General features: G+C 64.3%; 53 protein-coding genes and 1 pseudogene (2 of these 54 cut by a window edge). 19 read left to right on the top strand and 35 right to left on the bottom strand.

The window, feature by feature from the left end:
• Positions 1 to 296, bottom strand: the beginning of a protein-coding gene (locus GYA95_RS12325; protein ID WP_015270759.1) for a D-serine ammonia-lyase. It extends 1,039 nt beyond the left edge of the window; only the first 296 of its 1,335 coding nucleotides appear in the window; it begins with the start codon at positions 294 to 296; its stop codon lies beyond the left edge, outside the window.
• Positions 293 to 1,171 (bottom strand): HTH-type transcriptional regulator CatR, encoded by an 879-nt coding sequence (gene catR, locus GYA95_RS12320; RefSeq protein ID WP_015270758.1) that lies wholly within the window; start codon positions 1,169 to 1,171, stop codon positions 293 to 295. Before catR ends, GYA95_RS12325 begins: the two co-directional genes overlap by 4 nt.
• A gap of 135 nt (positions 1,172 to 1,306) precedes the next feature.
• Between catR and GYA95_RS12315 the strand changes: the two genes are divergently transcribed.
• The 5 genes and pseudogenes from GYA95_RS12315 (at position 1,307) to GYA95_RS12295 (ending at position 6,152) form a co-directional block, all read left to right on the top strand.
• On the top strand, positions 1,307 to 2,434 hold the full coding sequence (locus GYA95_RS12315; protein WP_015270757.1) for a muconate cycloisomerase family protein: 1,128 nt from the start codon (positions 1,307 to 1,309) through the stop codon (positions 2,432 to 2,434).
• Positions 2,435 to 2,482: 48 nt separating this feature from the next.
• A complete protein-coding gene (gene catC / locus GYA95_RS12310; protein WP_013973066.1) occupies positions 2,483 to 2,773 on the top strand; it encodes a muconolactone Delta-isomerase in 291 nt (96 codons plus the stop codon).
• Between the two features lie 174 nt (positions 2,774 to 2,947).
• A pseudogene (locus GYA95_RS12305) lies at positions 2,948 to 3,316 on the top strand (dioxygenase family protein); the annotation flags it as partial.
• A 116-nt stretch (positions 3,317 to 3,432) separates the two neighbouring features.
• On the top strand, positions 3,433 to 3,927 hold the full coding sequence (locus GYA95_RS12300) for a GNAT family N-acetyltransferase (RefSeq protein WP_015270756.1): 495 nt from the start codon (positions 3,433 to 3,435) through the stop codon (positions 3,925 to 3,927).
• 128 nt (positions 3,928 to 4,055) lie between these two features.
• Entirely contained in the window at positions 4,056 to 6,152 is a 2,097-nt protein-coding gene (locus GYA95_RS12295) for a putative bifunctional diguanylate cyclase/phosphodiesterase (RefSeq protein WP_043935690.1), read from the top strand.
• Positions 6,153 to 6,288: 136 nt separating this feature from the next.
• Here the strand turns inward: GYA95_RS12295 and GYA95_RS12290 are convergent, their stop codons facing one another.
• Positions 6,289 to 7,113, bottom strand: coding sequence for an aldo/keto reductase (locus GYA95_RS12290; protein WP_015270754.1), 825 nt, complete (start codon positions 7,111 to 7,113; stop codon positions 6,289 to 6,291).
• Between the two features lie 247 nt (positions 7,114 to 7,360).
• Between GYA95_RS12290 and GYA95_RS12285 the strand changes: the two genes are divergently transcribed.
• Entirely contained in the window at positions 7,361 to 8,239 is an 879-nt protein-coding gene (locus GYA95_RS12285; protein WP_015270753.1) for a DMT family transporter, read from the top strand.
• Between the two features lie 177 nt (positions 8,240 to 8,416).
• Here the strand turns inward: GYA95_RS12285 and GYA95_RS12280 are convergent, their stop codons facing one another.
• Entirely contained in the window at positions 8,417 to 9,013 is a 597-nt protein-coding gene (locus GYA95_RS12280; RefSeq protein WP_161551400.1) for a hypothetical protein, read from the bottom strand.
• Between the two features lie 98 nt (positions 9,014 to 9,111).
• Entirely contained in the window at positions 9,112 to 10,017 is a 906-nt protein-coding gene (locus tag GYA95_RS12275; protein WP_013973059.1) for a LysR family transcriptional regulator, read from the bottom strand.
• Between the two features lie 362 nt (positions 10,018 to 10,379).
• On the opposite strand from GYA95_RS12275, the gene katG reads away from it, so the two are divergent.
• The gene (katG, locus tag GYA95_RS12270; RefSeq protein ID WP_015270751.1) at positions 10,380 to 12,626 is read left to right on the top strand and encodes a catalase/peroxidase HPI; all 2,247 of its coding nucleotides are present in this window, start codon (positions 10,380 to 10,382) and stop codon (positions 12,624 to 12,626) included.
• A gap of 216 nt (positions 12,627 to 12,842) precedes the next feature.
• Positions 12,843 to 14,171, top strand: coding sequence for a CDP-diacylglycerol--serine O-phosphatidyltransferase (gene pssA / locus GYA95_RS12265; RefSeq protein ID WP_015270750.1), 1,329 nt, complete (start codon positions 12,843 to 12,845; stop codon positions 14,169 to 14,171).
• Positions 14,172 to 14,506: 335 nt separating this feature from the next.
• Here pssA and GYA95_RS12260 read toward each other — a convergent pair whose 3' ends face one another.
• Both GYA95_RS12260 and GYA95_RS12255 read right to left on the bottom strand, forming a co-directional pair.
• Positions 14,507 to 15,466 carry a DMT family transporter gene (locus tag GYA95_RS12260; RefSeq protein WP_015270749.1) on the bottom strand — a complete coding sequence of 320 codons (960 nt, stop codon included), beginning with the start codon at positions 15,464 to 15,466 and terminating at the stop codon, positions 14,507 to 14,509.
• 258 nt (positions 15,467 to 15,724) lie between these two features.
• Complete coding sequence (locus GYA95_RS12255) at positions 15,725 to 16,045, bottom strand: hypothetical protein (protein WP_015270748.1); 321 nt, start codon at positions 16,043 to 16,045, stop codon at positions 15,725 to 15,727.
• A 335-nt stretch (positions 16,046 to 16,380) separates the two neighbouring features.
• On the opposite strand from GYA95_RS12255, the gene GYA95_RS12250 reads away from it, so the two are divergent.
• A complete protein-coding gene (locus GYA95_RS12250; RefSeq protein WP_015270746.1) occupies positions 16,381 to 17,523 on the top strand; it encodes a GGDEF domain-containing protein in 1,143 nt (380 codons plus the stop codon).
• Positions 17,524 to 17,743: 220 nt separating this feature from the next.
• Here the strand turns inward: GYA95_RS12250 and ppnN are convergent, their stop codons facing one another.
• Positions 17,744 to 19,117: a nucleotide 5'-monophosphate nucleosidase PpnN gene (gene ppnN, locus GYA95_RS12245; RefSeq protein ID WP_015270745.1), complete on the bottom strand. Its 1,374-nt coding sequence runs from the start codon at positions 19,115 to 19,117 to the stop codon at positions 17,744 to 17,746.
• Positions 19,118 to 19,329: 212 nt separating this feature from the next.
• Positions 19,330 to 20,391, bottom strand: a complete 1,062-nt coding sequence (locus GYA95_RS12240; RefSeq protein ID WP_015270744.1) for a YeiH family protein — start codon at positions 20,389 to 20,391, stop codon at positions 19,330 to 19,332.
• 111 nt (positions 20,392 to 20,502) lie between these two features.
• Here GYA95_RS12240 and GYA95_RS12235 point away from each other — a divergent pair, with 111 nt between their 5' ends.
• A complete protein-coding gene (locus tag GYA95_RS12235) occupies positions 20,503 to 21,390 on the top strand; it encodes a LysR family transcriptional regulator (protein ID WP_015270743.1) in 888 nt (295 codons plus the stop codon).
• Between the two features lie 11 nt (positions 21,391 to 21,401).
• Here the strand turns inward: GYA95_RS12235 and pncB are convergent, their stop codons facing one another.
• Positions 21,402 to 22,601: a nicotinate phosphoribosyltransferase gene (pncB, locus tag GYA95_RS12230; RefSeq protein WP_015270742.1), complete on the bottom strand. Its 1,200-nt coding sequence runs from the start codon at positions 22,599 to 22,601 to the stop codon at positions 21,402 to 21,404.
• The gene (locus GYA95_RS12225; RefSeq protein WP_015270741.1) at positions 22,598 to 23,248 is read right to left on the bottom strand and encodes an isochorismatase family protein; all 651 of its coding nucleotides are present in this window, start codon (positions 23,246 to 23,248) and stop codon (positions 22,598 to 22,600) included. Before GYA95_RS12225 ends, pncB begins: the two co-directional genes overlap by 4 nt.
• 137 nt (positions 23,249 to 23,385) lie before the next feature.
• On the opposite strand from GYA95_RS12225, the gene GYA95_RS12220 reads away from it, so the two are divergent.
• The gene (locus tag GYA95_RS12220; RefSeq protein ID WP_015270740.1) at positions 23,386 to 24,090 is read left to right on the top strand and encodes an NUDIX hydrolase; all 705 of its coding nucleotides are present in this window, start codon (positions 23,386 to 23,388) and stop codon (positions 24,088 to 24,090) included.
• Between the two features lie 63 nt (positions 24,091 to 24,153).
• Here GYA95_RS12220 and GYA95_RS12215 read toward each other — a convergent pair whose 3' ends face one another.
• A complete protein-coding gene (locus tag GYA95_RS12215; protein ID WP_015270739.1) occupies positions 24,154 to 24,747 on the bottom strand; it encodes a helix-turn-helix domain-containing protein in 594 nt (197 codons plus the stop codon).
• 346 nt (positions 24,748 to 25,093) lie between these two features.
• On the opposite strand from GYA95_RS12215, the gene glnT reads away from it, so the two are divergent.
• The 5 genes from glnT to GYA95_RS12190 all read left to right on the top strand — a co-directional run bounded on the left by glnT (position 25,094) and on the right by GYA95_RS12190 (position 30,914).
• Positions 25,094 to 26,428: a type III glutamate--ammonia ligase gene (glnT, locus tag GYA95_RS12210; protein ID WP_015270738.1), complete on the top strand. Its 1,335-nt coding sequence runs from the start codon at positions 25,094 to 25,096 to the stop codon at positions 26,426 to 26,428.
• Positions 26,429 to 26,494: 66 nt separating this feature from the next.
• Complete coding sequence (locus tag GYA95_RS12205) at positions 26,495 to 27,400, top strand: class II glutamine amidotransferase (RefSeq protein WP_015270737.1); 906 nt, start codon at positions 26,495 to 26,497, stop codon at positions 27,398 to 27,400.
• Positions 27,401 to 27,427: 27 nt separating this feature from the next.
• Positions 27,428 to 28,102 carry a GltB/FmdC/FwdC-like GXGXG domain-containing protein gene (locus GYA95_RS12200; protein WP_013973040.1) on the top strand — a complete coding sequence of 225 codons (675 nt, stop codon included), beginning with the start codon at positions 27,428 to 27,430 and terminating at the stop codon, positions 28,100 to 28,102.
• Between the two features lie 15 nt (positions 28,103 to 28,117).
• Complete coding sequence (locus GYA95_RS12195) at positions 28,118 to 29,443, top strand: FMN-binding glutamate synthase family protein (protein WP_013973039.1); 1,326 nt, start codon at positions 28,118 to 28,120, stop codon at positions 29,441 to 29,443.
• A 166-nt stretch (positions 29,444 to 29,609) separates the two neighbouring features.
• Positions 29,610 to 30,914: an ammonium transporter gene (locus tag GYA95_RS12190; protein WP_013973038.1), complete on the top strand. Its 1,305-nt coding sequence runs from the start codon at positions 29,610 to 29,612 to the stop codon at positions 30,912 to 30,914.
• Between the two features lie 127 nt (positions 30,915 to 31,041).
• Here GYA95_RS12190 and GYA95_RS12185 read toward each other — a convergent pair whose 3' ends face one another.
• Positions 31,042 to 32,454, bottom strand: a complete 1,413-nt coding sequence (locus tag GYA95_RS12185) for a purine-cytosine permease family protein (protein WP_015270736.1) — start codon at positions 32,452 to 32,454, stop codon at positions 31,042 to 31,044.
• Positions 32,455 to 32,868: 414 nt separating this feature from the next.
• Positions 32,869 to 33,321: an Lrp/AsnC family transcriptional regulator gene (locus GYA95_RS12180; protein ID WP_015270735.1), complete on the bottom strand. Its 453-nt coding sequence runs from the start codon at positions 33,319 to 33,321 to the stop codon at positions 32,869 to 32,871.
• 112 nt (positions 33,322 to 33,433) lie between these two features.
• On the opposite strand from GYA95_RS12180, the gene GYA95_RS12175 reads away from it, so the two are divergent.
• Positions 33,434 to 34,048, top strand: a complete 615-nt coding sequence (locus GYA95_RS12175) for a LysE family translocator (protein WP_015270734.1) — start codon at positions 33,434 to 33,436, stop codon at positions 34,046 to 34,048.
• Positions 34,049 to 34,178: 130 nt separating this feature from the next.
• Positions 34,179 to 34,811 (top strand): LysE family translocator, encoded by a 633-nt coding sequence (locus GYA95_RS12170; RefSeq protein ID WP_015270733.1) that lies wholly within the window; start codon positions 34,179 to 34,181, stop codon positions 34,809 to 34,811.
• A 3-nt stretch (positions 34,812 to 34,814) separates the two neighbouring features.
• Here GYA95_RS12170 and GYA95_RS12165 read toward each other — a convergent pair whose 3' ends face one another.
• From GYA95_RS12165 to GYA95_RS12065, 21 genes are all read right to left on the bottom strand, one after another.
• Positions 34,815 to 36,596 (bottom strand): ATP-binding protein, encoded by a 1,782-nt coding sequence (locus GYA95_RS12165; protein WP_015270732.1) that lies wholly within the window; start codon positions 36,594 to 36,596, stop codon positions 34,815 to 34,817.
• A gap of 182 nt (positions 36,597 to 36,778) precedes the next feature.
• Entirely contained in the window at positions 36,779 to 37,342 is a 564-nt protein-coding gene (locus GYA95_RS12160; RefSeq protein WP_013973032.1) for an NUDIX hydrolase, read from the bottom strand.
• A 21-nt stretch (positions 37,343 to 37,363) separates the two neighbouring features.
• Positions 37,364 to 38,110 carry a GntR family transcriptional regulator gene (locus GYA95_RS12155; RefSeq protein ID WP_013973031.1) on the bottom strand — a complete coding sequence of 249 codons (747 nt, stop codon included), beginning with the start codon at positions 38,108 to 38,110 and terminating at the stop codon, positions 37,364 to 37,366.
• Between the two features lie 90 nt (positions 38,111 to 38,200).
• The gene (locus GYA95_RS12150) at positions 38,201 to 38,590 is read right to left on the bottom strand and encodes a carboxymuconolactone decarboxylase family protein (protein ID WP_008100863.1); all 390 of its coding nucleotides are present in this window, start codon (positions 38,588 to 38,590) and stop codon (positions 38,201 to 38,203) included.
• A 209-nt stretch (positions 38,591 to 38,799) separates the two neighbouring features.
• A complete protein-coding gene (locus GYA95_RS12145; protein WP_015270731.1) occupies positions 38,800 to 39,285 on the bottom strand; it encodes a flavin reductase family protein in 486 nt (161 codons plus the stop codon).
• Positions 39,286 to 39,298: 13 nt separating this feature from the next.
• Positions 39,299 to 40,780, bottom strand: coding sequence for an aldehyde dehydrogenase (locus tag GYA95_RS12140; RefSeq protein ID WP_015270730.1), 1,482 nt, complete (start codon positions 40,778 to 40,780; stop codon positions 39,299 to 39,301).
• Positions 40,777 to 41,610, bottom strand: coding sequence for an alpha/beta fold hydrolase (locus GYA95_RS12135; protein ID WP_015270729.1), 834 nt, complete (start codon positions 41,608 to 41,610; stop codon positions 40,777 to 40,779). Before GYA95_RS12135 ends, GYA95_RS12140 begins: the two co-directional genes overlap by 4 nt.
• A 68-nt stretch (positions 41,611 to 41,678) precedes the next feature.
• Positions 41,679 to 42,275, bottom strand: coding sequence for an amino acid synthesis family protein (locus GYA95_RS12130; RefSeq protein ID WP_003258678.1), 597 nt, complete (start codon positions 42,273 to 42,275; stop codon positions 41,679 to 41,681).
• Positions 42,276 to 42,815: 540 nt separating this feature from the next.
• On the bottom strand, positions 42,816 to 43,061 hold the full coding sequence (locus GYA95_RS12125; protein ID WP_000108283.1) for a DUF2274 domain-containing protein: 246 nt from the start codon (positions 43,059 to 43,061) through the stop codon (positions 42,816 to 42,818).
• The gene (locus tag GYA95_RS12120; protein ID WP_003092274.1) at positions 43,058 to 44,338 is read right to left on the bottom strand and encodes a TraB/TrbI/VirB10 family type IV secretion system protein; all 1,281 of its coding nucleotides are present in this window, start codon (positions 44,336 to 44,338) and stop codon (positions 43,058 to 43,060) included. The genes GYA95_RS12125 and GYA95_RS12120 overlap by 4 nt, the downstream gene beginning before the upstream one ends.
• Positions 44,339 to 44,340: 2 nt before the next feature.
• On the bottom strand, positions 44,341 to 45,333 hold the full coding sequence (gene trbG, locus GYA95_RS12115) for a P-type conjugative transfer protein TrbG (protein WP_000776560.1): 993 nt from the start codon (positions 45,331 to 45,333) through the stop codon (positions 44,341 to 44,343).
• Entirely contained in the window at positions 45,330 to 46,034 is a 705-nt protein-coding gene (gene trbF, locus GYA95_RS12110; protein ID WP_001211312.1) for a conjugal transfer protein TrbF, read from the bottom strand. The genes trbG and trbF overlap by 4 nt, the downstream gene beginning before the upstream one ends.
• A gap of 18 nt (positions 46,035 to 46,052) precedes the next feature.
• The gene (gene trbL, locus GYA95_RS12105; protein WP_001000746.1) at positions 46,053 to 47,420 is read right to left on the bottom strand and encodes a P-type conjugative transfer protein TrbL; all 1,368 of its coding nucleotides are present in this window, start codon (positions 47,418 to 47,420) and stop codon (positions 46,053 to 46,055) included.
• Positions 47,417 to 47,743 carry a hypothetical protein gene (locus GYA95_RS12100; RefSeq protein WP_014603538.1) on the bottom strand — a complete coding sequence of 109 codons (327 nt, stop codon included), beginning with the start codon at positions 47,741 to 47,743 and terminating at the stop codon, positions 47,417 to 47,419. The genes trbL and GYA95_RS12100 overlap by 4 nt, the downstream gene beginning before the upstream one ends.
• Positions 47,744 to 47,755: 12 nt before the next feature.
• A complete protein-coding gene (gene trbJ / locus GYA95_RS12095) occupies positions 47,756 to 48,499 on the bottom strand; it encodes a P-type conjugative transfer protein TrbJ (RefSeq protein WP_003092277.1) in 744 nt (247 codons plus the stop codon).
• Positions 48,496 to 50,946: a conjugal transfer protein TrbE gene (trbE, locus tag GYA95_RS12090; RefSeq protein ID WP_000933135.1), complete on the bottom strand. Its 2,451-nt coding sequence runs from the start codon at positions 50,944 to 50,946 to the stop codon at positions 48,496 to 48,498. Before trbE ends, trbJ begins: the two co-directional genes overlap by 4 nt.
• 12 nt (positions 50,947 to 50,958) lie before the next feature.
• On the bottom strand, positions 50,959 to 51,228 hold the full coding sequence (locus tag GYA95_RS12085) for a VirB3 family type IV secretion system protein (RefSeq protein WP_003092280.1): 270 nt from the start codon (positions 51,226 to 51,228) through the stop codon (positions 50,959 to 50,961).
• Positions 51,225 to 51,611, bottom strand: a complete 387-nt coding sequence (locus GYA95_RS12080) for a TrbC/VirB2 family type IV secretion system protein (protein ID WP_000150010.1) — start codon at positions 51,609 to 51,611, stop codon at positions 51,225 to 51,227. The genes GYA95_RS12085 and GYA95_RS12080 overlap by 4 nt, the downstream gene beginning before the upstream one ends.
• The gene (gene trbB / locus GYA95_RS12075) at positions 51,608 to 52,678 is read right to left on the bottom strand and encodes a P-type conjugative transfer ATPase TrbB (RefSeq protein WP_023093367.1); all 1,071 of its coding nucleotides are present in this window, start codon (positions 52,676 to 52,678) and stop codon (positions 51,608 to 51,610) included. The genes GYA95_RS12080 and trbB overlap by 4 nt, the downstream gene beginning before the upstream one ends.
• Positions 52,675 to 53,151 carry a ribbon-helix-helix protein, CopG family gene (locus tag GYA95_RS12070; RefSeq protein ID WP_000085131.1) on the bottom strand — a complete coding sequence of 159 codons (477 nt, stop codon included), beginning with the start codon at positions 53,149 to 53,151 and terminating at the stop codon, positions 52,675 to 52,677. Before GYA95_RS12070 ends, trbB begins: the two co-directional genes overlap by 4 nt.
• Positions 53,148 to 55,145 (bottom strand): conjugal transfer protein TraG, encoded by a 1,998-nt coding sequence (locus GYA95_RS12065; RefSeq protein WP_001163195.1) that lies wholly within the window; start codon positions 55,143 to 55,145, stop codon positions 53,148 to 53,150. The genes GYA95_RS12070 and GYA95_RS12065 overlap by 4 nt, the downstream gene beginning before the upstream one ends.
• 305 nt (positions 55,146 to 55,450) lie before the next feature.
• Between GYA95_RS12065 and GYA95_RS12060 the strand changes: the two genes are divergently transcribed.
• Positions 55,451 to 56,098, top strand: the 5' portion of a protein-coding gene (locus tag GYA95_RS12060) for a LysR family transcriptional regulator (RefSeq protein WP_023093368.1). The gene runs 258 nt beyond the window's last position; only the first 648 of its 906 coding nucleotides appear in the window; the start codon lies at positions 55,451 to 55,453; its stop codon lies beyond the right edge, outside the window.

The following is a 56,098-nucleotide window of genomic DNA, read 5'->3' as shown; positions in this document are numbered from 1 at the left end:
GGCAGGCCAGCTGCCTGCAGCAAGGTGGCGTGCAGTTTGGGCAGCGGGCGCAGTGGCGACTCGATGATGCCGCCGGTGGCAGCGGTATCCGGGAACACGCTGGCCAGGTAGGGGGCAAAGCGTGCCAGGCGGGCACTGGCAGCACTGACATCGGCGGCGCTCAAACCGACGTCGGCCAGGGCCTGGGCGGCAGGGGCAATGTGCGGGTTGAACCAACGGGTTTCGCGCAGGGCCACCAGGTCGTCGATCAGGGGGTGGGAGCTGCACCATGCTTGCAGTGTCTTGCCGTGAATCATGCTGTTTTTTCCTGTTGTGCAATCAATGTCAGGCAGCGCTGCACGATCGGGCTCACATCGCCCTTGCGTCGGCTGAGGATGATCGGGCTGACGGCGCCGTTGTCGTGCAGGCTTACATATTCGATATCGGTGCGGTGCTGCTGTTGCACCGACGCCGGCACCAGGGTCACGCCTACGCCGACGGCCACCAGACCGATGGCGGTCTGCAGTTCGTTGGCCCATTGGCTGACGCGGATGCTCATGCCGTGGTGGGCGAACAGTGCCAGCACATGGTCGGCATAGCTGGGCCGCGGGTTGGCCGGGTAGAGGATGAACGCCTCGCCAGCCAGCTGGGCAAGTGTAAGCGGGCTGCTCGCCAGCGGGTGACCCTTGGGCAATACCGCCACCAGCGGGTCCTCGCACAGCACTTGCTGGTGAATGGCCGGGTCATCAATGCGAATGCGCCCGAAGGCGATGTCGATGCGCCCGCTTTTCAGCGCCTCCACCTGCTGCAGCGTGGTCATCTCGTTGAGGCCCAGTTCCAGCTCGCTGTCCTGGCGCAGCTCGCGGATCAGCTCCGGCAGCACCTTGTACAGGGTCGACGGGGCGAAGCCGATCCCCAGCCACTGGCGCTGGCCCTGGCCGATGCGACGGGTGTTGTCGCTGATGTTCTGCAGCTGCTGCAGCACGGTACAGCTCTGTTCGTAGAAGAAGCGACCCGCCTCCGTCAGCCGCAGCGGGCGCTCGCGCACTACCAGCAAGGTACCGAGCTGGTCCTCGAGTTGGCTGATCTGCCGGCTCAGCGGCGGCTGGGCAATGTGCAGCAGCTCGGCGGCGCGAGTGAAGTTCAGGGTTTCGGCCAGGACCTTGAAGTAACGCAAGTGGCGCAGCTCCATCAGACCTCCAGGGTATGGTGGGAGATTCATTCGATATTGGACGGCTATCAGGGTCTCGCGCAATCCTTGAACAAGCAAGTAAATGCACCACTCGGGCCTGCGGCTGGCAGCCCGAAACAACGGGACCTGGCAACAATGACAAGCGTGCTGATTGAACGTATCGAGGCAATTATCGTCGACCTGCCGACCATTCGCCCGCACAAGCTGGCGATGCACACCATGCAGCAGCAGACCCTTGTGGTATTGCGTGTTCGCTGCAGTGATGGCGTGGAAGGCATCGGCGAGGCCACCACCATCGGCGGCCTGGCCTATGGCTACGAAAGCCCGGAGGGCATCAAGGCCAACATCGATGCGCACCTGGCGCCGGCGCTGGTTGGCTTGCCGGCTGACAACATCAACGCCGCCATGCTCAAGCTGGACAAGCTGGCCAAGGGCAATACCTTCGCCAAGTCGGGTATCGAAAGCGCCTTGCTCGATGCCCAGGGCAAACGCCTGGGCCTGCCGGTCAGCGAACTGCTGGGTGGCCGCGTGCGCGACAGCCTGGAAGTGGCCTGGACCTTGGCCAGCGGCGATACCGCCCGCGACATCGCCGAAGCCCAGCACATGCTGGAGATTCGTCGGCATCGGGTGTTCAAGCTGAAGATCGGCGCCAACCCGTTGGCCCAGGACCTCAAGCACGTGGTGGCGATCAAGCGCGAGCTGGGCGACAGCGCCAGCGTGCGGGTCGACGTCAACCAGTACTGGGACGAATCCCAGGCCATCCGTGCCTGCCAGGTGCTTGGCGAAAACGGCATCGACCTGATCGAGCAACCGATTTCGCGTATCAACCGCAGCGGCCAGGTGCGCCTGAACCAGCGCAGCCCGGCACCGATCATGGCCGACGAGTCGATCGAAAGCGTCGAGGACGCCTTCAGCCTGGCTGCCGACGGCGCGGCCAGCATCTTCGCCCTGAAAATAGCCAAGAACGGCGGCCCGCGTGCCGTACTGCGTACCGCGCAAATCGCCGAGGCTGCCGGCATCGCCTTGTATGGCGGGACCATGCTCGAAGGCTCGATCGGCACCCTGGCTTCGGCTCATGCCTTCCTGACCCTGCGCCAGCTCACCTGGGGCACCGAGCTGTTCGGGCCGCTGCTGCTGACCGAAGAAATCGTCAACGAGCCGCCGCAATACCGCGACTTCCAGCTGCACATTCCACGCACCCCAGGCCTGGGCCTGACCCTGGACGAACAGCGCCTGGCGCGCTTCGCCCGTGTTCGCGGGTAAACCCGCTCCCACAGTGTTCGCGCCAAATCAGAGAAAGGAGAAACCAGCATGCTGTTCCACGTGAAGATGACCGTGAAACTGCCGGTCGACATGGACCCGGCCAAGGCCGCCCGGCTCAAGGCCGACGAAAAGGAACTGGCCCAGCGTCTGCAGCGCGAAGGCACCTGGCGCCACCTGTGGCGCATTGCCGGGCACTACGCCAACTACAGCGTGTTCGATGTACCCAGCGTCGAGGCGCTGCACGACACCCTGATGCAGCTGCCGCTGTTCCCGTACATGGACATCGAAGTCGACGGCCTGTGCCGGCACCCCTCGTCGATTCACAGCGACGACCGCTGAGTCGCACCTGTCTACCTGACAAGAACAAGATGAGGCAAGCACGATGACCGTGAAAATTTCCCATACTGCCGATGTTCAGGCGTTCTTCAAGGAAGTGGCCGGCCTGGGCCATGCCGAAGGCAACCCACGCTTCAAGCAGATCATCCTGCGTGTGCTGCAGGACACTGCACGCCTGGTTCCATCGTGCCGTCGGGGTACGGTTGCGATCCGCAGGGACCAACCCAGGAATGCCTGGACCTGCTCGGCCGTCACGGCCAGCGCCCGGCGCATGTGCACTTCTTCATCTCTGCGCCCGGGCACCGGCACCTGACCACGCAGATAAACCTGGCCGGCGACAAGTACTTGTGGGATGACTTTGCCTATGCCACCCGTGACGGGCTGGTCGGCGAGCTGCGCTTTGTCGAGGATGCTGCGGCAGCGCGTGCTCGCGGCGTAGAGGGTGAGCGCTTTGCCGAGCTGGCGTTCGACTTCCATCTACAGGCGGCCAAGGCGCCAGACGCCGAGGCACGCAGCCACCGCCCGCGCGCGTTGCAAAACAGTTGAGCCCTATCAATCGATGACTGGTTTTTGCCTGGGCCTTTCCGTGCGGGGAGGGCCTGGGCTTTTTGCTGCCAGGGGCGGTTGATCTAGAATCCGCCTTTTTACCCGAGCCCCTCACCATGCTGCCCATCGAATTGTTGGCAACCACTGCCGACCAGGCCCCGCTGATTCGCAACCTCTATCAGTTCTACGCCTACGAGTCCTCGGACTGGGAGCAGGAAGACGTCGAAGTGGACGGCCGCTTCTATATCCATGACGAGCACCTGCAACGTTACTGGGGGGCCGATGGCTGGGGCGCGTACCTGGTGCTGGCAGACGGTTTCATCGCCGGTTTCGTGCTGGTCGAACGCAGCGAGCTGCCGGGCATCGACGCGTTCGAACTGGCTGACCTGTTCATCCTGAAAAAGTACCGCCGACAGGGCATCGGCCGGGCGGTGGCATTGCAACTGCTGGGCGGCGAGGGCGACTGGCTGATGCGCTGCTACGCACAGGACATGCCTGCCGTGGCCTTCTGCAATGCCGTGCTGGCCGAGCTGTCGCGCCCGGCGCAGCCCATAGCCCTGGATGACGAACCGGGCTTGCTCAATTTCCTGGTCACGGGCGCCCGCCATTGAGGGGGTTGCCAGCCTTCGTTCGCTAATTGAAGGGATCGTGGCTTTTTGTGAGCTACTTCACAAAGTCGTCGTCGAAGGCATAATGCCACCAATCCTTTTCATGCCTTTCGAAGGCCCAGGTAAAAGTCATGTCGCTAGTCGCAAGCCCCGACATCATGTACCGGCTGTTGATCCAGAGCGTGGTGGACTATGCCTTCTACCTGCTCACCCCCGAAGGTATCGTCGCCAACTGGAACCCCGGCGCCCAGCGCGCCAAGGGCTACCTGGCCGAGGAAATCGTCGGCAAGCACTACTCGTTGTTCTACACCGATGCCGAGCGCGCCGCCGGGCTGCCGGCGCTGAACCTTGAGCAGGCCCGCAGCACCGGGCGCTTCGAAGAGATCGGTTCGCGCCTGCGCAAGGACGGCACGGTCTTCCATGCCCATGTGGTGATCGACGCGGTGTACGACGATGCCGGGCAACTGGTGGGTTTTGCCAAGGTAACCCGCGACATTTCCGAGCGTCACCGGCAAGAGCTGGAACTGCTGCAGGCCAAGGAGCTGGCCGAGCAGTACAGCCAGGAAATGGCCAAGCTGTCGCAGTTCCTTGATTCGGTGATTGCCAACATCCCCGCCAGCGTCATTGTCCAGGACCTGGAGAGCCAGCGCATCCTGCTGGCCAACCAGCAGGCCGAACGCCTGTTCGGCGGGCCGCAGCGCAGCATGATCGGGCAGTTGCCCGGCGAGTGCCTGGCACCGGGCGTTGCCGGTTACCTGGAACAGCAACTGGCCCGTGGCGCCCGCAGCACCAAGGGGCATGCTGCCGAAACCCGGGTCGACACGGCCTGTGGCCCGCGCACCCTGCGCAGCCGCACCTTGCTCAGCCAGAACCGTGAAGGCCAGGCCGACTATGTGTTGTTCGTTGCCGAAGATGCCACCGAAGAGCTGGCCGCCCACGCGCAGATCCACCACATGGCGCACCACGATGCGTTGACCGGGCTGCCCAACCGCACCCTGTTCAACGAACGCCTGCGCCAGGCCCTGGTGCGTGACAGCGAGCACGCCAAGCTGACCGCTGCACTGTGCCTGGACCTGGACAACTTCAAGAACATCAACGATTCGCTGGGCCACGCCTTTGGCGACAAGCTGCTGCGCGCGCTGGGCAAGCGCCTGCGCCGCGAACTGCGCGAGCACGACACCCTGGCCCGCCTGGGCGGCGACGAGTTTGCGGTGGTGCTGACCGGCCTGGAAGGCCGGGAGGCCGCATGCAACACTGCGCAGCGCCTGATCAACGCGATCTGCCCACCGTTCCAGATCGAGGGTCACCAGTTCACTGTTGGGGTGAGCATCGGCATTGCCATTGCGCCGGAAGACAGCGACCAGGCCGAGCAACTGCTGGGCTACGCCGACATGGCGCTGTACGAGGCCAAGCGCAACGGTCGCAACCGCTACGAGTGCTTCAGCGTCGAACTGGACGTCGCCGCCCGCCAGCGCCGCCTGGTGGAAACCGACCTGCGCACTGCGCTGCACCTGGGCCAGTTGCAGCTGCACTACCAGCCGGTGGTCGACCAGCAGACCAGCAGCGTTACCGGCTATGAGGCGTTGCTGCGCTGGGAGCACCCGACCCGTGGGATGGTCATGCCCATGGACTTCATCCCCATCGCCGAGGAAACCGGGCTGATCCACGAACTGGGCAACCGGGCGCTGAACCTGGCCTGCCAGGAGGCGGCCAGCTGGGACAGCGAGCAGACGGTGTCGGTCAACCTGTCGGCGGTGCAGTTCAAGAATGCCAACCTGGTGCACACCGTGGCCCTGGCGCTGGCCGACTCCGGCCTGCCGCCACAGCGGTTGGAACTGGAGGTCACCGAGTCGGTGCTGCTGGGCAACAGCGAGGAAAACGTGCGTACCCTGCGTGCACTGAAGGACCTGGGCGTGTCCATTTCGCTGGACGATTTCGGCACCGGGTACTCCTCGCTGGGTTACCTGCGTTCGTTCCCGTTCGACCGGATCAAGATCGACAAGTCGTTCGTGCATGACATGTGCGACAGCCGCGAGGCGATGTCGATCATTCGCGCCATTACCGACCTGTCCAACAGCCTGATGATCAAGACCACGGCCGAGGGGGTTGAGTCGGAGGAGCAGATGCGCCGGTTGGTGGCGGAGGGTTGCTCGCACTTCCAGGGTTACCTGTATGGGCGACCGGCACCGGCGAACGAGCGGTTGAAGCAGGTCGTGACGCTGGCATAGTGCCCGTTGGCCTGCCGCGGTCTCCTGTAGGAGCGGCCTTGTGTCGCGACAGGGCCGCAAAGCGGCCCCGGCGATATCAGCGGCGCAGCTGAAAATGTGGGGCCGCTGCGCGCCCCTTCGCGACACAAGGCCGCTCCTACAGGTTCCAGTCCGGCGCAAACGGCGGGCTCACCACCCGCTGGTCCTTCGGCAACCCGGCGATCGCCGCGCGGTCCTCGTCATCCAGTTGCACGTTCGACGCCGCCAGGTTGGCCAGCTGGTTCTCGCGGCTGCCGGCCTTGGGGATCACCGCCACGCCGTCCTGGTCCAGCAACCACTTCAGCGCCACCTGGCTGGGCAGTACGCCATGCTTGCGGGCGATCGCCTGGATCACCGGCTGAGCCGCCGCCTGCCCACGGGCCAGCGGGGTGTAGGCGGTGAGCAGCAGGTCGTGGCGGCGGGCGTAGTCCAGCAGCGGTTGCTGGCCGAGCAGCACGTGGTATTCCACCTGGATCGCCGACAATGGCGCGCCCAGGGTTTCCACCACCTGGCGCAGCAGCCCCAGCGGGAAGTTGGCCACGCCGATGCTGCGCGCCTTGCCCTCGTCACGCAGGGCCACCAGGGTTTCGATGCTGCGGGCCAGGTCCCAGTCCTGGCTGGGCCAGTGGATGTGGAACAGGTCGACCTGCTCGGTACCCAGGGCGCGCAGGCTGTCCTCCAGCGACTGGCGCATGGCCTTGGGCGCCAGGCGATCCCACCATACCTTGGTGGTCAGGTGAATCTGCTCGCGCGGTACATCGCTTTCGCGCAGTGCCTGGCCGACGGCGGCTTCGTTGTCATAGGCAGTGGCAGTGTCTATGTGCCGGTAACCCAATTCAAGCGCCTGGCGCACGGCCTGGGTGCACTCGCTGCCGGTCATTGGCCAGGTGCCCAGGCCGATCGCGGACAGGGCCAGGCCGTTACGGGTGGTGAGCCTTTGCATGTAAATTCCTTGTAGGGTGTGCAGGGTTCGCATTCGATGGTCGGCGATCAGCACGGTACGGGCCATGCGCGTGGGGCGGAAAGTGGTCGATCAGCGAACAGAAATTGCAGTCGGCCTTGGCTGGCGGCGATTGAACTTCCTTATTCTTCGGCATCTCTTCTAAAATCCGAGCTGTTGCATCCGCCAGGCAACGCCTGCGCGGCCTTCACTGGGCGCCGCATCAAGCCGCGCCGTCATCGAGAGTGCCATGAGTTCCAGCACACCGCTGTCCGGAGTCAACCAACCCCTGCGCGGCATCGCCCTGGTGGTGGTGGCGACGTTCCTGTTCGCCAGTCACGATGCCCTGTCCAAGTTCCTGGGCGGCCTGTACCCGATCATCATGGTGGTGTGGGCGCGGTATGTGGTGCACACGCTGCTGATGGCCGGGATCTTCCTCCCCAAGGCCGGCCTCAACGTGCTGCGCACTCGCCGCCCTCTGTTGCAGACGTTACGCGCCCTGAGCCTGCTGAGTACCAGCCTGCTGTTCACCACCGGCCTGCAGTACCTGCCACTGGCCGAGGCCACGGCGGTCAACTTCCTTGCCCCGGTGCTGGTCACTGCGCTGTCGGCGCCACTGCTGAAGGAGCGGGTGACGGTGGGGCAGTGGGTGGCGGTGGTGATGGGCTTCATCGGCGTGCTGGTGGTGGTGCACCCGGGCGGGGCGATGTTTACCCCGGCCATCCTGTATCCGTTTGGATCGGCGCTGGGCTTCTGCTTCTATCAGTTGCTGACGCGCATCCTGGCCGCGCACGACAGCCCGACCACCAGCAATTTCTATGCGGGGTTGTGCAACACCCTGGCGATGAGTGCGTTGGTGCCGTTCTTCTGGGAGATGCCGCGTTGGGACCATGCGCTGCTGATGCTGGCGCTGGGGGGCTTTGGCATGACGGCGCACCTGCTGCTGACTCAGGCCTTCCGCCATGCGGCACCTGCCTTGCTGGCGCCATTCAGCTATTGCCAGATCGTGTTCGCCGGGTTGCTTGGGTTGGTTGTCTACAGCCAGGTGCCGGACACCCTGAGCCTGGTGGGCATCTCGGTGATCTGCCTCAGCGGGCTGGGGGCGGCGTGGATGCAGCGGGGTAAGTAGAAGCTTTACCGCGGTTATTACAGCTACAGCACCGACCTGTAGGAGCAGCCTTGTGCTGCGAAAGGGCCGGTGTGGCAGAAGAAATTCTGTGGCGGTACTGGCCTCTTCGCAGCACAAGGCTGCTCCTACAGGCCGGTGCTGTGCCCGAGCATTTGCGCTATATCAGTGAAGGGGGCCTCAAACGCGACCCTTCAACAGCGCCTGCAACGAATCGTCAAAGTCCCGCAGCGCATCCGCCTGCACCGCCCGCTCATCCTCGACCACCCTCGCCACATCGCCCAGACTCTTGCTTGCCCGTCCCTCAGCGCGGCCGATATAGGTCAGCTGGTCATCGAAAAAGCGCGCTACTACCCTGCTTTCGATATCCGCACTGGCCAAACGGCTTTCGGTGTCCAGCAGCACGATCACGTCCGGGTGGTCGCCCAGCAGTGTGTCCAGGTCGTCATAGAAAGTCACTTCGGCAAACTGCTGCGCCAGTGACCGCGCCAGCCAGTCATACGCCTGGCTTTCGCTGCCCAGGGTCGCAACAGGGACACGTTGGCCATGGGCCGGTGCGCCTGCCTGGGTGCGATGGCTGCCGAGGTATTCGAGGGTCGCTTCGGCATCACGCCCCAGCAGTACCACCACCCGTTGGCCAGGGGCCAGGGCGACACTGGAAATTGCCGTGGCCGAATAGAAGTGCCCGTAAGGCTGCGTGTCGGTAGCTGCCGGGCTGGCACAACCGCCAAGGGCGGCCAACAAGGCGAGCAGGGCAGCGATCATGCCGGTTTTCATGGGAGCCTCATCAATCGGTGTATGCCGCCATCTTCCGCCCGGGCTGACCGCAGGGGAACTTGATGGCATTCATGGTGGCTATCGATGAGGTCGATGCATCACTGCGTGGCCATGAACTGCAGGATGCGCTCGCGCAGCCAGCGCTCGGCCGGGTCATTGTCCTGGGCACCGCTCCAGACCATCGACAGTTCGGCCTCGGTGATGTCGAACGGCGCCGGGTCGGCGCGCAGGCTGCCGTCGTCGGCCAGGGCGCAGGCGGCATAGTCTGGCACCGTGGCGATCAGCTCGGTGTTGCGCAGCAGGGCGCGCAGGCTGCCGAATTGCGGCACCGCCAGCACCACCTTGCGGCAGCGGCCGATGCGTGCCAGGTCAAGGTCGATATTGCCGCTCATGTCACCGGAGAACGACACCATCACATGCGGGCGGGCGCAGTATTCGTCGAGGGTCAGCGGGCCCGGGCGGTCATCGGCGCGCAGCACCCGCACGCCGATGTTGCGCAGCTTGCGGCGCTTGGCGGTGGCCGGCAGGTCCGTGGTGTAGCTCACGCCCACCGAAATTTCGCCGCTGGCCAGCAGCCCCGGCATCAGCAGGAAGTTGGCCCGGCGCACCACCACACTGATATTCGGGGCCTCTTCGCGCAGCGCCTGCAGCAGGGCCGGGAACAGGCCGAATTCGGCATCGTCCGACAGGCCCAGGCGGAACACGTTGCAGCTGTTGACCGGGTCGAACTCGCGGGCGCGGCTGATGGCGGCGGAAATCACATCCATGGCCGGCCCCAGCTCGGCGAAGATCTGCATGGCCCGTGGCGTGGGCTCCATGGCCCGGCCGTTGCGGATCAGCAGCGGGTCGTCGAACAGCTCACGCAGGCGGGCGAGGGCGGCGCTGACGGTGGACTGGGTGATGAACAGCTTTTCGCCGACCCGGGTCAGGTTGCGTTCGATCATCAGGGCTTCGAACAGTACCAGCAGGTTCATGTCGACGCGGCGCAGGTCGTTGCGATTCATGAGGGTACGGGTTCCGGGTTGGAAGGGTTGGCGTTGTATTGGAGCATGCGGACAGCTTGGTTGCCTTGTATGGATGTGCCGGCCTGTTCGCGGGCACGAACCTGACAGAGCCAAGCTATCGCCCCTCAATAGGCACTCTATTAGAACTCTGCCCAAGCTCGGCTAGTCTTTCCCCTGGCCCCGCGAATTCTGCCAGCGGGCGGCATGTCAGCACCTTTGTGCAAGACCACGCCAACCCCGTCATGACAGCTTCGCAAGCCCCGTGTAGACCTGATGAGGGGTAGCACGAGCCCACGCGCTCGGCTGAAAGAACACCTGGCATAGACCGGAAATCTGGATAACCGACCCAAAGGTACCCGCAGATGTCGAACGAATCGAAATGCCCGTTCCATCAAACCGCAGGTGGCGGCACCACCAACCGTGACTGGTGGCCTGACCAGCTCAACCTGAGAATTCTTCATCAACATTCCTCCAAATCCGACCCGATGGACCCGGATTTCGATTATGCCAAGGCGTTCAAGAGCCTCGACTTCCAGGCGCTGAAGAAAGACCTGACCGCCTTGATGACCGACTCCCAGGACTGGTGGCCCGCCGACTTCGGCCATTATGGCCCGTTGTTCATTCGCATGGCCTGGCACAGCGCTGGTACCTACCGTATTGGCGATGGCCGGGGTGGTGCAGGCTCTGGCCAGCAGCGCTTCGCCCCGCTCAACAGTTGGCCGGACAACGTCAGCCTGGACAAGGCCCGGCGGCTACTGTGGCCGATCAAGCAGAAGTACGGCAACAAGATTTCCTGGGCCGACCTGATCGTGCTCACCGGCAACGTCGCCCTCGAGTCCATGGGCTTCAAGACCTTCGGCTTCTCTGGCGGGCGTGCCGATGTGTGGGAGCCGGACGAAGATGTGTACTGGGGCTCGGAAAAGGTCTGGCTGGGCGGTGACACCCGCTACGGCAAGGCCCAGCCGCCCGGCAAGGGCGACCTGGTGGCGGAGCCGGCCAAGCGCCCCGAGGAGCAGGGCCGTACCCTGGAGGGCGAGCGCAACCTGGAAAACCCGCTGGCCGCCGTGCAGATGGGCCTGATCTATGTGAACCCGGAAGGCCCGGAAGGCAACCCCGACCCGGTAGCCTCGGGCAAGGACATCCGTGACACCTTCGGCCGCATGGCCATGAACGATGAAGAAACCGTGGCGCTGATCGCCGGTGGCCACGCCTTTGGCAAGACCCACGGTGCCGGCCCTGCCGACAACGTCGGCCCCGAGCCGGAAGCAGCAGGCCTGGAGCTGCAGGGGTTGGGCTGGGCCAACAAGTTCGGCAGCGGCAAGGGTGGCGATACCATCACCAGCGGCCTGGAAGTGACCTGGACTTCGACCCCCACCCGATGGAGCAACGAATACCTCAACAATCTGTTCAACTTCGACTGGGAACTGACCAAGAGCCCGGCTGGTGCCCACCAGTGGCGGCCGAAGGAGGGCAAGGGGGCAGGCACCGTGCCGGATGCCCATGACCCGGCCAAGCGCCACGCGCCTTCCATGCTCACCTCCGACCTTGCGCTGCGTTTCGACCCGATCTACGAGCCGATCGCCCGCCGCTTCAAGGATAACCCTGACCAGCTGGCGGACGCCTTCGCCCGCGCCTGGTACAAGTTGATCCACCGCGACATGGGCCCATTGGCGCGCTATCTGGGCCCGGAAATGCCCAACGAAGAGCTGCTGTGGCAAGACCCACTGCCAAAAGTCGATCACCCGCTGGTAGGCGAGCAGGACATTGCCGCGCTCAAGGCCAAGGTGCTGGCGGCGGGCCTGAGCGTTGGCGAGCTGGTGGCCACTGCCTGGGCAGCGGCGTCGACCTTCCGCGGTTCGGACAAGCGTGGCGGGGCCAATGGTGGCCGCCTGCGCCTGGCGCCGCAGAAGGATTGGGCGGCGAACCAGGGCACAGGCAAGGTGCTGGCGGCGCTGGAGAAAATCCAGGCCGAGTTCAATGCCGGTGGCAAGAAAATTTCCCTGGCCGACCTGATCGTTCTGGCCGGTGGCGCCGCAGTGGAAAAGGCTGCCAAGGACGCCGGGCACAATGTCAGCGTGGCGTTCCGCCCTGGGCGTGTCGATGCCTCCCAGGCGCAGACCGACGTCGAGTCGTTCGCCGTGCTGGAACCGCTGGCTGATGGCTTCCGCAACTTCACCAAGGCCCGCTACAGCGTCAAGGCCGAGAAACTGCTGCTGGACAAGGCCCAATTGCTGACCCTGACCGCGCCGGAACTGACCGTGCTGATCGGCGGCCTGCGTGTGCTCGGCGCCAACCATGGCGGCAGCCAACAGGGCGTGTTCACCGACAAGGTCGGTACCCTGAGCAACGACTTCTTCCGCAACTTGCTGGACATGGGCGTTGAGTGGAAGCCGACCTCGGCGGATAACGAAACCTTCGAAGGGCGTGATCGCAAGACCGGCCAGGTGAAGTGGACCGGTAGCCGGGTTGACCTGGTGTTCGGCTCCCATGCCCAGTTGCGGGCATTGAGCGAGGTGTACGGCAGCAGTGATGGCCGGGACAAGTTCGTGCGGGACTTTGTCGCGGCCTGGGAGAAGGTCATGGAGCTGGATCGTTTTGACCTGAAATAGCTTCGTCAGAAATGGGGGCGCTTTGCGCCCCTATCGCGACACAAGGCCGCTCCCACAGGTTCGGCGCCGCATGTGGATTCGGCGCTGGCTTGTAGGAGCGGCCTTGTGTCGCGACAGGGCTGCAAAGCAGCCCCATGCTATCCGGGGGCTGGACCATTTCAAACTTCCTGTGCAAGCTGATGCACGACAGTGATTGCACACAGAAGGTGATCGTTCTTGAACCCCGAATCCATGCTGGCGGCATTGCCAGGCTACGCCATGTCGGCCGAGTCGATCCAGGTGCTGCCCGATGCCAAGGCCTACCGCGCCTGCCTGCTCGAGCGCATCCGCGCCGCAACCCGGCGTATCGTCATCGTTGCGCTGTACCTGCAGGAAGATGAGGCTGGCCAGGAAGTGCTGGATGCCTTGTACCAGGCCAAGGCCGCGCGGCCCGGGCTGGAAATCACCATCGTGGTCGACTGGTTCCGTGCTCGCCGCGGTCTGTTGGGCGCCGGGCGCCAGCCGGGTAACGCCGCCTGGTACCAGGCCCAGCGCCAGCACCATGGGCTGGATATCGTCATCCATGGCGTACCTGTGCAGACCCGCGAGCTGTTTGGCGTGTTGCACCTGAAGGGCAGCATCATCGACGACTGCGTGATCTACACCGGCGCCAGCCTTAACAACGTGTACCTGCACCGTTTCGACCGTTACCGCCTGGACCGCTACCACCTGTTCCAGTCACCAGAGCTGGCCGACGCCATGGTCGGGTTGGTGCGTCGCCTGCTGCACCACACCGCCACACCGCGCCTCGACCTGCCGGCGCCACCCTCCACCCGCAGCCTGCGCGGCGACATCCGGCGCTTGCGCGCGCGGCTGCGACGCATGGCCTATGAGGCACCGGCCAGCGGGGCGGGGCAGGGCCTGCGGGTTATCCCGCTGTTGGGCGTGGGCCGTGGCAACCCGCTGAACCGTGCAGTGTGCGCCTTGCTGGCGGCGGCACGCACGCAGGTCATCATCAGCACGCCGTATTTCAACCCACCCCGGGTGCTGATGCGCGAACTTGACCATGCCCTGGCGCGTGGCGTGCGGGTGGAACTGATCGTTGGTGATCGCACGGCCAACGACTTCTATATCGCCCCCGGCGAGCCGTTCAGTGCCAGCGGCGCGTTGCCCTACCTGTACGAAGACAACCTGCGTGCCTTCACCCGACGTCGCCACGCTGCGATTGCCAGCGGCCAGCTGCAGGTGCGGATCTGGAACGACCCCGGGCATACCTTTCATGCCAAGGGCGTGTGGGTCGACCAACGCTATTCGTTGCTGACCGGTAACAACCTGAATCCGCGCGGCTTCAATCTGGACCTGGAGAACGGCCTGCTGATCGATGACCCGCAAGGGCAATGGCTGGGGCCACGGGAAGCAGAGCTGGCCGAGCTGCGCCGGCATGCGCCGAAGATCGGCTCGGCAGAGGAGTTGGGCGCCAAGGCCGAGCACCCCAAGGATGTGCGCAGGTTCCTGCGGCGGCTGCGCTATAGCCGACTGGAGCCGCTGATCAAGCGGGTGCTCTGAGGGATTTACGCGTTTTTGTGGGAGTGGCCTTGTGTCGCGAAAGGGCCGCAAAGCGGCCCCAGACGTTGGTGTTGCTACCAAAATTGCCGGGGCTGCTCTGCAGCCCTTTCGCGACGCAAGGCCGCTCTCATAGAACTGCACATAACTCATTGAATTAGCAGGGACCCTGTGGGAGCGGCTTTAGCCGCGAACACCGGCGCAGCCGGTGCCATGCACCGCGTTGGATTCTTCGCGGCTAAAGCCGCTCCCACAGGGTACGAGGATCGCTTGCGAATTCAGTTATCTGTGCGACAGCGCAGCCCAAAGGGCTGGGCAATCTTCCACAGTGACCGCAGTCAGGCTGCTGCACCTTTGGCCTCAGCCACCTTTGTTTCCTGTTTGCCCCGCGGCTTGAGCCGCGACACCGCAAACAGCACCACCGCCAACCCGACGACCTGATACAGCGAAATCTCCTCGCTCAGGATCGCCCACGATGCCAGCACCGTCAGCACCGGCCCCAGGTTGCCCACTGCCGCAGTATGGGTCGGCCCCAGGCGCTGTATCGCCAGCGCCACCCAGTAGATCGGCAGCACCGTGGAAAACATCGCCATCAACCCGGCATTGGCCCACACTGCGCCCGGCAACTGCCACAACTGCCCGACCGGTGCCACCACCAGGTAATGCGCCAGCACCATCAGCGAGGACGCAGTACCGCACAGCCCGGCCAGGCGCATCGAGCCCATGCGCTTGAGCATCATTCCGGTGCCGGAGTAATACAGCGCGTAGGTCACTGCACTGGCGAACACCCACAGCGAGCCCAGCACTACCTGCTGGCCAGCCCCGGCCACACTGACGTCGTGGACAAAGGCAATGCCCAGCCCCAGGTAGCACAGGCCCATGGCCGACAAGGTGCGCAGGCTTGGCCGCTCACGCAGGGCGATGGCCTGGAACACCAGCACCAGGGTCGGGTAGGTGAACAGAATCAGCCGCTCCAGCCCGGCGCTGATGTACTGCAGGCCATAGAAGTCGAACAGGCTGGCCAGGTAGTAGCCCAGCAGCCCGAGCAACGCGACACGCAGCCCATCGCCCAGGTTGAGCGGTGCGCTGCCCTGACCACGGCTGGCCCATACCAGCCAGGCGAACATCGGCAGCGACAGCCCCATGCGCAATGCCAGCAGGCTGATGGCGTCCACCGGCCCTGCGGCATAGGCGAGCTTGACGAAGATGGCCTTGAAGCTGAAACCCAGGGCCGCCAGCACGGCGTAAAGGGCGCCGCTTTGCAGTTGGCGCTGGATCAGGCTGCGTAATGCGTTCATGGGTACCCGCGGCAGAAGAAAGACAGGGTTATTCTGAACTGAAGGCAGCCCCACTAGCAGCGCTTTATCGAGGAATTGGCGATGAACCTGGCAATGCTGCCCGAACAGCCGCCGTGCGCGCCGAGCAGGAGCTGCCGGCGCGTCGGGTGGCCCTGGCGGAAAGCTGGGCCACCCTGGAGCTACGTTTGTGTTTCCGCGACTGGGAGCGCCTGAGCTCACATGGGCGGCAACTGGTGAGCTTTTTGTCCGGGCAACGGCTTACTGCGCCGGGGCCAGGCGAATTCCACTCACCTGCACCTGATCACCGGGCTTGAAGCGGGCATTGGGCGAGCGATAGCGCTGGGTACTGCCGTCGTCATGGCGTACCACGTACGCTGCATCGCTGTGCCCGCTGCCTTGTTGCACGGCGGCGCCGCCAAATGCACCCAGGGCTGCACCGACGATGGCGCCGAACGGGCCACCGAGCGCGGCGCCGACCATCAGGCCGGTGACGCCCCCGGCGCCATAGCCCACCGTGTTGTCGGGGCTTTCCGAGAGCACCTCGTCGGCGCAGGCGGGCAGGGCGATGGACAGGGACATTGCCAGAGGGAGGAGGATATTTCTCATGATGGTTATTTCCGCAAGGCAGGTAGTGGCGAAAGAGAATGGTTCAGCTTTCGTGCCAGCTGGGCAGCCCCTGCAGATGGGCGTGTTGCGCTGGTGCGTTGTCATAACGACAGCGGTTTTTGTGGTGCAAATGACACGCTGATGTCAATATGACATTTCACCCGCATGGGTATTGGCCAGGGCTGGGCTATCATTTGCAGGCTGGTGGTGCAAGGCTCCTCTGAAAAGTCATCACGAGCGCATACAATCGGGCCTTTTCCTCGTTAACCAGATAGGCCAATCCGTTTATGGCGCTTGATCCACCCACGATGCTGACTATCTCGATCGCCCTGGCTGCCGCGGCTGCGTTGTACCTGGCGATCGAGTGGCGCAGCGTTCGCGAGCCGTCGCTGCTGTTCTGGAGCGCAGGCTTTGCCACCATCACGATCGGTTCCACCCTGGCCTTGCTGCGCGGTATCGGTTTGTTGCTGATCGGCATCTGGTTCGCCAACGGCTTGCTGGTGGTGGCGCACTGGTTCTTCCTGATGGGCGTGTTGCGCTTCACCCAGGTGCGGCTGTCGCGTATCTGGTTATCGGTGGTGCTGGTGTGGTTCGCCTTGCTGCTGTTGCCCGTGGGGCCGCAGTGGTCGAAGGTGATGCTGATGGTCAACTCGTTGCTGGTGGCGCTGTTGACGCTCAAGGCCAGTTGGCTTTTGCGGCCGCATGGCAAGTCGCTGAGTGTTGGTGCCGTGCAGTTGCGCTACGTTTTGCTGGTTCATGGGTTGTTCTATGTGGCCAAGGCGATCATTGCAATTACACCGGGTACGCTGATTGACCTGGCCACCTTCGGTGGGTTGATCATTCAGGTTTCGTTGGTCGAAGGTGCGATGGCGATCATGCTGATTGCCTTGTCGATGACCGGCACCGTGCGCTACCGCCGAGAGGAGCGGATTGCCCGTCTGGCAGCCCGTGACCCGTTGACGGCGCTGTACAACCGGCGCGCACTGGAGGTTCGGGCGGGGCCTTTCTTCAAGGCAGTGGATTCAACGCAGCCCGGGGCCTTGCTACTGATCGACATCGACAACTTCAAGCTGGTCAACGACCTGCACGGGCATGTTGCAGGGGACCGCTTGCTGATTGCCCTGAGCGAGATGATTCGCACGGTGCTGCCCGAGCGCTCGCTGGCGGCGCGGCTGGGCGGTGATGAGTTCGTCATTCTGCTGTGTGGTGCGAGCAGCGAGCGGGTCATGGAGCTGGGTGGACTGCTGCGCGAGCAGTTTCAGCAGTATGCAAGCAAGACGGTGCCTACGCCGCAGCCGGTCACCTTGAGCATCGGCGCCAACCTGTTCGACCAACCGCCGACGAGCCTGGCGGCCTTGATCGAACAGGGGGATGTCGCCTTGTACCAGTCCAAGCGCGGTGGGCGCGACAGCATCCGCTTCGTCGAACGACCGATGGCCGACCTCAGTTAGTAGCAGTTTTGCCTTTGCGTCTGCCTTTGCTTTTTGCTTTTGCTTCTAAGCGCGCGATAGTTCAGGCGCCGCCGATTGCGACTTAAGGGACCCGCCGTAAGGGCGGAAAGGTGACTTGGCGCCACCATCGCGAATGAATGCCTACTCGATGTGAATGCCCACATCCAAAAAGCCAAATAGCTGCAGGCCCCGTCCATGGGGCCTCAGCAAGAATGGCGAATCAGGTCACCACCTGGTAGCACGGTACATACGCCGCGCCGCCCGGCAACTTCATTCGATGCTGGTCGACGAACGCCTGCAACAACCGGCCCAGTGGGTCCAGCACAGCGCTGTCGCCACGGATCTGATACGGCCCGTGTTCCTCGATCAGGCGGATGCCCTTGTCCTTCACGTTGCCGGCGACGATGCCGGAAAACGCCCGGCGCAAGTTGGCAGCCAGTTCGTGGGCCGGCAGCTCGCGGCGCAGGTCGAGGTCGGCCATGGCCTGGTGGGTCGGGTCGAACGGGCGCTGGAAGCTCTCCTCGATCTTCAGCAGCCAGTTGAAATGGAAGGCATCGTTGCGCTCGCGGCGGAACTGCTTCACCGCCTTGAGCCCTTCGACCATGTATCGGGCAACTTCCGCCGGGTCATCGATGATGATCTCGTACAAGCGATGCGCCGCCTCACCCAGGGTGGCGCCGACGAATGCGTGCAGCTGTTGCAGGTACGGCTCGGCGCTGCGCGGCCCGGTGAGTACCACCGGGAACGGCAGCTCCTGGTTGTCCGGGTGCATGAGGATGCCCAGCAGGTAGAGGAACTCCTCGGCCGTGCCGGCACCGCCCGGGAAGATGATGATGCCGTGGCCGACACGGACGAAGGCTTCCAGTCGCTTCTCGATGTCCGGCAGGATCACCAGTTCGTTGACGATCGGGTTGGGTGCTTCGGCGGCGATGATGCCGGGCTCGGTCAGGCCCAGATAGCGGCTGCCGTGCATGCGTTGCTTGGCGTGGGCAATGGTGGCGCCCTTCATCGGGCCCTTCATCACACCCGGGCCGCAGCCAGTGCACACGTCCAGCTTGCGCAGGCCCAGCTCGTGGCCGACCTTCTTGGTGTACTGGTATTCCTCGCTGCTGATCGAATGGCCACCCCAGCACACCACCATCTTCGGCTCCACGCCCGGCCGCAGGGTGCGAGCGTTGCGCAGCAGGTGGAACACGTAATCAGTGATGCCCTGGGAGCTTTCCAGGTCGATGCGCTGGCTGGCCAGCTCGCTTTCGGTGTAGACGATGTCGCGCAGGGCACTGAACAGCATTTCACGGGTGCTGGCTATCATTTCGCCATCGACGAAAGCGTCGGCCGGGGCATTCAGCAGCTCCAGGCGCACGCCGCGGTCCTGTTGATGAATGCGCACCTCGAAGTCCTGATAGGCCTCGAGGATGGTCTTGGCATTGTCGACATGGGCGCCGGTGTTGAGGATGGCCAGGGCGCACTGGCGGAACAGGGTGTAAAGGCTACCGGTACCGACTTCACTCAGTTGCTGCACTTCACGTTGTGACAGCGTCTCCAGGCTGCCTTTGGGGCTGACGGATGCATTGATGACATGGCGTTGAGGCATCTAAGTCTTTCCTGTGCGGGTAAAACATCCTTCTTTGACAACACCATACCGAGAAATGTGGGCGGCAACGAGGGGGGGCAACAAAAACCTCATCAGACCGAGCTGCCTGCTTCGCGGGTAAACCCGCTCCCACAGGTACGGCGCAGGTTCTGAAAGCAGCGCAATACCTGTGGGAGCGGGTTTACCCGCGAAGCAGGCGGCTCGGTCTCAAGTCATCCCAACAGCTTCTGCACACCAAGGGTAATCGCCACGCCACCAAACACCAGCCAGAGGTTGAGAATCGCCCCGGTTGCCAGCGCCCGCGGCCCGGCCTGGCGAATCTGGCTGAGGCGTGTCTCCATCCCCAACGCGGTCATGGCCATGGTCAGGGCAAAGGTATCCAGGCTGTTGACCGCCTGCGTCACGCTACCCGGCAACACCTGCAGCGAGTTCACCAGTACCAGCGCGAGGAAGCCGAAGGCGAACCAGGGCATGGCGATGCGCCCGTTGCCCTGTGCCTGGCCCGGCTGGCGCGCGCGGCTGATCCAGAGGCCCACCACCAGCAGCACCGGTACCAGCAGCATCACACGGGTCATCTTGACGATGGTGGCGATATGCGTGGCCTCGGGGCTGACGTTGCTGGCGGCACCGACCACCTGGGCCACCTCGTGAATGGTGCCACCCAGGAACAGCCCGGCGCCCATGGTATCCAGGTGCAGCCAGCCGGCATTGATCGCCAATGGGTAGAGGAACATCGACAGGGTGCCGAACAGCACCACGCTACCAACCGCCATGGCGCTTTTATGCGGTGCGCTGCGCAGGGCCGACTCGAAGGCCAGAACCGCAGCGGCGCCGCAGATGGCGCTGCCTGCGGCGGTCAGCAAGGCGGTATCGCGGTCCAGCTTGAACAGCTTCATGCCGCACCACAGGCCGATCAGCAGGGTGCTGGACACCACCAGCAACGACACGATGAGCCCGGACCAGCCGACTTCGGCTATTTCCTGCAGGCTCACCCGCAGGCCGAAGAAGGCCACGGCAATGCGCAGCAGGCCGCGGGCGGAAAAGTTGATACCCGCCGCCCAGCTGGCGGGAACGCCGTCACGCAGTGCATTGCCGTAAAGCGCACCGGCGACGATACCGACGATCAGCGGGCTGATACCCAGGTTGGCGATGGCGGGCAGGGCGGCCAACTGGGTGACCGCAAGCGCGAACAGCGCGACGAACAGAATGCCATTGAGCCGCCCTCGGGTAGAAAGGGTAGGTGCAAAGGCGGGGTTGGACGGAGCCGTGGCCATGTGAGTCCTCCGGAAAGGTGTTTCGACATGGACTACGTTAGTCTGGTTATAAGCTTATAAAAAATCGTAATTTAGGATGGCAAATATCCGTTTAGCTGATATTTTTCCTTCATGACCCCAGAACAACTGATAACGTTCGCCACCGTCGCCGAGCACGGCAACATCAGCCATGCGGCCCAAGCCCTGCACTTGTCGCAGCCGGCGGTGTCTGGCCAGCTCAAACTGCTGCAGGAGGCCTTTGGCGAGCCGCTGTATCAGCGCGCCGGCCGTGGTGTGCGGCTTACAGCAGCTGGCGAGCAATTGCTGGCCCATGCCGAGCGCCTGCGTGAAACCTTCCGTCAGGCCCAGGCACTACGCGAGGCCATGCGCGGGCTGGAGCGCGGTACCTTGCGCATCGGCGCCAGTACCACGCCGGCCAGCTACCTGCTGCCTTACCTGATTGCCGATTTCCATGCCCGCTACCCGGAGGTGTTGGTGAGCACTTCCAATGGCAATACGGCAGAAATCGTCGCTGCGCTGGACAGCGTCGATATCGCCCTGATCGAAGGGCCGCCTGGGCAGGAGCTGCCATTGGGCACGGCGGTGACGGCGTGGCGGGAAGACGAGATCGTGGCCATCGTGCCACGTGGTCATCCGCTGGCCGGCAGTGATCGGCAGACACTGGCGTCGCTGGGGGCTTACCCGTTGGTGCTGCGCGAGAGCGGCTCGGGTGTGCGACAGATCGTCGAGCGGGCATTTGCCCGCAGCGGCGTGGCGATGCGCGTGGCGCTGGAAATTGCTGGCGTGGAAGGGGTGAAGGAGGCAGTGCGAGCCGGGATGGGGATTGGCTTTGTGTCGGCGATGTCGATCCGACATGAGGACGGGGCGTTGCAGCGGTTGCAGGTTGTGCCGCAGGCGTTGGTGCGGCGGTTTTCCATTCTGGTGCCGCATGCAGCCACCCCGTCGCGGGCTGCGGCGCGGTTTCTGGAGTTGTGTGTTGGTCTGCAAGAGGTGGGGTGATTGTGCTGGCCTCAATCCACCCGAAAGACATGCTTCAGATAGGCCACGAAGTTCTCATCCCGGCACTGTGTCTTGCCTGGGCTGTCGGAAATCTTGGCCACTGGTGCCCCATTGCAGGCCGTCATCTTGATCACGATATTCATCGGCTCCACGCCCGGGATATCGCAGGTCAGCCTGGTACCAATGCCAAAGCTCACATTGATCCGCTCATGCAACGCCCGGTACAACCCCAGCGCCTTGGCAAGGTCCAGCCCGTCGGAAAAGATCAGGGTCTTGCTCTTCGGATCGATCCCCAGCCGCTCATAGTGGGCAATGGCCTTTTCCGCCCAGGCCAGCGGATCGCCTGAATCGTGCCGCAGGCCATCGAACAGCTTGGCGAAGTACAGGTCGAAGTCGCGCAGGAACGCGTCCATGGTAATGCAGTCGGTCAGGGCGACGCCCAGCAGCCCCCGGTACTCCCGCACCCAGCATTCCAGCGCGGCAGCCTGGCTGTCGACCAGGCGCGGGCCGAGTTGCTGGTGAGCCATGAACCACTCGTGGGCCATGGTGCCGATCGGCTTGAGCTGGTATTCGCGGGCCAGGTGCACGTTGCTGGTACCGACAAAGCGGCCCGGGAAGTCACGCTTCAGAATGTGCACCACCTCTTCTTGCACCCGGTAGGAGAAGCGCCGCCGGGTGCCGAAGTCGGCCAGTTGGAAACCGGCCAGTTCTTCGGCGCTGGCCTCGGCCTTCAGCCAGTCGAGGTTCTGATACAGGCGCTCGCGGACCTGCTCGATCACCACCTCGCGATAACGGTAGCGGTTGCGCACCTCGCTGATGATCGCCAGCAGCGGGATCTCGTAGAGAATCACGTGCAACCACGGCCCGCGCACGCGAATCGCCAGTTGCCCGGCATCATCCAGACCCACCTGCACATAGCGCAGGTTGAAGCGGAACAGGCTGAGAAAACGGATGAAATCCGGTTTGATGAACGGGATCTTCTCCAGGTAGGCGAGCTGGTCATGCGTGACGCTGACATCGGCCAGTTGCTCTACCTGGTAACGGATTTCCGCCAGGTAAGGTGCGAGGTTCTCGCCGTTACGGCAGCGGAATTCCCATTCCACCTCGGCGTTGGGGTAGTTGTGCAGCACCGCCTGCATCATGGTGATCTTGTAGAAGTCGGTGTCCAGCAGGTTCTGGATGATGCGTGGGCCGAAAACGCTGTCGCTCATGGGCGGTCTTCCTTGATCAGAGAGAGCTGGTGGTCGAGCGCGGCTTCGTCGCCGCAGAGGATCACGCCCTCGGCGGCCAAGGCGCCACATGCTTCGATGGCGCCTGCCTGGGTGAGGGCGCGGCAGGCCGGCAGGTACAACAGCACCTGGAAACCGGCCTGGCGCAATTGGCGCGCAGTGGTCCTGACGCAATAGTCCAGGGCCAGGCCACCGACGATCACCGCGCCCACCTGCTGCACCTTGAGGTACTCGATCACCCCGGTGGAGCGGCGTTCGGCCAGGTCGTGGTAGCAGGCGCCGTAGGGGTGCAGGTCGGGCTCGACGCCTTTCCATACGAAATAGTCATAGTCGATGGGGGCCGGCAGGCCGGGCAGCAACTCGAAGCCGGGTGTGCCGGGCACGCAGTGGCTGACCCAGGTCAGGTCGGCGTTGGCCAGCTGCAGGGGCTGCAGCATGTGCGCGGGGTCGGCGACTACCCAGGCGGCGTTGGCCGGGTGGGCGTCCTTGCTGCCCAGGCGCAGGTCGGCGCGCAAGGCCATGGTATTAAGATCTACCGCGATTTCATGGCCTTCGGGAACCGGCAGCTCTTGCGGCACGTTGCTGGTGAAGCCGTTCTGGGCGTCGACATCGAAACTGGCGATCTTCATGGCGGTTCTCCTCGCTGGAATGGATACATAATTCACTTGGTGTATTAAGTGTGTCAAGCAACTTTTGAAACGGGCTTTCTGCTTGCCTTACTTAGATGCTCTGGTGGATTATGGTGAGCTGAACAAGGAGTCGCCCCGTGAGTACAGTCGAAGTCCTGGCCAGCGTCGATATCGTCGCCCTGCGCATGGCCCCCGAAGCTCAGCATCTGCAGGTGCTGTTGCACCGTCGTGAGCGTGAACCGCATGCCGGCCAGTGGGCCTTGCCCGGGGTGATCGTCAATGGCCGCACCCCCGACACCAGCCTGGAAGCTGCTGCCGAGCGTGCACTGCGCGAGAAAACCCAGGTTGTACCGTGCTACATGGAACAGGTAGGTACCGAGGGCAATGCCTTTCGCGACCCGCGCGGATGGTCACTCAGCACCTATTACCTGGCTTTGCTCGAACCCGGGCAGGCCGTCGAGGGCGAGCACCTGGCATTTTTCGACTTGGACAGCGTGTTGGCGCGCAAGGTGCTGTTGCCCTTTGATCACAACCTGTTGGTGGAGCGCGCCCGTGAGCGGCTGGCGGCGAAGACGGTGTACAGCAGCCTGCCGCTGTATCTGCTGGCGGAGAAGTTCACTGTGCTGGATGCGCTAGGCGCGGTGCAGGCGTGCCTGGGGCAGGCGGTGAACAACACCTCACTGCGCAAACGCCTGGAGCGCTTGCGCGAGCTGGGGTGGGTGAGGGACACCGGGGAGAAGAACCAGCCCAGGCTGGGCCGGCCGCAGCAGTTGTATCAGTACACGCCACAGGGGGAGCGGGCGTTCATGTTCGATCGCAGTCTGCTGCCTGAGGGCGCTTAGTCGCCTGCATCAGTGTGCGCAGCGGTTGGCATCCTGTTCTCCGCGGGTGCCTGGCGCGCCGCGTCACTCGTCGCTGTAGTTCATGATCGACAACAGGCGGATGGGCACTTGCACCAACTGCTCGGGGCCGTGCGGGGTCTCGCCGTCAAAGGTCAGGCTGTCACCGGCCTGCATGTGATAGAGCTGGTTGCCGTGCCGGTACACCAGTTCACCCTCCAGCAAGTGGAGGAACTCGGTGCCGGGGTGGGCGAAGGTCGGGAACTCTTCGCTGGCGTCGTCCATGGTCACCATGTACGCCTCGAAATTCTTCTTCGGCCCCCTGGCGTGATTGAGCAAATGGTAGGTGTGGCCTTTCTCGGTACCGCGGCGCACCACCTCCAGCCCTTCACCGGCTTTCACCAACAAGGCATTGCCGTCGGGCTGGTCATATTGGCTGAACAGCTTGGCCATCGGCATGCCCAGCACGTCGCACAGGCGGCTGAGAGTGTCGAGGCTGGTGGACACCTGGGCGTTCTCGATCTTGCTGAGCATGCCTTGGCTGATGCCGGCGATGCGCGCCACGTCGGCGAGCTTGAGGGACTGGGCCTGGCGCTGGCGCTTGATCTGCAGGCCCAGGTACTGCTCCAGGCGAAGGCGCGGTTCGGTTTCGGTTGGCATCGAATGTCCTGCACGGTTTCAGTTCAAGAATAAAGTTTTCGCACTGGGAAAGTGCGAAATGCAGCTACGGTGGCTGCATCTTTCCTCGGGTGAAAACAAGTTTCCCATAAATGGAGCATGGAAATCTGCTTGGGTTTTGTGCTGCCCGTACCGGCCTCTTCGCGGGCACGCCCGCTCCCACAGGGCTCTGCGGCGAACTCTGTGGGAGCGGGCGTGCCCGCGAAGAGGCCCGAACAGGCAACACAAGGTTGCACTCTGAACAAAGTTGGCAAGCCCATTGCATTCCTGTGAGGAAAGTAAGTTTCTCATGCGGAATAATTGCCCCTTGCCCAGGAGTGTTCAACCCATGTTGCCAGCAGAAACCCAGCGCACCCTTGATCAGCACGGCATCAAATACGTGCTGGCACAGTTCGTCGATATCCATGGCTCGGCGAAGACCAAATCGGTGCCGGTCTCGGGCCTGAAGATGGTGGCCGAGGAGGGCGCCGGCTTTGCCGGGTTCGCCATCTGCGGTATGGGCATGGAGCCGCACGGCCCCGACTTCATGGCCCGCGGCGACCTTTCCACCTTGATCCCGGTACCGTGGCAGCCCGGCTACGGCCGGGTGGTGTGCGTAGGCCACGTGAACGGCCAACCCTGGCCCTACGACAGCCGTTATGTGTTGCAGCAGCAGGTGCAGCGCCTGGCCGACAAGGGCTGGACCCTGAACACCGGCCTGGAACCCGAATTCAGCCTGTTCCGCCGCGACGAGGATGGCAAGCTGCAACTGGTGGATGCCTCCGACAACCTCGACAAGCCGTGCTACGACTACAAGGGCCTGTCGCGTTCGCGGCTGTTCCTCGAGCGCCTGACCGAGGCCTTGCAGCCGGTGGGCTTCGACATCTACCAGATCGACCACGAGGACGCCAACGGCCAGTTCGAGATCAACTACACCTACAGCGACGCCATGGAGTCGGCTGACCGCTTCACCTTCTTCCGCATGGCCGCCGGCGAGATCGCCAACGACCTGGGCATGATCTGCTCGTTCATGCCCAAGCCCGACCCCAAGCGCGCTGGCAATGGCATGCACTTCCACCTGTCGCTGGCCAGCAGTACCAACAAGAACCTGTTCCATGACCCGTCCGACAGCAGCGGCATGGGCCTGTCGAAGCTGGCCTACCACTTTGCTGCAGGCCTGCTGGCCCATGGCCCGGCGCTGTGCGCCTTCGCCGCGCCCACGGTCAACTCGTACAAGCGCCTGGTGGTCGGCCGCTCGCTTTCCGGCGCCACCTGGGCCCCGGCGTTTGTCGCCTACGGCGCCAACAACCGCTCGGCGATGGTGCGCATCCCCTATGGTCGCCTGGAGTTCCGCCTGCCGGACGCTGGCTGCAACCCGTACCTGGTCACCGCCGCGATCATCGCCGCCGGCCTCGATGGCATCGACCGCCAACTGGAGCCGGGTGAGATGTGCAACGAGAACCTCTACAACCTGAGCCTGGAAGAGATTGCCGCACGTGGCATCAAGACCTTGCCGCAGTCGTTGAAGGAAGCCGCCGACGCCCTGGAGGCCGACCCGCTGTTCCGCGAAGTGCTGGGCGCCGAGATCGTCGACGAGTTCATCAAGCTCAAGCGCATGGAGTGGGTGGAATACTGCCGCCACGTCTCCGACTGGGAAATCCAGCGTTACACCGAATTCTTCTGAGCGCCCCCAATCCCTTGGGCAGCCAGCACGAAAGCGGTCGCCCACTGCCTAGTAAGGAGCATCATCATGTGTGGAATCGTAGGTCTGTACCTGAAAAAAACCGAGCTGGAAGCCCAGCTCGGCAAGCTCTTCGAACCCATGCTCGAAGCCATGACCGACCGTGGCCCAGACAGCGCCGGCTTTGCCATCTACGGCGACGAAGTGGCCGATGGCTGGGTCAAGCTGACCCTTCAGGCCACTGACGTCAACTACCCCTGGGCGGCCCTGATGGGCCAGCTGGAAGGGCGCCTGGGCTGCTCGCTGGACTGGTTCCAGAACGCCAGCGCTGCCGTGCTCAAGGTACACACCCGCGAGGCGTCGGCCCGCCAGGCCCTGAGCGAACTGGCCCCTGACGTGCGCATCATGAGCGCCGGGCAGAGCATCGAGATCCTCAAGGGCATGGGCCTGCCGGCGGAAATCTCCAGCCGCTTCGGCCTGGCCGGCATGAAAGGCAGCCACATCATCGGCCATACCCGCATGGCCACCGAAAGCGCCGTGACCATGGAGGGCAGCCACCCGTTCTCCACCGGCGCCGACCTGTGCCTGGTGCACAACGGCTCGCTGTCCAACCACTTCCGCCTGCGCCAGGAACTCAAGCGCGAAGGCATCAGCTTCGAGACCGACAACGACACCGAAGTGGCCGCCGGCTACCTGACCTGGCGCCTGCAGCAGGGCGACAGCCTGGCCCAGGCCCTGGATGGCGCCCTGGAAGACCTGGACGGCTTCTTCACCTTCGCCATCGGCACCCGCAATGGTTTTGCCGTGATCCGCGACCCGATCGCCTGCAAGCCCGCCGTGCTGGCCGAGACCGACGACTACGTGGCCATGGCCTCGGAGTACCAGGCACTGGCCAGCCTGCCGGGCATCGAGAACGCCAAGGTCTGGGAACCGGCGCCGGCCACCCTGTACGTCTGGGAACGCGAAAGCGCCTGACCTGCCACCGAACCACTGGAGAACCACATGAATACGATCGACCTTTCCAGCACCTCGGTGCGTGTCCTCAACCAGTCCCTGCACGGTGAGGTGCAGGACCACGAATGGCGGGTGACCCACCCCGACGGCAAGCACAACCTGGCCGTGGGCATCAACGCCGCCGTGGCCGTGGATATCGAAGGCCACGCCGGCTACTACTGCGCCGGCATGAACCAGCAGGCCAGCGTCACCGTGCATGGCAACGTCGGTGTCGGCGTGGCCGAGAACATGATGTCCGGCACGGTGCGGGTCAAGGGCAGCGCCTCCCAGGCCGCCGGCGCCACAGCCCATGGCGGGCTGCTGGTGATCGAGGGTGATGCCGGCGCGCGCTGCGGTATTTCCATGAAGGGCGTGGATATCGTCGTCGGCGGCAGCATCGGCCACATGAGCTGTTTCATGGGCCAGGCCGGGCGTTTGGTGGTGTGTGGCGATGCCGGCGATGCGCTGGGCGATTCGCTGTACGAGGTGCGCATTTACGTCAAGGGTTCGGTGCAGTCACTGGGTTCGGACTGCATCGAGAAAGAGATGCGCGCCGAGCACCTGCAAGAGCTGCAGGAACTGCTGAACAAGGCGGGCCTGGACCACAAGGCTGCCGATTTCAAACGCTACGGCTCGGCTCGCCAGCTGTACAACTTCAAAGTCGACAACGCCAGCGCGTACTGATCCAGGAGCATTCCCATGAGCGAGCAATTCCCCCCGGTACTGCGTGAGTCGGCCACCTTCGACCGCCTGACCATCCAGGAAATCCAGCGTGCCGCCGAAACCGGCATCTACGACATCCGCGGCGGCGGCACCAAGCGCCGCGTGCCGCACTTCGACGACCTGCTGCTGCTCGGTGCCAGCGTGTCGCGCTACCCGCTGGAAGGCTACCGCGAGAAGTGCGGCACCGATGTGCTGCTGGGTACCCGCTTCGCCAAGAAGCCGATCCACCTGAAAATTCCGGTGACCATCGCCGGCATGAGCTTTGGCGCGCTGTCGGCCAACGCCAAAGAGGCCTTGGGCCGTGGTGCGACCATCGCCGGCACCAGCACCACCACTGGCGACGGCGGCATGACCCCGGAGGAACGCGGCCAGTCGCAGCACCTGGTGTACCAGTACCTGCCGTCGCGCTACGGCATGAACCCCGACGACCTGCGCAAGGCCGATGCCATCGAGATCGTCCTCGGCCAGGGTGCCAAGCCGGGCGGTGGCGGCATGCTGCTCGGCATGAAGGTGACCGAGCGGGTGGCGGGCATGCGCACCTTGCCGATCGGCGTCGACCAGCGTAGCGCCTGTCGCCACCCGGACTGGACCGGGCCGGATGACCTGGCGATCAAGATTGCCGAGATCCGCGAGATCACCGACTGGGAAAAACCCATCTACGTGAAGATCGGCGCCAGCCGCCCGTACTACGACGTGAAGCTGGCGGTGAAGGCCGGTGCCGATGTGATCGTGCTCGACGGCATGCAGGGCGGTACCGCCGCGACTCAGGAAGTGTTCATCGAGCACGTCGGCATCCCGATCCTGCCGGCCATCCCCCAGGCAGTGCAGGCGCTGCAGGAAATGGGCATGCACCGCAAGGTGCAGCTGATCGTTTCCGGGGGTATTCGCAATGGCGCCGACGTGGCCAAGGCCATGGCCCTCGGGGCTGATGCGGTGGCCATTGGTACTGCGGCGTTGATCGCGCTGGGTGACAACCACCCGCGGCTGGATGCCGAACTGAAGAAGATCGGTTCTGCGGCCGGTTTCTATGACGACTGGCAGAACGGCCGCGACCCGGCCGGCATTACCACCCAGGACCCGGAGCTGGCCAGGCGCCTGAACCCGGAGGAGGCCGGGCGCCGGCTGGCCAACTACCTGCGGGTGCTTGTGCTGGAGGCGCAGACCATGGCGCGGGCGTGTGGCAAGTCGCACTTGCACAACCTCGACCCGGAGGACCTGGTGGCGTTGACCGTGGAGGCTGCGGCGATGGCACGGGTGCCGTTGGCGGGGACCGCCTGGGTGCCGGGGCAGGCGCAGTACTGAGTTATCGGTAATTGGGGCCGCTTTGCGGCCCATTCGCGGCACAAGGCCGCTCCTACAGGGGACCGCGTCTCTGAGCCTGCGCGGCCCCCTGTAGGAGCGGCCTTGTGTCGCGATGGGCTGCAAGGCAGCCCCAGGGCACCCCCACCATTCACACAGGAGTGACTCCATGAAGCACCTCACCCTCGCTGTAATGTTGTTAGCCCTGACCACCCGGGCCCACGCCGCCGACCCCACCCTGGACACCGGCAACACCGCCTGGATGATCTGCGCCGCGATGTTCGTGCTGATGATGTGCATCCCGGGCCTGGCACTGTTCTACGGTGGCATGGTGCGGGCCAAGAACTTCCTCTCGGTATTCACCCAGCTGTTCGCCGTTGCCGGGGTGATCGGCATTCTCTGGGTGCTGTTCGGCTACAGCCTGGTGGTAGACACCACCGGCATGGTCGAGGGCCAGCTGACCCTCAACAGCTTCATTGGCGGGCTGGGCAAGGCGCTGATGCTGGACATCGGCCATGACAGCCTGGTCGGCACCATCCCCGAAGGCGTGTTCGCAGTGTTCCAGCTGACCTTCGCCATCATTACCCCGGCGTTGATTGCCGGTGGTTTTGCCGAGCGCATGAAGTTCAGTGCTTCGTTGCTGTTCATGGCCGCCTGGTTCGTGCTGGTGTACGCGCCGATCGCGCATATGGTCTGGGGCGGGCCGGGGGCGTTGATGGTCAACTGGGGTGTGCTGGACTTTGCCGGCGGTACCGCCGTGCATATCAACTCCGGCGTGGCAGCGCTGGCTGCGGCGTTGATGCTGGGCAAGCGCAAGGGCTACCCGCAGGTGGCCATGCCGCCGCACAACCTCGGCTTCACCTTGGTGGGCGCCGGGTTGCTGTGGGTGGGCTGGTTCGGCTTCAACGTCGGCTCGGGGCTCGCGGCCAACCAGGCGGCAGGGGTGGTGATGCTGGCGACCATGGTGGCGGCCTGTGCGGGGATTGTCGGCTGGTTGCTGACCGAGAAGGTGGCGCATGGTCGGCCGACGGCCTTGGGTGCGGCTTCAGGGGCTTTGGCAGGGTTGGTCGGGATTACCCCGGCCTGTGCATTTGTCGGGCCGCTGGGCGCGCTGGTGATCGGGTTGTTGACCGGGGCCATCTGCTTCTTTGCCGTGACCCGGTTGAAACAGGCGCTGGGCTATGACGACAGCCTGGATGTGTTCGGCCTGCATGGCGTGGGCGGAATGGTCGGCGCGATCCTTACCGGGGTCTTTGCCGCGCCTGCGTTGGGCGGCTATGTGGAGGGTGCATCACCGGTCGGGCAGGCATTGGTGCAGTTGAAGGGGGTGGCGTTCACCTTCGTGTATTGCTTTGTGGTGAGTTGGGCGATTCTGGGGGCGATCAAGCTGACCATCGGGCTGCGGGCCAGCCGGGAAGAGGAAGAACAGGGGCTGGACCTGGCGGAGCACAATGAGCGGGCCTACAACCTCTGATTGATGTGTTGCCTGTACCGGCCTCTTCGCGGGCTTGCCCGCTCCCACAGGAATGTCACCGGCCTCGAAGGCTGTGGTGTCCCCTGTGGGAGCGGGCAAGCCCGCGAAGAGGCCGGCACTGGTTGAATCAGTGCCCCATGGCCACCTTGGCACTCATCTGCCGGCGACGGTAGGCGCTATCACGGCTGGCCAGCCACCAGTAAAGCGGCGAAGTAACCACCAGCCCCACCAGCCACGACAGGTCCGCTCCGTTGATATGCTCGGAAATAGGCCCGACATACAGCGGTGTGTTCATGAACGGGATCTGCACCACGATACCCACGGCATAGGCGATCAGCGCCTGCGGGTTGTAGCGCCCGTAGATACCGCCATCGACCTGGAAGATCGACTGGATATCGTAGTCACCCTTGTGGATGGCATAGAAGTCGATCAGGTTGATCGCTGTCCACGGCACCAGCACCACCAGCAGAACCAGCACCATGTCGACGAAGTGGCCGATGAAGTCCGCCGAGGCGAACACCGCCACCACGCAGCAGGCCGTCAGTACTACCAGCGACAGCACGGCGCGGCTCTTGGCGGTGGGGATCCAGCGGTGGGCGAAGGTTTGCACCAGGGTGATGATCGACAGCACTGCGCCATACAGGTTGAGTGCGTTGTGGCTGATCACGCTGAGCAGGAACAGCACCAGCATGATCGGGCCGAGGGTACCGGTGGCCAGCTTGACTGCATCCATGGTGTCCATGCCGGCCGGGATCGCCAGCACCGCCACGGCGCCGAAGATGAACGACAGGCTTGAACCCAGGGCCGAGCCCAGGTAGGTAGTCCAGAACGTCGAGCTGACCTTCACGTCCGCCGGCAGGTAGCGCGAGTAGTCCGACACGTAGGGCGCAAAGGCGATCTGCCACAGCGCAGCCAGCGACACGGTGGCCAGCCAGCCGGCCAGGTTGAAGCCGCCGCGGGTGAGGAAGTCGTCGCTCTGCACGTGGCTGAAGATGTAGCCGAAGCCGACCACGATGCCGATACCCAGCACCCAGGTGCCGATGCGGTTGAGCACGTGGATGAAGCGGTAGCCGATGATGCCGATGATGCCCGAGCCCAGCGCACCGATGACGATGCCCACCGGTACCGGCACGGCATCGACCACGCCGTGCAGCGACTTGCCGGCGAGGACAATGTTGGAGGCGAAGAAGCCGATGTACATGACCCCGGCGATCACCACCACCAGCAGCGCGCCGAGCGAGCCGAACTGGGCGCGGCTCTGGATCATCTGCGGGATGCCCATCTGCGGGCCCTGGGCCGAGTGCAGCGCCATCAGTACGCCACCGACCAGGTGGCCGACCAGGATGGCGACGATGCCCCATACCAGGTTCAGGTGGAACAGTTGCACGCCCAGCGCGCCTGTGACGATGGGCAGCGGCGCTATGTTGCCGCCGAACCACAGTGTGAACAGATCCCTTACCTTTCCATGGCGGTCTTGCGGGGGCACGTAGCCGATCGTGTGTTTTTCTATGAGGGGTGCCGAATTGGCTGCACTGGTCATGACTGACTCCAAGGCAAGGTAGGGCATCGGGAGCTGCCCGGGGGCGTGCCGGCGAAGGGCGACGCGTTCTTGTTGGAGCGATGATGCGGGGCGCGGGGATAACGAGAAATTAGTAAATATGTGCCCATAAACCTTAAAAAACCTAAGGCTGACAAAAGGTTAAGCGGGCGACGGTAGCAAGGAGGGTGCCAGGGTGCGGGAGGGCTTGGGCTAGAGGGGTTTGGGCAATATGGAGGTAAGAAGCGGTGTGCTTTTCTGGGGCGCCGTGCGCGTTTGCAGGGCAGATAAAAATGTCGCCTGTGCCGGCCTTTTCGCGGGTAAACCCGCTCCCACCTCGACCGCATTGATTTCAAGTCATGCGCAGTACCTGTGGGAGCGGGTTCACCCGCGAAAGGGCCAGCACAGGCAACAACGCTACATCGGCAACAACCGATCCTGAATCACCTCTTTCATCACCAGCGTCGAACTCAACCGTTTCACATTGGGAATGCTGGTCAGCTGCTCGTCATACAGCTTCTGGAACGCCGGCAAATCCTTGGCCACCACATGCAGCAGGTAATCCGGGTCGCCAAACAGCCGCTGCGCCTCGACGATCTGCGGGATTTCGGCCAGCGCCGCTTCAAAGTCCGCTACCGGCTGGCGAGTGACTTCGCGCAAGGTCACGAATACCAGCGCGGCAAAGTTCAACCCCAGGGCGCTCGGCGCCAAGCGGGCGTGATAGCCAAGAATCGCCCCGGACTCCTCCAGCGCCTTCAAGCGCCGATGACAGGGCGACAGGCTGAGCCCCACACGGTCGGCCAGTTCGGTCACCGATAGCCGACCATCTTTTTGCAGCTCGGCAAGAATTTTTCGATCGGTCCTGTCCATTGAGAAGGATCTTCCAGTAATTGAAGGTTGTTGAGGAATATACGAAAGAAAATCCCTCGGCGGAATCCGTAATCTTTCGTCATCCCAAAGCAGTGGAAAAAGGAAGATTCAAGTGGCTCTCAGTGTTCTGACGGCGTTCTGGGCCGTGTCGATGCTGTTCGTGATTACCCCGGGCGCGGACTGGGCCTACGCCATTTCGGCCGGCATGCGGGGGCGCTGGGTGATGCCTGCGGTGGCGGGGATGTTGTCGGGGCATTTCCTTGCGACCCTGGTGGTGGCGGCAGGGGTCGGCAGCCTGCTGGCCGGCCACCCGCTGGCGCTGACCTTGCTGACCCTGGCGGGGTGCAGCTACCTGCTGTGGCTGGGTGGCAACCTGCTGCTGAGCCCGGCCTTGCCGGCGGCCGGGCAGGATGGTGCGGGGGAGTCGGGGTCTCGCTGGGCATTGAAAGGGTTTTGCGTCAGTGGCCTGAACCCGAAAGTGTTTTTGCTGTTCCTGGCGTTGTTGCCGCAGTTCACCGACCCGCAGTCGAGCTGGCCGGTGCCGTTGCAGATCTTGCTGCTGGGCCTGGTGCACCTGTGCAGCTCGTTGGTGATCTACTCGCTGGTCGGTTATGGCGCCAAAGCCGTGTTGAGCACCCGGCCGGGGGCGGCGAAGCTGGTCGGGCGGGTGTCGGGGGTGGCGATGATCACGGTGGCCCTGGGCTTGATAGCCGGCCAGATCAGCTGACTCACTGGCGTGCGTTGGCCGCTCCTACAGGTTGCCGCGTTAACCTGGCAGGCGAGAGCCAAGGGTAAAGACGACATGCATGGCCTCGGATAAACTCGCAGCACTTCAACGCACAACCAGGATGTGCCCCATGCCCGAAACCACGCAACTGCTCACCTTCGCCCTGATCTGCCTCGGCATGGTCCTGACCCCAGGGCCGAACATGATCTACCTGATCTCCCGCTCGATCTGCCAGGGCCGCAAGGCCGGACTGATTTCGTTGGGTGGTGTGGCCCTGGGCTTCGTCATCTACATGTTCTGCGCCGCGCTGGGCATCACCGCCCTGGTGATGGCCGTGCCTTTTGCCTACGACGCGCTGCGCATCGGTGGCGCGCTGTACCTGTTGTACCTGGCCTGGCAGGCGCTGCGCCCTGGTGGCCGGTCGCCGTTCCAGGTTCGCGACCTGCCTGCCGACAGCCCGCGGCGGCTGTTCACCATGGGCTTTGCCACCAGCCTGCTGAACCCCAAGATCGCCGTCATGTACCTGTCGTTGATGCCGCAGTTCATCGAGCCGGGGCATGGCAGCGTGCTGCTGCAGGCGCTGGTGCTGGGGTCGACGCAGATCGCCATCAGCGTTTCGGTCAATGCACTGATCGCGATCATGGCCGGGTCGATCGCCGTATTCCTCGCCGGTCGCCCGCTATGGCAGCAGGTTCAGCGCTGGCTGATGGGTACAGTGCTGGCGGGCCTGGCCGTGCGCATGCTGGCCGAAGGGCGGCGTTGACCGCTAGGCCTCAGGCGGCGGCTCCTGGGGCAGGTACAAGGTGAAGGTGGTGCCCTGGCCCGGCACACTCTTCACCTGCACATCGCCCCCGGACTGCCTGGCAAAACCGAACACCTGCGACAGCCCGAGCCCGGTGCCTTCACCCGGTGCCTTGGTAGTGAAGAACGGGTCGAAGATACGCTCCAGCAGTTCGGTGGCAATGCCGACACCGCTGTCGCTCACCGAAATCGCCGCGAACGGGCCCGGCTGTGGCGCCTGGCCGCGCAGGGCGGGCAGTGACTGGTCAGCCTGCAGGCGCAGCTGCAAGGTGCCTTCGCCGGCCATGGCGTCGCGGCCGTTGAGCATCAGGTTGATGACTGCGGTTTCCAGTTGATTGAGGTCGGCGCGGATATGGCAAGGCGCCTGTGGCAACTGCAGCTCGACCTGGATCCGCGCACCGGTGGCAGTGTCGAGCATGTCGGCCATGGCCTCCAGCCGTGGCCCTGCCTCGAACACTTGCGGGCTCAAGGCTTGGCGGCGGGCGAAGGCCAGTAACTGGCCGGTCAGCTTGGAACCGCGGTCGACAGTGTCGGACATGGTCTTGAGATAGCGTTCGCGACGCTGTGCATCGAGGTTGGGGCGCTGCAGAAAATGCAGCGACGAGCGAATGATGGTCAGCAGGTTGTTGAAGTCATGAGCCACGCCACCGGTAAGTTGGCCAATGGCTTCGAGCTTCTGGGTCTGGCGCAGCACGGCTTCTGTGTGCAGCAACTGGCTGGTGCGTTCATCCACGCGCTGTTCGAGGGTGGCATTCAGCGCCTCCAGTGCCGCCATGGCTTCGCGGACTTCGGCGTGGGCCTGTACCCGCTGGATATGCGCCCAGCAGCGCTCGGTGACTTCACTGATCAGCGTCTGTTCATAGTGGGTCCACTCCCGTGGCACCTTGTCGTGGATGGCCATCAGCGCGGTCAGTCGGCCGCCTTTGATCAGGGGCATGCAAATGGTCGCGGTAATGCCGATGGCCTGGAAGGTGGCAGCTTCCTCCGGGGATAGCTCGCTCAGGTTGTCCTGGATGACCAACGGCAGGCCATTGCGCAGGCGGCCGAGCGCCAGCTTGCCAAAATCCTGCAACCGATAGCGGCCCAACAGATGCGGCGAGCCGGGCGCCACGGCGTCACCGCAGATGGTGAAACCGTCTTCGTCGGGCTCCATCACCGCATAGGCGCAACTCGACAGTTGCAGGTGCTCGACCAGCATGCGCGTGGTAGTGGCAAGGATCTGGTCCGGGTCGGTGGCGTCTGCCACGGCGCGGCCCAGGTCGTCGAGGAAGTTCAGGCGCTGGTTGGCGAGCACGCTGGCGGTGGTTTCGGTGACTGTATCGAGCATGCCCAGCACCTTGCCGTCGTAGTCGCGGATGGGGCTGTAGCAGAAGGTGAAATAGGCCCGCTCGGGGCCGCCGTTGCGGTCGATGACGAGTGGGAAGTCTTCGATGTACACCGCCTCGCCGGCCAGGGCGCGGTTGGCCATGTGGCCGATGTCGGCCCAGGCCTCCTGCCACACGGCGCGGAAGGGGATGCCCAATGCCGAGGGCTTTTGTCCGAGAATCTGCGAGAAAGCGTCGTTGTGCAGGGTGAGCAGGTCAGGGCCCCAGAGCACGGCTTGCGGAAAGCGCGAGGCCAGGCACAGCGCCAGGCTGGTTTTCAGCGGGTCGGGCCAGTACTCCAGCGGGCCCAGCGGGGTGGCGGCCCAATCGTGGTTGCGGATGCGCTCGGCCATCAGCCCGCCGCCGTCTAGCCATTTTGCCATGTGCACTGCTGGTCCTTTTGCGTAAGGCCTTAAGGGTGCATCCAGAATAGACGTTTGGCGAGAATTTTTGGTGGCTGTACCGGCCCTATCGCCGGCAAGCCAGCTCCCACAGGACTGCACATGACTTGAAGTCGATGCGGTCCAGGTGGGAGCTGGCTTGCCGGCGATAGGGCCGGTACAAGCTAGCGAATGAAGTGCACCTTGCCAGTGTCGTCATTGCCCATGTAGATGCCATAAACCCCGGCTTGCCGCTCGAGGATATAGCGCTCGAGAATCTGCCGGATTGCCGGATAGTAGATTTCGTCCCACGGGATCTCGTCGGGCTCGAAGAACCTGTAGGCCAGCGTTTCCGCCCCGTACTGCCCGGTTTCCTCGGTGGCGATGGCGCGGAAGATGATATAGACCTCGCTTATCTTCGGGACGCTGAAGATCGAGTACGGCGAGACGATTTCGGCGCGTACGCCGCTTTCTTCCCAGACCTCGCGCAGGGCCGCCTGCTCGGTGGTTTCGCCGGCCTCCATGAACCCGGCCGGCAAGGTCCAGGTGCCGGGGCGCGGCGGGATGGCGCGCTGGCACAGCAGGTACTTGCCATCACGCTCGATGATGCAGCCGGCGATGATCTTCGGGTTGATGTAGTGGATGTAGCCGCAGCCGGTGCAGTGCAGGCGTTCGTGGGTGTCGCCTGTGGGAACGCCCCGGGCCAGTTCCGTGGTGCAGTGCGGGCAGTAGCGCGGGGCGTTGGGCATGATCGGTGGCCTGTGGGTGGCTTATATGCGTGGGTCCTTCAAGGCCAGGGGCTCGACCATCTCGCGCACCTTGACGTTGTCATCCTGCTTCTGGCGCAGGTAGTCCAGGGCCACCTTGGCGGCGGCGCGGACGTGGTCGACCGAGGCCTGGTGGGCAACCAGCGGGTCGCCGCTCTTGATCGCCTCGACGATCTTTTCCATTTCGCGGTTGCTGGCGCCGCGGCGGTTCTCCTGCGACACTGAGGTGGCGCGCAGGTAGCTGATGCGCGCCTGCAACTGGCGCAGCTGCTGGGCGGCCACCTGGTTGCCGGAGCCTTCCAGCAGCACATCGTAGAAACCTTGTACCGAGTCCAGCACCTGTTGCAGTTCGCCTTCCTCGAGGGCTTCGCGGTTGACCTCCAGCGCGCGTTCCAAGGCGCGGATGTCCTTGGCCTTTGCGTTCAGGGTGAACAGCTGCACGATCAGGCCTTCGAGCACGCAGCGCAGCTCGTAGATGTCGCGGGCGTCTTCCAGGGTGATGATGGCCACGCGCGGGCCCTTGGCGTCGGCGAACTCCACCAGGCCTTCGGATTCCAGGTGGCGCAGGGCTTCACGCACCGAGGTGCGGCTGACGCCGAGGCGGTCGCAGAGGTCGCGCTCGACCAGGCGATCGCCTGGCAGCAGGTGGAAGTTCATGATCGCGGCGCGCAGCTTGTCGAGCACGATTTCGCGCAGGGTAACGGGGTTGCGATTGACCTTGAAGCTGTCGTCGAGTGGCTGGCGTTTCATCAAGTGCGCTCTTAAAGAGGCTGCCCGGCCGCAACCGCAACAGCACCACGAACCTTGGGTGCTCCTTGCGTGGGTTCGAACAGCCCGGTGTTAACGGGTTGACTCCGCATCGGCTTCAGCGAACGCTTCGCGGGCCAGGCGGAAACTGTCCACCGCCGCGGGCACGCCGCAATAAATGCCGACCTGGAGCAGGATCTCGCGAATCTGTTCACGGCTCAGGCCATTACGCAAGGCGCCGCGAATGTGCAGCTTGAGCTCGTGGGGCCGGTTGAGCGCGGAAATCATGGCCAAGTTTATCATGCTGCGCTCTTTGAGCGACAAGCCTTCGCGGCCCCAGACGTGGCCCCAGCAGTATTCGGTGACCAGCTCCTGCAACGGCTTGGTGAAGTCGTCGGCGTTCTGGATCGAGCGGTTGACGTAGTCCTCGCCCAGTACCTGGGTGCGGATCTGCAGGCCTTTTTCGTACTTTTCATTGCTCATGTGCAGTACTCCAGAATAAAACAGGGGACGCAACCGAGGGTGAGACGATGACGCGGCCCCTGAAAAAGGGTGATACAGGGGCCGCTGTGCGGCCCATCGCCGGCAAGCCAGCTCCCACAGATACAGCGCAGGGCCACAGGCCTGTGGAATCCCTGTGGGAGCTGGCTTGCCGGCGATGGGCTGCACGGCAGCCCCCGGCGATCTCAAGGTCAGCCCAGGGGCGGCAGGGCGCCCAGCTTGCCCTTGTGGTAGACCATCGGGGTCACCGGCTCGGCCGGCAGCACCAGGTTCTTCACCGCGCCGACGATGATCGCGTGGTCACCGCCGTCGTACTCGCGCCACAGCTCGCATTCGATGATCGCCGTGGCCTTGGCCAGCAGCGGGTTGCCCAGCTCGCTCAGGTGCCATTCGATGCCTTTGGCCTTGTCCTTGCCCTTGCCGGCGAAGGCATAGGCCTCGGCGGTCTGGTCGGCGGACAGCAGGTGAATCGCGAACTGCTTGCTGTCACGCAGGATGGGGTAGGTGTCGGAGGCGTAGTTGGGGCAGAACAGCACCAGCGCCGGGTCGATCGACAGCGCGCTGAACGCGCTGGCGGTGATGCCGACGATGCCACCGTCGGCGTCCAGGGTGGTGACCACGGTGACGCCGGACGGGAACGAGCCCATCACGTCTTTGTAGATGCCTGGTTCGATCATCTCGTGCTACCTCTTAGCGCATCACAAACGGGTCGGGCATCGGCGCGGTGGACAGGTTGATCCACACCGTCTTCAGCTCGGTATAGGCCAGCACCGAATCGATGCCGCTCTCACGGCCGTAGCCGCTGTTCTTGAACCCGCCGATCGGCGCCATGGCCGACACGGCACGGTAGGTGTTGACCCAGATAATCCCCGAACGCACGTCGCGGGCCAGGCGGTGGGCACGGCCCAGGTCGCGGGTCCAGATGCCGGCGGCCAGGCCGAACTGCGAGTCGTTGGCGATGGCCAGGGCCTCTTCCTCGGTCTTGAAGCGGATTACCGCGGCAACCGGGCCGAACACCTCTTCCTGCATGATGGTCATCGAGTTGCTGTCGCATTCGAACAGGGTTGGCTCGTAGAACCAGCCGTCACCCTCGACTTCGGCGCGCTTGCCGCCCATGTGCAGCTTGGCGCCTTCGGCCTTGGCCGCGGCCACCAGGCCTTCGACCACGGCCAGCTGTTGCGCGGTGGCCATGGGGCCCATTTCGCTGGCGTCGTCCTGCGGGTTGCCGATGCGGATGCGCTTGGCGCGGGCGATCAGGCGTTCGACGAACTCGTCGAAGATCTCGTCCTGCACCAGCAGACGCGAGCCAGCCACGCAGCTTTGCCCGGAGGCGGCATAAATGCCTGCCACGGCGCCGTTGATGGCGCTGTCCAGGTCGGCATCGGCGAAAATGATGTTCGGCGACTTGCCGCCCAGCTCCAGCGACAGCTTGGCGAAGTTCTCGGCGCTGCTGCGCACCACGTGGCGGGCGGTGGCGGCGCCGCCGGTGAAGGCGATCTTGCGCACCAGCGGGTGGCGGGTCAGCGCCGCGCCGGTGCTGGGGCCGTAGCCGGTGACCACGTTGACCACACCAGCCGGGAAGCCGGCCTCGAGGGCCAGGCGGGCCAGCTCGAGGATGGTCGCCGAGGCGTGCTCGGACGGCTTGAGCACGATGGTGTTGCCGGCGGCCAGGGCCGGGGCCAGCTTGATGGCGGTGAGGTACAGCGGGCTGTTCCACGGGATGATCCCGGCCACCACGCCGATCGGCTCGTGCACGGTGTAGGCGAACAGGTCGGGCTTGTCCAGCGGCAGGGTGCCGCCTTCAAGCTTGTCGGCAAGGCCTGCGGTGTAGTGAAAGAACTCTGGCAGGTAGCCGACCTGGCCGCGGGTTTCGCGGATCAGCTTGCCGTTGTCACGGCTTTCCAGCTGGGCCAGGTGTTCCTTGTTTTCGGCAATCAGGTCACCCAGGCGACGCAGCAGCTTGCCGCGCGCGGTGGCGGTGATGCTGCGCCACTCCTTGCTGTCGAAGGCGCGCTGGGCGGCCTGCACGGCCAGCTCGACATCGGCCTCGTCGGCGTCGGGCAATTGCGCCCATGCCTGGGCGGTAGCCGGGTTGAGGCTGTCGAAGGTCTTGCCGCTCTGGGCATCGCGCCATTGGCCGTCGATGCACATCTGGAAACGAACGAGGGTCATGCAACAATCCCCTTGGCGGATTCGGTGAGGGTGCGGGCTTGGGCGAGGAAGTCCAGCAGCATCTTGTTGACTTCACGCGGTGCTTCCACCGGCATCATATGCCGTTGCTCGGCGAGGACCACGCTGTGTGCGCCAGGAATGCTGGCAGCAAGCTGGCGGGTCATGGCCGGGGTGGAGCCCGAGTCGAGTTCGCCGGTGGCGATCAGCGTCGGCACCTGGATGCTGGCCAGGTCGGCGGCGCGGTACATGTCCTGGGTGGCGAACAGCGAATAAGTGGTGTGGTAGCCCTGCGGGTCGTTGCTCGCCAGCACCTGGCGAATGGCGGCGACCTGCGCCGGGTTGGCAGCCTTGTATTCACGGCTGAACCAGCGGTCGAGCGCGGCGTCGACGTTGGCGTCGGGGCCAAGCTGCGCAGCCTGGGCGGCGCGGGCGATAACGCCGGCGCTCTGCTCGGGGGTGCGGTTGAACACGCTGTTGAGCACTACCAGTGCAGCCAGGCGCTGTGGGTATTCGAGGGCGAACGCCCGGGCGACCAGGCCGCCCATGGAGAAGCCGATCACGGTGGCTTGTTGAATCTGCAGGTGGTCGAGCAGTTCGGCGAGCTGGTCGGCGTAGCCTTCCAGGCCGATGTCGGCGGCCGGCAGCGCGCTCTGGCCGTGGCCGAGCATGTCGTAGGTGATGACGCGGTAGTCGTTGGCCAGGCCCACGATCTGACCACCCCACATTTCCTTGTTCAGGCCAACGCCGTGAATCAGTACCACGGGTTGGCCCTGGCCGACGGACAGGTAGCTGGTGCCGGCAGGTGTACGTTCAGCGACAGGCTGAATCATGGAGGGCGCTCCTTGAAGGTCGGGCGCGGCGGGTAAGCACGCCACGCCCCGGCCCGTCTTGGTTGTTGTTATTGAGCGTTGGCTTTTTCGGCAGCCAGTTCTTCCAGGTCGATGTAGCGGTTGCCGATGCGCGGGTGCAGGCGGCCGCCGTCGGAGGCGCCCAGGACCACGACGATTTCATCGGCGCGCGGGGCATCTTCGATCTGCATTTCCAGGGTGATGTAGTGCGAGCGCAGGCCTTCGTCGTCCTTCTGCATCATCGGGATCTGGATCGAGGTGCCCGGGCCGCCGCGCTTGTTGGTGAAGCTCAGGTAGCTCTTGGCCTGTACCGCTTCACGGTAGTGGTTGCCGAAGCGCAGGGTATGGATCACCGCCGAGGCGTGTTCGATTTCGCCGTCGGCACCGACGACTGCGGCCTTGCCGTAGGCTTCGATCTTGTCGGCGCCGCCGATGGCGGCAGTCAGGCGCTCGACCATCAGGGCACCCAGGTCCGAGCAGTTGGCACGGATTTCCGGCTTCAGATCTTCAACGAAACCGCGACCGGCCCATGGGTTCTTGATCACGACGGCCAGGCCGACCATGGTCACCGGCTTGTCGGTGGCCTTGCCGCCTTCGATGCGGGTCTCTTCGGAGTAGGTGACGATCTTGCGGATTTCGAAACTCATGGGTGGCTCCTGGTGAGGGTTATCAGCTCTTGCTGTCTGATGGTATACCATAATATTTGTTGTGCAATAGGTGGCTGGAAATTTCTCTTGCGAGGGGACGAAAGGTGGCCTGATGCCTTGATTCCTGCGGTTTCTGTACTGGCCTTTTCGCGGGCTTGCCCGCTCCCACAGGGATCGCACGGCATTCATGGCCTGTGCTGTCCCTGTGGGAGCGGGCAAGCCCGCGAAGAGGCCGGTGCAGGCTTCAAAAAAGTGCCGGTGTCAATTCTTTCGCGCAAATCAAGAAGGACTTGAAACCGTATATGGGACAGTAGGTTAGCTCCTTTCGGGGCCGCTTAGAAGAAGAGCGGCGTTGTCGGCTAGGAGCGACATAGGAGCGTTGGGAGAGAAAGCCGCATCGCACTGTGTAGTGCTGGATTGCCGAGGAACGGCGGGCCTGTCGCATCATCATAGCCCAACAGGCTCGGCGGCATCCAGAATGAAGAACGCGCAGCCTGGGCTGCGCGTTCGATGGATGCCGTTGAATAGCATGCGGTGCAATCATGGCGGCTTCGGTGGTGTGCTGCGGGTCGCCGTGCCCTTCCTGAATCCTCGATCCCCCGCCATGAACGCTTCCAGCATATGCGGGATCAGCGTCGCCGCATCAACGGCCTCGCCATACGCCTGCGCGTGTAGCGCGGCGTAGCGGTCGAGGTCGACTTTCAAGCTGGTCGGGCAAACGAAAGTCAGCTTGGTGCTCTCGGTCTTCGGCAGCGGGCCGAGCCGCAGCTTCTTGGTCGTGCTCATCGTGAAGTCCCCCGGTTGAAGAACAGCGGCTGGTACGGCCGCAGCACCAGATCCCGGTTGACGATGATGCGAACCGGCAGGCCCGGCCGTTGCGTTAAGGTCGGCTGGATGTTGAGGTTGCGCCGGGTCATCTCCTGGCCGACCTGATTGATGCTGTCCTGCGCGCTGTCGCGCCCAGCGATGATGACGCGATCACCATCCTGCCGGTTCTCCGGCGCGGCCAGCTCGGCACCGACGCCCAGCAGCGTGGTGAGTGCCGCACCGGCAAAGATGCGGCCCCAGTGGTAGTCCACATCGTCCTCCAGCCCGGCATAGCCGGCTGGGTCGGTGCCGGCCAGGTTGTCGAGCGTGAGCGAAGACGTGTCCGGCAGGATGATCCGGTTCCAGACGACTTGAACGCGGCTCTGCCCGTAGCTGACCTGGCTGTTGTATTTGCCCAGGATGCGCGAACCCTGCGGAATCAGCAGGAAGCGCCCGGTGGCTGTGTCATAGACCGGCTCCGTCACCGTGGCGATCACGTCGCCGGGCAAGTCCGACTTGATGCCCGTCACCAAGGCACCTGCGACCACTGTTCCGGCCATAACCTGATACGGCGAAATTGGCAGAGTCAGATTGCCGGAATTACGGGTTTCAGTGGGGCCAGCTTTCATGAAAGCCTCTTTCTGGTCTTGCCGGTTTTGCACCGCTGTCGGGTCAGCAGGTTGGGCCGCCGTGGAGGCCGGCCCGGCCGCCAGCGGGTCAAACGCCGCATTGGCGGCGAAGCCCGGCGCAGCGGCCACCTGTGTCTGCGCTACCGGCGCCGCATTCTGCCCACCCGAGCGGAAGAACACGGACGAGGCCGCGGCCGCCTCGGCTTCTTTTCGCAGGGCATCGTTCGGGTCGTGACCGGGGGCCGCGTAGGCAGCCGTCGCCGGTTGCTGCGACTTCACGATAGCCGGGCCAAGATCGCCCGGCAGCGGTGGCCCTAGTTCGGGAACGGCAGGCAGCAACGCCGGCGGCAGCTTGGAATAGTCCGTCGGCAGCGCATCCAGTCCTTCCGACTTTGACACGCGATCGACGTTGTAAAGCTCGGTCTGCTCGCCTGTGCTGCGTCGATGAGGTTGCAGCGACCACATCAGCGCGCCGAGCACGGCGACCGCTAGGACGCCGGCAAGGATGGCCAGCGAGCGCCGGTTCAGGCGTGTGACTGGACGCGGCTGGGCGCGCAGCGCCACTGCCTCCGGCGCCACCTTGTCCGCCTGCGGCGCGGCAAGGTCGGGAGTGTCATCCTGGCTCATGGTCAGTTCCTCCGTGCAACACCATCGGTGCGCTCGATCCGCACCACGTCGCCGCCATCGCCGCCCAGCCGCAGTTCGGCCGCGCCGAACAGGCGATCCACGACGTAGTACGGCGAGCGAAAACGGTAGTTCACCAGTTGCCCGTCGCCCTGCGCGCCGATGACAAACAGCGGCGGCAGCTCGCCCTGGGCGATGCCCGGCGGGAACTGGATATAGACCTTCTCTCCATCATCGAAGGCGCGCAGAGGCTTCCACGGCGGGTTGCTGCCCGATACCGCGTAGCGGAAGCGGATCTTGTCCAGCGACAGGCCCGTATCGACAGGCGTTGTTGCCTGCGCTGCCTGCGCCTGGCGCTGCAACGCGAGCATTCGGTCTTTCGGATAGTCCCAGGACACCGACGCCATCCATGCCCTCTCGGTCGAGGTCAGCTCCAGCAGGTAGGTGCGCCGACTGGTGGTGATGACGAGATTGGTTTTCAGACCGGAGCGGATAGGCTTGACCAGCACATTGACGCGCAGATCGGCCCCGCCGCCGCTGGACGTGTCGCCCACGATCCAGCGCACGGTATCGCCGGCGGCGACCGTTACCAGTTCCTCGCCCGGTTGAAGCGAAACCACCGTCACGCGCCCCGGCGACGCATAGACCTGATAAAGCGCGCCATCGGTGAACGGCCACACCTGAATCGCGTTGACGTAGCCCTCACGGGTAGGCGCGATACGCGCTTCTGCATTGGCACGGGAAACGCGCACCTTTTCGTCGGCCGGCTCCGGCGCAACGGGGGCCTCATCGAGTTCCGGCAGGGGCTTCAACTGCGCCGGCAGCGCCAGCGGTTCAGGGACGGCGACGACTTCGACGGGCTTGGGCGGTTCGGGCAACGGCTGGGCCAGCACCGTCTCGTCGAGCGAGATGGATGGCGGCGGCTTCCCCTGCGAGGCGCAGCCCGCGAGGGCCAGCAGCGTCAAAGGAACAACGTAAAGGCGGAAACGAAGTTTCATGGTTTGGCTCCTTCGGAAGAATCCAGTTCGCGGCTCCATGACAGGCCGTTGACGTAGATACCCAATGGGTTCTTGAGCAGGCGCTGTTCAGTACGCGGGGTTTGCAGGACGGTCGAAAGCACGGCGTTCCAGCGTTCGGTGCCGGCGGGCGCACCGTTGACATAGCGCTGCTCTGTCCAGCGCACGTTGAAAGACGTGTCGCTCGCGCGAACCACGCTGGTGATTTGCACCGTTACCGATTCCTTGCCGATGCGGGCGAATGGGTCATTGGTGCGGGCGTAGTCGTTGAGCACCGCCGCGCCCTTGTCGGTGGTGTAGTCGTAGGCATCGAGCCAGTTCTGCCGCACCACGATGGGGTCGATGGACAGCGAGCGAACCAGCGTCACGAAGCGCGCCAGGTGGTGCGCGATCTGCGCGTCGCCGGGCCGGTACGGCGTGGCGGCCTCTCCCACGGCGCGCACCTGCCCGGCTTGATCGACCTCGATGACATAGGGCGTCACGATGGACTGCGCCGAGCGCCACACCAGGCCGCCGGCCATCAACAGCGCGAGCACTAGGCAGCCGAAGGCCATCAGGCGCCAATTCTTCGCCTGCACGCGGGCGGAGCCGATACGGTCGTCCCACACCTGGGCGGCGGCTTGATACGGGGTGGCAGGCTGCGGCGTATCGGCGTAGCGCACCTGCGGTCGTTTGAATCGCATGGGTGTTCTCCTTGAAGGTTAGGTATCGGAATCCCGCAGGCTCGGGCCTTGCCCGGAGCCGCCGCCGTCGCCGCCGCGCAGCGTGTGGGCGGCAGTGGTCGCGGCATGGGTAGCCTGCTGGCGGCGGTGCATCCGCTTGGCCCAGGCCGGTTGCTCTTGCTTCTGCGAGCCTGCGGTGCCGTCTGCGGTCTGGCCGGGGCCAGCACCGTCGCTGCCGGCTTCTGTGCCGTTCCAGCCAGCGCGGAAGGAGTCGGCCACCTTCTGCCCAACAGCGGAAGCACCAGAGGTGACGCTGCGGCCTGCGGCTTGTGCGCCAGTCTTGGCGACATTGCCGAGGCCAGCCGCCGCGCCCTTGGCACCGCCGCCGGCCGCAGCGGAACCGGCCTGGAACGCCGATCGGGCACTGCCGGCCGCCGAAGTCGCGGCACGCGCACCGGCACCGGCCAGCTTTGCGGCCGCCGGGGCCATTCGTGCCCCGGCCATGACGGCGCCGCCCACGCCCGTTACGGCGGCGCCGATGGCAACGCCGGTGCCGACAGCCCCGACCGCAGCACCAGCCATCGCGCCCGCACCAAGCTGTGGCGCACCGGACACCAGGCCGGTGGCGATACCGGGGCCGAAAATGCCCAGCGCCAGCAGCGCGAGCGAGGCCAGCATCACGACCAGCGCGTGGTCGATGGATGGTTCGTCGGGATGCACCTGGAACTCGGCGAACAGGCCTGAACCGATGCCGACGATGACGGCCAGCACCAAGACCTTGATGCCTGACGACACCACGTTGCCTAGCACCTTTTCCGCGAGGAACGAGGTCTTGTTCCAGAGTGCAAACGGGATCAAGACGAAGCCGGCGAGCGTAGTCAGTTTGAACTCGATCAGCGTGATGAAAAGCTGTACGGCCAGCACGAAGAAGCAGAGGATCACCACCAGCCAGGCGATGAACAGAACCACGATAGGGTCGATGTTCACGAACACCTCGGGGAACCCAGCCATGTCCCCGATCTGTTCCAGAATCGGCGCGGCTGCGTCGATGCCGGTCTTCGCCAGCCGGCCCGGCTGAAGGAAGTTCTCCATCGTGATGGCCGAGCCGGTAGCGGTAATTCCCAAGCCGGCGAACGAGCGGAACACGATGCTCGCCAGCCAGTTGAAGTTGCCGATGATGTAGGCGAACGCGCCGACACAGAGCACCTTGCGCAGCAGCTTGGCGATCACGTCGTCGCCCTGGCCGGTGGCGTGGCTCATGGCCCAATACAGGCCAGCGATCGTCATGTCGATGACGATGAGCGTGGCGGTGAGAAATGCCACTTCGCCCTGCAATAAGCCGAAGCCCGAGTCGATGTAGCGCGAGAACGTATCGAGGAAACGGTCGATGATGGTCACGTCGTTCATGGCGAATCCTCGGGCGGAGTGAGCGGAACGGCGCCCTCTGGCAATTCATCTGCGGGCGTATCGAAGCTCGGCGGAATCGGCGGGAGTTCAGCCAGCGAGTTGTATTCATCCGGCCCGGTATGGCCGGCGAAGAAGCGCCGCCGGAAGGCTTCAGCGGCGGCGCGGCAGGCATCCTCGCCCACGGCCTGCCGGTCGGCCGCGCATTGCCCGCGCAACGCCTTGAGCCGCACCGGATCTGCGGCCAGGGCGTCGGCCAGGTTCTCGGCCGGCTGCTGGCCGCACGCGGTCAGCAGCACGGCCATCAGGACGGAAGCGCATCGCATGGCCGCCTCCGGTCAGTTGTTATAGAAGTTGACGGACTGCGGCGTGTACGGCGTGCCGGTGCCCAGAAAGCGCCGCCGCACTTCGCGGGCGCGCTCCATAGCCGCCGCTTGCCGCGCCAGTTCCAGTGAAGCGGCCCGGTCTTGCGTGATCTGGAGCTGCTGCGCCTGGATCGACTGCTTGGCCTGCAAAGCCAGGAGCTGGTTCGTCGCCTGCATCGCTTGCAGCGCGCCGGTGGCCGACTGGCTCTGGCTCACGAGATCGGCCAGCGCGCTTTCGTCTTGGGCGAGGTTCTGCGACACCTGCGCCTGCATCCGCATCGCGGTGTGCAAGCCGTTCAAGGTGTTCTGCCAGCGTTCGCGGGCGTCCTGTGCCATGCGGTCGCCGCTGATGGTGGCGGCGTACTGTTCCGGGTACAGGCGGGCGAACGTGGCATCCATGCTCTGCACGTCGTAGGCCAAGCCGCGCGCCTCGGCGATCAGGCGCTCGGTGGTGGCGAGCGTCGAGCGCAGGCGGTTGACGATGTTGAAGTCGAGATTTGCCAGGTTCCTGGCCTGGTTCATCAACATCTGCGCCTCGTTCTGAAGCTGGTTGATCTGGTTGTTGATCTGTTCCAGCGTGCGCACGGCGGTCAGCGTGTTCTGCACGAAGTTGGACGGGTCGAACACCGTCAGCGCGGATGCGGGCTGCACGGCCAGCAGCGATACCGACAGCACGGCAGCGAGTGAGACAGAGAGCAAACGGGGCTTGGTCTTCATGGTGAAACCTCCAGCGGTTGAGAAGCGAGAAAGGAAGCTGCCGCCGGAGCGGACGGCAGCAGGTCGGCGGCCCAGCCGAGGCCGCGATGGCGCAGCCACGCGCCGGCGAAGCCGGGAGCGCCGGCCTGCGTCAGCACGCGGTCAATATCGCGTTGGTCTTGAGGGGTGGATGCGCCCGCGAATGCGAGCGCGACAGGCCCCAGGTCGAGGTCGAACAGGCGATTGCCGAGGCGCGACTGGTAGTAGTAATCGCGCTTGGGCTGTGCGGTCGCCACGATCTCAATCTGGCGGCTGTTCAAGCCGAAGCCTTCGTAGATCGTGCGAATCTGCGGCTCGGTGGCCTGCGGGTTAGGTAAGAAGATCCTGCTCGCGCAGCTTTCGATGATGGCTGGCGCGATGGTCGAGTCCTTGATGTCGGCCAGCGACTGCGTGGCAAAGATGACGCTGACGTTCTTTTTTCTGAGCGTCTTGAGCCATTGCCGGATGCGGGCCGCGAAGGACGGCTCATCGAGGAACAGCCACGCTTCATCGAGGATCAGCAGCGTGGGCGCGCCGTCAAAACGTTCGTCGAAGCGGGCGAACAGGTAGCGCAGCACTGCTTGCACGGCGGCGGGGCTGTGCATCAGTTCTTCCATCTCAAAGCCCTGCACGTCGGCCATGCCCAGCCGGTCGTGGTCAGCGTCCAGCAGCTTGCCGTGGGCGCCGCCCAACACATAGGGCGCGAGCGCTTGGCGCAGCGCGTTGGACTGCAATAACACCGACAAGCCGGTCATGGTGCGCTGCTCCACTGGCGCACCGGCAAGGCTTCGCAGCGCCGACCAAATGGCAGCCTTCTCGTCCGGGCCGACCGTCACGCCTTCGTGCAGCAGCCGGCCCTCCACCCATTCGGCGGCCCAGGTGCGGTAGCCCTCGTGGGCTATTCGCGCGAGTGGCTGGAAGGCGATGCCGCCATCGGCACCGAGGTCGTAGTGCTCACCGCCAAGGCCGAGGATGGTGGCGCGCATCGAGCGCCCCATGTCGAAGGCGAAGATCCGCGAGCCGAAGTAGCGCCGGAACTGCATGGCCAATATGGCGAGCAGCACCGACTTGCCCATGCCGGTCGGCCCGGCGACAAGGGTGTGCCCCACGTCGCCGATGTGCGTCACCAGCCGGAACGGCGTCGCGCCATCGGTGCGGGTGACGATCAGCGGCGGGCCATCGAGGTGTTCGTTCTTCTCCGGCCCAGCCCATACCGCTGACATCGGCATCATGTGCGCCAGGTTCAGCGTCGAAACGATGGGCTGACGCACGTTCGCGTATGCGTTGCCGGGGACGGACGACAGCCAGGCATCGACTGCGTTGAGGGTTTCGGGGATGGTCACGAAACCCCGGCCCTGGATGACGCGCTCCACCATGCGCAGCTTCTCGTCGGCCACGGCCGGGTCGGCGTCGAGCACCGTCACCGTGGCGGTGAGGTAGCCGAAGGCGACTTGATCGCTGCCCAGCTCCTGCAAGGCGGCATCGGCGTCGGCGGCCTTGTTGCTGGCATCGGTATCGACCAGCGGGCTTTCCTGCTGAAAGATCGTTTCGCGCAGCAGCGCGATGACGTTCTTGCGCTTGGCGAACCATTGGCGCCGCAAGCGCCCCAATTCCCGTTCCGCCTCGGCTTTGTCCAGGCACAGGAAGCGCGTACTCCAGCGATACGCAAAGCCCAGGCGGTTGAGGTCGTCCAAGATCCCCGGCCAGGTCGAGGTCGGGAAGCCTCGTACCGACACCACGCGCAGGTGCTGATCGCCCAGCATGGGCGCCAGGCCGCCGACCAGCGCGGCATCGGCCAGCAGTGCGTCGATATGGAACGGCACGTCGGGCACGCCGACGCGATAGCGCCGCGTGGAGACTGTGGCATGCAGGTAGGTCAGCGTCTGGCTATCGTCCAGCCAGGCAATCTCCGGCATCACACCATCGAGCAGGTCGAACACGCGATCGGTCTCTGCCACGAAGGAATCAAGCCGACCACGCCAGTCCACACCCTCAGTGGGCCGGTTCTCGTACAGCATCCCAGCCGCACGGGCGCGAGACTCTTGCGGCGGTAGGTGTTGCAACGTGAAGTGATAGACGCTCTCGAAATGGCCATCCGACTCCTCGAACGCCGCGCGTCGCTCCTCATCCACCAGCCAGGACAGTGGTTCGGGAAAGGAGGATTGCGGATAGCTCGATGCCCGCATCCGCTCGGCCTCGATATAGAAGGCCCAGCCAGACCCGGTACGGCGAAGCGCGTTGTTCTGCCGCGCCGACGTGGCAATCAGCTCGCCCTGTGTCGCACTGTCCAAGTCGGGGCCGCGAAACTGGAACGTGCGTTGAAACGAACCATCTTTGTTCAGCACAACGCCCGGCGCGACCAGCCCGGCCCAGGGCAGCCAGTCGGCAAGCAAGGCCGGGCGCTGACGATATTCGGCAAGGTTCAGCATGGCGTCCTCCCCTCACACGTCCAGAAGCGGGCGGTGTTTGATATGCCGCGCGAAGACCTGCATGAACTGCGGATCGACGCGCGCACCCCATACGGCCAGCGAGTGGCCGACGATCCAGAGCACCACGCCGGGAATCCACAGTTGCAGGCCCAGCCCGACGGCGGCGGCTAGCGTGCCGTTGGCAATCGCCACGGTGCGCGGCGCACCGCCCAGCAGGATCGGCTCGGTCAGCGAGCGATGCAGCGGCACTTCAAAGCCCGGAAGATCGGTGGCCTTACTCATACGACGGCCCCTCCGGAGAAGCTGAAGAACGACAGGAAGAACGAGGACGCGGCGAACGCGATGGACAGGCCGAACACGATCTGGATCAGCTTGCGAAAGCCGCCGCTGGTATCACCGAACGCCAGCGCAAGCCCCGTCGAGATGATGATGATCACCGCCACGATCCGGGCGACTGGCCCTTGGATGGATTCGAGGATGGAGGTCAGCGGCCCTTCCCACGGCATCGAGGAACCGGCGGCCTGCGCCGTGCCCGCCAGCAACAGCATCAGCGCGGCCAGCAGCAGCCCTTGCCCTGCGGGACGGGCCAGGTGGCGCAGCCGCGCCATGCTGGACAGGCGAGAAATAGGATTTACGGAAAGACGGAAAGCATCAACGTGCGTCATGGCAGTTCTCCAGGTTGGTCAGGGGTCGAGGAAGGCGCAGCGGCAGCGGCTGCAAGAGGAACCGGCGGCAGCTCGGGAAACGGCGTTTCCAGCGCATCTGTCAGGCGATAGCCCGCACCGTCGAAGCCGACGACACGGGAGATGGTTTCGACGTGACGTTTGCGGCCACGGCCTGCGATGTGAATCACCACGTTGACCGCCTCGGCGATCAGGGCGCGGGGCGGATTCACTGCCACTTCGAGGATCAGTTGCTCCAGACGCAGCAGTGCGCCCAAGGCGGAGCCGGCATGGATGGTGGCAATGCCGCCGGGGTGGCCGGTGCCCCAGACCTTCACCAAGTCCAGGGCTTCGCCGCCACGCACTTCGCCGACGATCACGCGGTCAGGCCGCAGGCGCATCGTGGCCCGCACCAGCTCGGTCATTGTGACGACGCCGGCGCGGGTGCGCAGCGGCACATGGTCGCGGGCCGCGCATTGCAGCTCGATGGTGTCTTCGAGCACCAGCACGCGGTCGCCTGTGGCGGCGATCTCGGCCAGCAGCGCGTTCGCCAGCGTGGTCTTGCCGGTGCTGGTGCCGCCGGCGATCAGGATGTTCTGCCGCTCGCGCACGGCGCGGCGCAGGAACTCGGCCTGCCCGGCGGTCAGGATGCCGTCGGCCACGTAGCGATCCAGGCCGATGATGCTCACGGCCCGCTTGCGTAGCGCGAAGGCTGGCCCCGGGGCGGCCGGAGGCAGGATGCCCTCGAAACGCTCGCCGGTTTCCGGCAACTCGGCGGTCAAGAGCGGCTGGCCGCGATGCACCTCCGCGCCGACATGCGCGGCGACCAGGCGGATGATGCGTTCACCATCGGCCTCGGGCATCTCCACGCCCAGCGGCGAGCGACCCGACGACAGCCGATCCACCCACAGGGTGCGATCGGGGTTGAGCATGATTTCCACAACATCCGGATCTTCGAGCGCAGCGGCGATCAGCGGCCCCATCGCCGTGCGCAGCATCTGGATGCGGCGATCCTGGGACGCCGCGGCGGATGAGCGAGATTCAGGCGGAATCTGCGGAACGGCACTCATGACGCACGCTCTGCAGCTCGCTCATCGGCGGACGCCATCGCTGCTGCGTCATCCATCCGCATCGGATCGGGGTGCAGTTCCTCCACCACGTCGCGCACCAGACTGCGGCCACGCAGCAGGTGGCGACCCAACTGCTCGACGAACTGCTCGAAGCGCGCTTTGCCCTGGGCGCGGGCCGCGTCCTTGTGGGCTTCTGGCACCGGCGTGCTGATGGTCAAGAAATAGCGGATGAACAGCGCCAGCGTTTCGATCTGGATGTTCTGGTCGCGCTCCATGCGTTCGGTCTGCCGCGACAGTCGATCCAGCCGCTTGGCAATGGCGGCCTCACGCTGGTCGCCCGCATCGGGTGACAGCCAGGACGCCAAGGCCGCTGCGACGATGGAGGACTTGGACACGCCTTTCTTGGCGGCAAGTTCATCCAGGCGCTTGGCGTGCTCGGGCTGGATGAAAAGATTGAGGCGGTATTGGCTCATAGGTCGATTCCGTCGTTGGGGTCGAGAGAAGCCAGCCGGGCCGTGCGCTGCATGGCCGGGTCGAGCTGGCCGGGAAGCGGGAGCGCCAGGTCGTCGTCATCGAGCAGCTCCAGGTCGTTCGCACACGCGTCCAACTCGGGCTCGTAGGCGACGGTTTCGGAGAGTTCGAGCTGGCGGCGCGGGCCGCCGTCATCGGTGCCGCCCGGACCATCGGCGGATACCGAGGTCGGCGCCGTAGGTACGGCCGGGATCGCCAAGCCGCTCCAGTCGTCGGGGCGGGCTGGCGGCGCGTCGGCGTACCTCCCGACTGCGAGCACGGGCGGTGGCAGGACGCGATCCTTGAAATTGGCGTCGACGTAGTAACGCAGCTTCTTCGCGCGGATCGGGGCAACGCTGGACACCATGACTACGGCGTCCTCAGGTGGAAGCTGCATCACCTCGCCGGGCGTCAGCAGCGGACGTGCAGTTTCCTGACGCGACACCATCAGGTGCCCCAGCCACGGAGCGAGGCGGTGGCCCGCGTAGTTGCGCTGCGCGCGAAGCTCGGTGGCGGTGCCGAGGGTTTCGGAAATCCTTTTCGCCGTCCTTTCGTCGTTGGTGGCGAAAGTCACCCGGACATGGCAGTTGTCGAGGATGGAATGGTTCTGCCCATACGCCTTGTCGATCTGGTTCAGGCTTTGAGCGATGAGAAAGCTGCGGATGCCGTAGCCGGCCATGAAGGCAAGCGCGGACTCGAAAAAATCGAGGCGACCCAGCGCCGGAAACTCGTCCAGCATCAGCAGCAGCTTGTGCCGGCGCGCGATGCCATCGCTGCCGTCGAGCGATTCGGTCAGCCGCCGCCCGATCTGGTTCAAGATGAGCCGGATCAGCGGCTTGGTGCGGCTTATGTCGGAGGGCGGCACCACCAGATAGAGCGATACCGGGTGCTCGGCGGAAATCAGGTCGGCGATGCGCCAATCGCAGCGCGATGTGACTTCGGCCACGGTCGGGTCGCGGTACAGGCCGAGAAACGACATGGCGGTGGAGAGCACGCCCGATCGCTCGTTGTCCGACTTGTTGAGCACTTCGCGGGCAGCGGATGCGACAACCGGGTGAGGCGCATCGCCCAGGTGCTTCGTCGTCATCATCCGGTGCAGCGTCAGCTCGAACGGACACGCCGGGTCGCTGAGGAAGTTGGCGACGCCGCGCAGCGTCTTGTCCTCGCCTGCGTACAGAACATGCAAGATTGCACCGACCAGTAGCGCGTGGCTGGTCTTCTCCCAATGATTGCGCTTCTCTAACGCACCTTCAGGGTCAACCAGAATGTCGGCGATGTTCTGCACGTCGCGCACTTCATGTGCGCCGCGCCGGACTTCAAGCAGCGGGTTGTAGGCGGCCGACTGCCTATCGGTGGGGTTGAAAAGCAGGCAGTGCGAAAAGCGCGAACGCCAGCCCGCCGTGATCTTCCAGTTCTCTCCCTTAATGTCGTGAATGACGGCGGACGCCGGCCACGAAAGCAACGTAGGCACCACCAAGCCCACGCCCTTGCCCGAGCGCGTGGGTGCGAAGCTCAGGACATGTTCCGGCCCCTCATGTCGGAGGTATTGGTCGTCGTGTTGGCCGAGGAAGACGCCCGCCGGGAGGGTCAGTCCAGCTTTGCGGATGTCGACGGCATCGGCCCAGCGTGCCGAACCATAAGTCGTAACCAGCCGCGACTGCCGAGAACGCCATACCGACATGGCGATGGCGACGAGTAAAGCGAACAAACCGCTACCACCCGCAATCGCACCGCCTGTGTCGAAGACGTGCGGCGCGTAGGCATCAAAGAAGAACCACCATTCGAACAAGCGCCACGGGTGATAAACCGGTACACCTAGAAGATCGAACCAGGGCGATCCGAGGCGTACTTGATAGCCAAGGGTCGCTGCTGTCCATTGTGTGGCGCCCCAGACGCCGGCGATCACGATGCCGATTACCACAGCGATCTGGCCGAACAGAACGTTCGTCCCTTGCATGACCTGTCCTCCGATTTCTCCTGCGCTGGTGTCTCATTGAAAGCGTTGCACAGGGGGTGTCGCAGGCGTCAGGATCGGTTCTGGGCTAGTGCCGGTCAAAGACCGTTCGCAGCACAATGGTCGAGGGAAAAGAAAGAATGAGCGCGGTGGCGAGTCAAAGAAAAGCGCCGCAAGCGAAAGCGCACTGCGGCGCATACAGAGTTCCAAGCAAGTTACCCAAAAAAAGCCGTCAATGGGCCTTGCTTCCACTCATAGGCAATATTTAGATATCATGAAAAACGATGATATTTAAGATTGGAATAAAAATGAAAAATATCAAGAGTATGGATCTCAACTTGCTCAAGGCGCTGGACGCATTGTTAGACGAACGCAATGTGACACGGGCGGCGGCCCGTCTGGGACTAACCCAGCCGGCCTTGAGTGGCATGCTGACGCGGTTGCGCGAGAGCTTCGGTGACCCGCTTTTCGCGCGCTCGCAGCGGGGTATCGTTCCAACGCAGCGGGCGCTGGATCTAGGGATGCCTGTCAAGCAGGTGCTCGCCGAAATCGACGCGCTGCTCCAGCCACCTTCCTTCAATCCGGCCACCGCACAACTGACCTTCTCCATCGCCGCGACGGACTATGCGCTGCGTGCCGTTGCTGTCCCATTTCTATCGGCACTTAAACGGCACGCACCGCGTGTACGAGTCTCATTAGTGCCAGTCGAGAGCGGGCAGCTACAGAACCAGCTTGAGCGCGGTCAGATCGATTTAGCCCTCCTGACGCCAGAGATCACTCCGCCAAATCTGCATGCCCGAGAGCTGTTCAAGGAACACTATGTGTGTGTCCTGCGGGAAGACCATCCTGCGGCTATGGGGCGCAAGCTGACCGTTAAACAGTTCTGTGCTCTCGACCATGCGCTTGTTTCCTACGATGGTGGAGGTTTCCGCGGCGTCACCGACGATGCGCTAGAA

The organism is Pseudomonas asiatica (assembly GCF_009932335.1).
Taxonomy (GTDB): Bacteria; Pseudomonadota; Gammaproteobacteria; order Pseudomonadales; family Pseudomonadaceae; genus Aquipseudomonas; species Aquipseudomonas asiatica.
Note: the sequence above shows the minus strand (reverse complement) of the source record. Positions and strands in the feature narration are given on the sequence as shown.

Coding starts and splice junctions, on each gene's coding strand:
- catR (WP_015270758.1), bottom strand. CDS start 1,171: ATGGAGCTGCGCCACTTGCGTTACTTCAAGGTCCTGGCCGAAACCCTG.
- GYA95_RS12315 (WP_015270757.1), top strand. CDS start 1,307: ATGACAAGCGTGCTGATTGAACGTATCGAGGCAATTATCGTCGACCTG.
- catC (WP_013973066.1), top strand. CDS start 2,483: ATGCTGTTCCACGTGAAGATGACCGTGAAACTGCCGGTCGACATGGAC.
- GYA95_RS12300 (WP_015270756.1), top strand. CDS start 3,433: ATGCTGCCCATCGAATTGTTGGCAACCACTGCCGACCAGGCCCCGCTG.
- GYA95_RS12295 (WP_043935690.1), top strand. CDS start 4,056: ATGTCGCTAGTCGCAAGCCCCGACATCATGTACCGGCTGTTGATCCAG.
- GYA95_RS12290 (WP_015270754.1), bottom strand. CDS start 7,113: ATGCAAAGGCTCACCACCCGTAACGGCCTGGCCCTGTCCGCGATCGGC.
- GYA95_RS12285 (WP_015270753.1), top strand. CDS start 7,361: ATGAGTTCCAGCACACCGCTGTCCGGAGTCAACCAACCCCTGCGCGGC.
- GYA95_RS12280 (WP_161551400.1), bottom strand. CDS start 9,013: ATGAAAACCGGCATGATCGCTGCCCTGCTCGCCTTGTTGGCCGCCCTT.
- GYA95_RS12275 (WP_013973059.1), bottom strand. CDS start 10,017: ATGAATCGCAACGACCTGCGCCGCGTCGACATGAACCTGCTGGTACTG.
- katG (WP_015270751.1), top strand. CDS start 10,380: ATGTCGAACGAATCGAAATGCCCGTTCCATCAAACCGCAGGTGGCGGC.
- GYA95_RS12260 (WP_015270749.1), bottom strand. CDS start 15,466: ATGAACGCATTACGCAGCCTGATCCAGCGCCAACTGCAAAGCGGCGCC.
- GYA95_RS12255 (WP_015270748.1), bottom strand. CDS start 16,045: ATGTCCCTGTCCATCGCCCTGCCCGCCTGCGCCGACGAGGTGCTCTCG.
- GYA95_RS12250 (WP_015270746.1), top strand. CDS start 16,381: ATGCTGACTATCTCGATCGCCCTGGCTGCCGCGGCTGCGTTGTACCTG.
- ppnN (WP_015270745.1), bottom strand. CDS start 19,117: ATGCCTCAACGCCATGTCATCAATGCATCCGTCAGCCCCAAAGGCAGC.
- GYA95_RS12240 (WP_015270744.1), bottom strand. CDS start 20,391: ATGGCCACGGCTCCGTCCAACCCCGCCTTTGCACCTACCCTTTCTACC.
- GYA95_RS12235 (WP_015270743.1), top strand. CDS start 20,503: ATGACCCCAGAACAACTGATAACGTTCGCCACCGTCGCCGAGCACGGC.
- pncB (WP_015270742.1), bottom strand. CDS start 22,601: ATGAGCGACAGCGTTTTCGGCCCACGCATCATCCAGAACCTGCTGGAC.
- GYA95_RS12225 (WP_015270741.1), bottom strand. CDS start 23,248: ATGAAGATCGCCAGTTTCGATGTCGACGCCCAGAACGGCTTCACCAGC.
- GYA95_RS12215 (WP_015270739.1), bottom strand. CDS start 24,747: ATGCCAACCGAAACCGAACCGCGCCTTCGCCTGGAGCAGTACCTGGGC.
- glnT (WP_015270738.1), top strand. CDS start 25,094: ATGTTGCCAGCAGAAACCCAGCGCACCCTTGATCAGCACGGCATCAAA.
- GYA95_RS12205 (WP_015270737.1), top strand. CDS start 26,495: ATGTGTGGAATCGTAGGTCTGTACCTGAAAAAAACCGAGCTGGAAGCC.
- GYA95_RS12200 (WP_013973040.1), top strand. CDS start 27,428: ATGAATACGATCGACCTTTCCAGCACCTCGGTGCGTGTCCTCAACCAG.
- GYA95_RS12195 (WP_013973039.1), top strand. CDS start 28,118: ATGAGCGAGCAATTCCCCCCGGTACTGCGTGAGTCGGCCACCTTCGAC.
- GYA95_RS12190 (WP_013973038.1), top strand. CDS start 29,610: ATGAAGCACCTCACCCTCGCTGTAATGTTGTTAGCCCTGACCACCCGG.
- GYA95_RS12185 (WP_015270736.1), bottom strand. CDS start 32,454: ATGACCAGTGCAGCCAATTCGGCACCCCTCATAGAAAAACACACGATC.
- GYA95_RS12180 (WP_015270735.1), bottom strand. CDS start 33,321: ATGGACAGGACCGATCGAAAAATTCTTGCCGAGCTGCAAAAAGATGGT.
- GYA95_RS12170 (WP_015270733.1), top strand. CDS start 34,179: ATGCCCGAAACCACGCAACTGCTCACCTTCGCCCTGATCTGCCTCGGC.
- GYA95_RS12165 (WP_015270732.1), bottom strand. CDS start 36,596: ATGGCAAAATGGCTAGACGGCGGCGGGCTGATGGCCGAGCGCATCCGC.
- GYA95_RS12160 (WP_013973032.1), bottom strand. CDS start 37,342: ATGCCCAACGCCCCGCGCTACTGCCCGCACTGCACCACGGAACTGGCC.
- GYA95_RS12155 (WP_013973031.1), bottom strand. CDS start 38,110: ATGAAACGCCAGCCACTCGACGACAGCTTCAAGGTCAATCGCAACCCC.
- GYA95_RS12150 (WP_008100863.1), bottom strand. CDS start 38,590: ATGAGCAATGAAAAGTACGAAAAAGGCCTGCAGATCCGCACCCAGGTA.
- GYA95_RS12145 (WP_015270731.1), bottom strand. CDS start 39,285: ATGATCGAACCAGGCATCTACAAAGACGTGATGGGCTCGTTCCCGTCC.
- GYA95_RS12140 (WP_015270730.1), bottom strand. CDS start 40,780: ATGACCCTCGTTCGTTTCCAGATGTGCATCGACGGCCAATGGCGCGAT.
- GYA95_RS12135 (WP_015270729.1), bottom strand. CDS start 41,610: ATGATTCAGCCTGTCGCTGAACGTACACCTGCCGGCACCAGCTACCTG.
- GYA95_RS12130 (WP_003258678.1), bottom strand. CDS start 42,275: ATGAGTTTCGAAATCCGCAAGATCGTCACCTACTCCGAAGAGACCCGC.
- GYA95_RS12125 (WP_000108283.1), bottom strand. CDS start 43,061: ATGAGCACGACCAAGAAGCTGCGGCTCGGCCCGCTGCCGAAGACCGAG.
- GYA95_RS12120 (WP_003092274.1), bottom strand. CDS start 44,338: ATGAGCCAGGATGACACTCCCGACCTTGCCGCGCCGCAGGCGGACAAG.
- trbG (WP_000776560.1), bottom strand. CDS start 45,333: ATGAAACTTCGTTTCCGCCTTTACGTTGTTCCTTTGACGCTGCTGGCC.
- trbF (WP_001211312.1), bottom strand. CDS start 46,034: ATGCGATTCAAACGACCGCAGGTGCGCTACGCCGATACGCCGCAGCCT.
- trbL (WP_001000746.1), bottom strand. CDS start 47,420: ATGAACGACGTGACCATCATCGACCGTTTCCTCGATACGTTCTCGCGC.
- GYA95_RS12100 (WP_014603538.1), bottom strand. CDS start 47,743: ATGCGATGCGCTTCCGTCCTGATGGCCGTGCTGCTGACCGCGTGCGGC.
- trbJ (WP_003092277.1), bottom strand. CDS start 48,499: ATGAAGACCAAGCCCCGTTTGCTCTCTGTCTCACTCGCTGCCGTGCTG.
- trbE (WP_000933135.1), bottom strand. CDS start 50,946: ATGCTGAACCTTGCCGAATATCGTCAGCGCCCGGCCTTGCTTGCCGAC.
- GYA95_RS12085 (WP_003092280.1), bottom strand. CDS start 51,228: ATGAGTAAGGCCACCGATCTTCCGGGCTTTGAAGTGCCGCTGCATCGC.
- GYA95_RS12080 (WP_000150010.1), bottom strand. CDS start 51,611: ATGACGCACGTTGATGCTTTCCGTCTTTCCGTAAATCCTATTTCTCGC.
- trbB (WP_023093367.1), bottom strand. CDS start 52,678: ATGAGTGCCGTTCCGCAGATTCCGCCTGAATCTCGCTCATCCGCCGCG.
- GYA95_RS12070 (WP_000085131.1), bottom strand. CDS start 53,151: ATGAGCCAATACCGCCTCAATCTTTTCATCCAGCCCGAGCACGCCAAG.
- GYA95_RS12065 (WP_001163195.1), bottom strand. CDS start 55,145: ATGCAAGGGACGAACGTTCTGTTCGGCCAGATCGCTGTGGTAATCGGC.